Source organism: Streptomyces sp. NPDC030995, assembly GCF_055571215.1.
Window position 1 is genome coordinate 1 of sequence record NZ_JBVIFS010000017.1, and the last position, 56463, is coordinate 56463.

Sequence of the window (56463 nt, forward strand, 5' to 3'; positions counted from 1 at the left end):
CCCGTACTACGCGGCCGAGCGCGGCCTGGTCGACGACGTCATCGACCCTGCCGAGACCCGCGAAGTCCTCGTGGCCGCCCTCGCGATGCTCCGCAACAAGCACGCCGATCTGCCGTCCCGCAAGCACGGCAACCCGCCGCAGTAACCGCGAAGGAGACCTGCCACCCCATGACCAACGCCACTGACACCCTGCTGCGCGTCGAGAAGGGCAACGCCGAGCCCGAGGAGCTGGCCGCGATCACCGCGATCCTGCTCGCCCGCGCCGCCGCCACCCCCGAGGAGACCTCGGCCCGTACGCCCCGCCAGGCCGGCTGGCGCCGCCTGGAGCGCACCCCGGGCTTCCGCGCCCCGCACAGCTGGCAGGGCTGAGTTCCCGAGCCCCCGAAGGCCCCGCACCCATCCAGGGTGCGGGGCCTTCTGCCGTGCCGTGCCGTACCGCGGCGCGCGGGCGTCCGCGGGCCGCGTCCGCAGGCGCCGCCCATGGCGAAGGCCCCCGCGTCGTGTGACGCAGGGGCCTGTCGAATGCGAACGGCTGCTGCTACCGCAGGCGCGCCATGAGGGCGTGCTCCACGAGCGTGATGAGGGCGCTCTTGGCGTCCGCGCGGTGGCGGGCGTCGGTGGTGATGATGGGGGCGTCCGGGCCGATCTGCAGGGCCTCGCGGACTTCCTCCGGGGTGTACGGCTGGTGCCCGTCGAAGCCGTTGAGGGCGATGACGAACGGCAGGCCGCTGTTCTCGAAGTAGTCGACGGCGGGGAAGCAGTCGGCGAGACGGCGGGTGTCGACGAGCACGACGGCGCCGATGGCGCCGCGGACCAGGTCGTCCCACATGAACCAGAAGCGGTCCTGGCCCGGGGTACCGAAGAGGTACAGGATCAGGTCCTGGTCCAGGGTGATGCGGCCGAAGTCCATGGCGACCGTGGTGGTCGTCTTGTCACCGGTGTGGGTGAGGTCGTCGATGCCCGCGCTCGCGGACGTCATGACGGCTTCGGTGCGCAGCGGGTTGATCTCGGAGACCGCGCCCACGAACGTGGTCTTGCCCACGCCGAAGCCGCCCGCCACCACGATCTTCGCGGAGGTGGTGGAGCGGGCGGGAGCCGCTCCGCCGTTAGAGCTTGCGAAGTCCACTGAGCACCCTTTCGAGCAGTGTCACATCTGGCTGGCCACCGGCAGACTCGTCGCCGCCGGGCTGGTGAATGGCGACAAGGCCCGCCTCCGCCAGGTCGGCGACGAGGATGCGGGCGACACCAAGAGGAATGGAGAGAAGTGCCGAGATCTCCGCGACGGATTTGATCTCCTGGCACAGGCGGCAGATGCGCTGGTGCTCGGGCAACTGCCCTTGCAGGCGCGCGGGATCGGCCGTGGTACTGACCAGCGCCTCGATGGCGAGCTGGTAGCGCGGCCGAGTACGGCCGCCGGTCATCGCGTACGGGCGCACCAGCGGGTTGTGGGCCTTCGGAGCCGGCTGCCGGGCAGCGCGCGGAGGCTGCTGCGGCGGCATGTGCGGCTGCTGGGGCTGCTGGGGCTGGCCGTACGGCTGCTGCTGCTGGTAGGGGTTCTGCTCCGGCACCGGCCGGCTGGGCGCGGAGGGGAAGTTGAAGCGGTTCTGGTCGTGCCCACCCTGCGGCTGCTGCGCGCCGCCATAAGGATGTCCTCCGGGTGTTGTCACGTTTCCTCCTCCGACTCCAAGTACGCAGTACTCCCTGTGGAACCGCGCCACCGCACCCTATGGTGCGATGGCGCGAAACGCACTGCCTGTCTGCTAGTTGAGAAGACTTCCTTGCAGCTCGGCGCGCAGGTCCGGGGTGAGGACACTGCCCGCGCGATCCACCAGAAGAGCCATCTCGTAACCGACGAGGCCGATGTCGCACTCGGGGTGCGCGAGCACCGCGAGGGAGGAGCCGTCCGAGACGGACATGAGGAAGAGGAATCCCCGGTCCATCTCGACGACGGTCTGGTTGACGGCGCCGCCCTCGAAGATGCGGGAGGCTCCGGCGGTCAGCGAGGTCAGACCGGAGGCCACGGCCGCCAGCTGGTCAGCGCGGTCACGCGGGAATCCGTCGGACATCGCCAGAAGGAGTCCGTCGGCGGAGACCACCACCGTGTGGGACACCCCTGGGGTGTTGTCCACGAAGTTGGTGATCAACCAGTTCAGGTTCTGTGCCGCCTGGCTCATCGGGCTCACACTAACGCTCCTGGTCATAGCTGTTACTTGACTGCTCAGAACCCGCGCTGCGTCCCTGCTGGACACCGCGCCGCAGGTTGCTCAACCTGCCGCGGACGTCCTCCGGAGCGCGGGAGACCTGGGGGCCGCCCTGCGGGGTCGTCTCCGCCGCACCCTCGACCAGGTTGGCCTTGGGCACGCGCCGAGGGAGACCGGACGGGGTGACCCCGCCGGCCTTCGGCTCACGGAGTTTGGCGGCCTGCTGCCAGCGCTCGTCGTTGCCCGAGCGCCAGGCGGTGCTGCCTTCCTTCTCCTGCTTCGGAGCCTCGGGCTGCTGCTGACGCGGCGACCGCTGCTCGAAGAGGGATCCGGTGGACTCCGCTTCCTGCTGTGCCGGCTGCCACTGCTGCTGGCTGCCGCGGCGCGGCAGGCCCGCTCCGGTCATCACGTGACCGGTGTCGGCGGCGGCGCCCGGACGGTCGAAGCCTACGCGCTCCGGGGCCGGTTCGGGGACGGCCCGGGATTCCGATTCGGTCCCGTAATCCTGCTGGTAGCCAGCCGGATACGTGTTCTGCTCGGGCCACTCGGCCTGTTCCGACCGGGCCCCGTAGCCGTTGTCGTAGCCCTGGGTGCCGGGCTGCTGGTCCGGGTAGCCGTCTTCCGTATAGGCGTAGTCCTGCTGCGGGTACGCCTCGTACCCCTGCTGCGCCTGCTGGGCCTCGTACGAGCTGTCGTAGCCCTGCTCGGGCTGCTGCTCGTAGCCCTGGTACGGCTGGTACCCGTGTTCAGGCTGAGGTTCCGGATAGTCCTGCCCCTGGAACTCCTGCTGCTCCTGCGGGTAGCCGACCTGGGCCTCCAGAGCGGCCCGCCGCTCCTCGCGCACGAGGGACCGGCCGACCGGGTCGAGACCGCGGCCGTCGGCGCCCTGCTCGTCGTAGCGGGAGTCGTCGAAGCCGAGTTCGGCGGCCGTGCGCAGCGGGGCCGCTAGCTGGGCCTGCTGCTCCGGGATGATCTGGGAGACCGTGAAGTCGTCCTCCGGGATGCCCTCGCCACCGCCACCGTGGGTGATGGCGTCGGGAAGCATGACCAGCGAGGTGGTACCGGCGGCCTCGCCCGAGGGGCGCAGCTGGACGCGGATGCTGTGGCGGTCCGCCAGCCGGCCGACCACGAACAGACCCATGCGCTGCGAGATCGCGGCGTCCACGGTCGGCGGGTTGGCGAGCTTGTGGTTGATGTCCGCGAAGTCCTCGGCGGTGAGGCCGATGCCCTTGTCGTGGATCTCGACCATCACGCGGCCGTCGGGCAGACGCGTGGCGTTGACGCGGACCTTGGTCTGCGGGGAGGAGAACGTGGTGGCGTTCTCCAGGAGCTCGGCCAGCAGGTGCACGAGGTCGGTCACGGCCTGGCCGTGGATCTCGGCGTCGGAGACGCCGGAGAGCTCGATGCGCTCGTACTGCTCCACCTCGGAGGAGGCGGCGCGCAGCACGTCGACGAGGGGGACCGGCTGGTCCCAGCGGCGGCCCGGGTTCTCACCCGCGAGGATGAGGAGGTTCTCGCCGTTGCGGCGCATGCGGGTGGCCAGGTGGTCCAGGCGGAAGAGGTTCTCCAGCTGGTCCGGGTCCGCCTCGTTGTTCTCCAGGTCGGTGATGAGGGTCAGCTGGCCCTCGATCAGCGACTGGTTGCGCATGGAGAGGTTCGTGAAGATCGCGTTGACGTTCCCTCGCAGGAGCGCCTGCTCGGCCGCGAGCCGTACCGCTTCCCGGTGGACCTGGTCGAAGGCGCGGGCGACCTCGCCGATCTCGTCCTGGGAGTCGATCGGGATCGGGTGGACACGGGTGTCCACCTTGCCCGGGTCGGTGCGCGAGAGCTGGTCGACGAGCATCGGCAGGCGCTGCTCGGCGATGTCGAAGGCGGCGGAGCGCAGGCGGCGCATCGCGCGGCCCATCTGGCGGGCCATGAGACCGGCCAGGATGAAGGCGGCCAGCAGGGACACGACCACGATGGCGCCGTTGGTGATGGCCTCGTTGCGGGCCTCGTCGGAGACCGCGACGGCGTCCTTGACGGCCTTGTCGAGGAGTTCCTTCTCGACCTCGTCGTAGCCGTCGAACTTCGCGGTGGCGGCGGCCTGCCAGGCCAGCGACGTGGTGCCGTTCTCGGCCAGCTTCTTCTTGGTCTCGCCGCTGGCTATCGCCTCGGTCATGCCGGTGAGCACCGAGTTGTTGGGCCCTCCGGTGGGCGGAGTCTTGAAGACGGTGCCGCTCTGCTCGGCCTGGCGCTTGGCCTCGGCGAGCTTGACGGCGCCTTCCTTGGACTTCTCGCCCATGACCTGCTTGAGGCGCTCCACGTCCTCCTCGGTGCCGGCCGCGACGTACTCGCCGATGGCGATTTCCTCGAGGTAGGCGTACGAGGAGAAGGCGACGAGCTGGCTCTTGCGGATCTCCTCGTTCGTGCTCGGGCGGACCAGCAGGTGGGTGCCGACGGAGCGCTGGAGCGAGTTGGCCGCCTTGGCCAGCTGGATCGCGTAGACCATGCGGCCGTACGAGGTCACGTTGCCGGTGCCGAGGCCGAGCTCGTTGGCGAACTGCATGAGGTAGTGCTGGACCGCGACGTAGCCCTCTTCGGTCGGGATCGGGCCCGGCGCGTTGGGGAGGTTCTTCTTCGGGGTCTCGATCGCGGCGACGTAGGCCGTGTCACGGACCTTCGTGAGCTTGGGCTCTTCCGCGCGGAAGAGGTCCAGGCGCCGCTCCAGGCCCTGGTTCTTCGGCATGTCCTGGACGGCCTTGTCGAACTTCACCTTGGCCGCGTCGGTCACCCCGCGGACCTTGGTGACGGTCTCGCTCTTGGTGTCGCCGGCCAGCAGCGGTTCGGCGGTGAGGTCGCGCTCGTTGAGCAGCGCCTGGCTGTACTCCGAGGCGGCCTGGACGACCCTGGCTATCTGCTCGGCGTCCTTGGCCTCGTTCCAGGTGTCGATCGAGCCCTTCACCTGGAAGCCGCCCATGACCAGCCCGACGAGGGCGGGCACGAGCAGGATGGCGTTCAGCTTGGTCGGCACGCGCCAGTTGCGGGGGGCGAACCTGCTGGCGCTCCCACTGCTCGCCGGCGGTTCCACGGGCACGTCGACGGGCGACGCGGCCGCTCGCGGCGGCGGGGTGAAGTTGCCGCGCGCGGGTTCATCCGCGGGGCTTGCGTTGCTTCGCCTCACTCGACCAACAACCTCTCGGCGGTGCTACTAGCTAGTTCGTTGAATTCCAGCACGGTTAACGGCCGTGTTCCAAACAGTTGAAATCGGCCATTCACAGAACCTTATGCCCCACATAAATCGGACATAAAGAGCGTCCTGCGGCAAAAATGGGGGCAGTTGTGAGCGCAGCGGTACCAACCGAACGCACCCCGTTGCCAAGTGGCGCCAATTCTCTGTCGAAACGTTATGAACGACAGGGGCGGGCCGTGTCGTAGGACACAGCCCGCCCCTCCCGTGCGGCAGTTGAAACCGTGTTACTTGAGCCGCGCCATGAGGGCGTGCTCCACGAGCGTGATGAGCGCGCTCTTGGCGTCCGCGCGGTGGCGGGCGTCGGTGGTGATGATGGGAGCGCCGGGGCCGATCTGCAAGGCTTCGCGGACTTCCTCCGGGGTGTACGGCTGGTGCCCCTCGAAGCCGTTGAGGGCCACGACGAACGGCAGGCCGCTGTTCTCGAAGTAGTCGACGGCGGGGAAGCAGTCGGCGAGACGGCGGGTGTCGACGAGCACGATCGCACCGATCGCGCCGCGGACCAGGTCGTCCCACATGAACCAGAAGCGGTCCTGGCCCGGCGTACCGAAGAGGTACAGGATCAGGTCCTGGTCCAGGGTGATGCGGCCGAAGTCCATGGCGACCGTGGTGGTCGTCTTGTCACCGGTGTGCGTGAGGTCGTCGATGCCCGCGCTCGCGGACGTCATGACGGCTTCGGTGCGCAGCGGGTTGATCTCGGACACGGCTCCGACGAACGTGGTCTTGCCCACGCCGAAACCGCCCGCCACCACGATCTTCGCGGAGGTGGTGGAGCGGGCGGGAGCCGCTCCGCTAGATGTTCCGAAGGCCACTGAGCACCCTTTCGAGCAGCGTTACATCCGGCGTGCCGCCGGCCTCTCCATTGCCCGGCTGGTGGATGGCCACCATTCCGGCCTCCGCCAGGTCGGCGACGAGGATCCGGGCGACACCGAGCGGCATCGACAGCAGTGCGGAGACCTCGGCGACCGACTTGACCTCGCGGCACAAGGTGCAGATGCGCTGGTGCTCGGGGAGCAGGCCGGACAGGTGCATCGGATCGGCGGTGGTGCTGACCAGGGCCTCGATGGCGAGCTGGTAGCGGGGCCGGGTCCGGCCGCCGGTCATCGCGTAAGGACGCACCAGCGGCTGGTCGCCTTCCGAGTACGAATCTCCGTACGAGTCGGGATAGGCGGGGGGCGGGGTCATTGATCCTCCGGGCTGGACAGCAGTGGTCAGCGTGCCGTCTGACGGGGCGGCCGGTGGGGGGGACTGTATGACGGCCTGGCGGGGGTACTGGATTCCGGGGGCGGGGCCCCGGTCTCCCGGCCGGCAGTACCGTCCGGCCGGGAGGGGGGAAGTCAGCCGAGCAGGCTGCCCTGCAGTTCGGCGCGCAGGTCCGGGGTGAGGACACTGCCCGCGCGATCCACCAGAAGAGCCATCTCGTAACCCACGAGGCCGATGTCGCACTCGGGGTGCGCCAGTACGGCCAGCGAGGAGCCGTCCGAGACGGACATGAGGAAGAGGAATCCCCGGTCCATCTCGACGACGGTCTGGTTGACGGCGCCCCCCTCGAAGATGCGGGAGGCTCCGGCGGTCAGCGAAGTCAGACCGGAGGCCACGGCCGCCAGCTGGTCGGCGCGGTCACGCGGAAAACCTTCGGACATCGCCAGAAGGAGTCCGTCGGCGGAGACCACCACCGTGTGGGACACCCCTGGGGTGTTGTCCACGAAGTTGGTGATCAACCAGTTCAGGTTCTGTGCCGCCTGGCTCATCGAACTCAACTATCGCTCCTGCTGGTAAGTGGGGTCGATGTGGTAACTGCCGGTCGCCGGGCCGTTGTTGCCGGCCTGACGGCCCTGCTGGATACCGCGTCGGAGGTTGGTCAGACGGCCGCGGACGTCGTCCGGCGCCCGCGAGACCTGCGGACCCGCCTGCGCCTCGGACTGCTGCTGCGCGGTGCCGGCCACGAGGTTCGCCCGCGGGACCCGGCGGGGCAGCCCCGAGGTCGTGATGCCGCCGGCGGCGGGCTGGCGCACGCGCTCGGCCTGCCGCATCAGCTCGTCGTTCGGCGAGGACCGCCAGCTGACGGTCGGCGTGCTGCCGGTCGCCGCCGCGGCGGGCTCGGCCGCGTGCCCCTGGCCGCGCTGCGGCAGTGGCTGCTGCTGCGGAGCGGGGGCCGGGGCGGACTGCTGCGGCTGCTGGGGCACCGCCGGTCCCTGCGCGGGGGGCTGCTGCCCCTCCTCGCGGAACCAGTTCGACTCCAGCGTGTCGAAGATCGGGCTGCGGCCGTCGCCGGAGCTCTGCGCCGGGGGCAGCGCCTCCGGCCGGTGGGCCTGCGGCAGTCGCGGGGTCTCGGGGCGCGAAGGCGGTACGGGTGCGTACTCGCCGCCGGGCTGCTGAGCCTGCGGCTGCTGCGGGGCCTGCTGGGGCCGGGCGAAACCGCCGACACCGGGGCCGCCGGGGCGCTGGGGCTGACCGGTGGGCTGGTAGCCGGCCGGGCGCTCGAACTGGCCGGTGGCGGACGGGTTCAGGGGGCCGCGCACGTCCGGACGCTCGAACTGTCCGGTCGTGCTGTTGCCGCCGTCGCCCTGGGGCATCGGGGCGTTGAAGTCCGGGCGGGCGAACTCGGCCGTCGAGCCGGGGCCCGACAGCTCGTCGTGGCCGCGGGCCTGGTCCGCGCCCCAGCTGGTGGTCTGCGGGCCGGGAAGCTCCGGACGCGGGGCGCCACCGCGCGGCGGCAGCTGCGGCCGGGGGCCGCTCGGAGCCGGAGCCCCGGGAGCGGGCGACTGCTGCTGGACCGGCTGCTGCTGGGGCTGCTGGGGCTGCTGAGGCCGCTCGAAGCCGTTGCCCTGCGGGTAACCGGACGGGCCGGACGCCGAAGGCGACGACACGGGACGGGCCTGCGGGCCACCGCCGAATCCACCACCGGCGACCGGACCACGGGCCGGCAGCGGCGCACCGCCGCCGAAGGCACCCTGGCCCTGTCCCGCGGTGGTCGGACCCTGCTGCGGGCGGGCACCGGGAGCACCGGGGCCGCCCTGCTGCGGAGGCCGCCCGCCCTGCGGGCCCTGCGGACGCTGCGGGCCGGCGGCGCCGTCGCGCCCCGGCAGGGCGGCACGCTGGGCGCCTCCGGCGACCTGACCGCGCTGCGGGGCCGCGCCCACGCCCGGACGGGCGCCCGTACCGGGTACGGAAGCCTGGGCGCCGGGAGCGCCCTGGGCGCCACCGGGGCCGCCCTGACCACCCTGGCCCGGCATCGGGCCCGGCTTCTTGCCGCCCTGGGCGACGTCCACCGGAAGCATGACGAGGGCCGTCGTACCGCCCGAGTCGGACGGGCGCAGCTGGATGCGGATGCCGTGTCGCAGGGACAGGCGGCCGACCACGAACAGGCCCATGCGGCGGGAGACGGAGACGTCCACGGTCGGCGGCGACGCGAGCCGCTCGTTGATCGCGGCGAGGTCCTCGGGGGAGAGGCCGATACCGGTGTCGTGGATCTCGACGAGCACCCGGCCGTCGGGCAGCGCGTGACCCGTGACCTTGACCTTGGTCTGCGGGGAGGAGAACGAGGTGGCGTTCTCCAGCAGCTCGGCGAGGACGTGCACGAGGTCGTTGACGACGCGGCCGGCGACGTCGGTGCCGGGCACCGAGGCCAGCTCGACGCGCTCGTACTGCTCCACCTCGGAGGCGGCGGCACGGAGCACGTCGACGAGCGGGACGGGGCGCGTCCACCGGCGGCCCGGCTCCTCGCCCGCGAGGACGAGGAGGTTTTCGCCGTTACGGCGCATACGGGTCGCGAGGTGGTCGAGCTTGAAGAGCGAGGACAGCTGGTCCGGGTCGGCCTCGCGCGACTCCAGCTCGGAGATGAGCGAGAGCTGACGCTGGATGAGGCCCTGCGAGCGGCGCGAGAGGTTGGTGAACATCGCGTTGACGTTGCCTCGCAGGAGGGCCTGCTCGGCGGCGAGGCGGACGGCCTCGCGGTGCACGTCGTCGAATGCCGCGGCCACCTGGCCGATCTCGTCGCGGGTGTGCACGCCGACCGACTCCACGGACGTGTCCACGTCCTGCGGGTCGGACTCGGACAGCTGCTTGACGAGCTCGGGGAGGCGGTCCTGGGCGACGCGCGTCGCGGTGTCCTGCAGGCGGCGCAGCGAGCGGATCATCGAGCGGGCCATGACGAAGGCGCCGACGAGGGAGACACCGAGGACGAGGAGGATCAGGGCACCGTTGATGATGGCGTCCTGCTGGGCCTCGTTCTTGAGCTCGCGGGCCTTCTGCTCCATCTCCTCGAGCAGGGTCAGCTCGATGACCTTCATCGCCTGGAGCTTGGTGCCGTCCGCGTCGTACCAGTCCAGCCAGGACCGGTTCTTCTCGCGGAGGAAGGCGTCCGGGCTGGCCAGGACGCGCTTCGCGTAGTGGTCGGCGCTGGAGATCTCGGAGTTGCTGTCGCCGAGGCCCGCGAGGAGGTCCTCGGTGCGGCCCTGGTAGACGAGCTCGAAGGTCGTCTTCGCCTGGACCTCGCCCTTCTGCGCGGAGAGGGCGTAGAGCCGGTCGTTCTCCTTCAGCTCACCCTGCCTCTCCGAGGTGTCGGGGAGCGAGGCGGCGATGATCGCGCGCTGGATGGAGGCGTACTCCTTGGCGGCGGAGAACGCGGCCAGGGCACGCGTACGCTTGATCATCTCCGGGTTGGAGGTGGCCTGCGCCATGTCCTGGGAGAGGGAGAGCAGCGAGACGATGAGCGAGTTGTACTCGCTGACGGTCTGCTGGGCGCCGTTGGCGTACGCCTTGCTGCGGATCGTCTCGATGTTGGTGAGCTGGCGGCCGATCTGCAGGACGTTGTTGCGGATCGACTTGAGGGTGTCGTCCTTGTCCCCGGTGCTGTCGACCTTGTCGGTCGCGGCGGCGAAGGCCTTGGCCGCGGTGTCGGTCTGCTGGCGGATGCCGTCGACACTGCTGGTGCTCTTGCCCTTGGAGAGCGAGAGCGGACCCGCCGACATGTCCCGCTCCTCCTGGAGCATGGCGGCCAGGTTGGTGGCCTGCCGGGTCATGGTCGTCAGCAGCTGCATGTGCTCCAGCTGCGCGATGTCGTTGAGCGAGTCGTTGATGCGGAAGCCACCGAGCGTGGTGGCGGCGACGACCGGCAGGGTCAGCAGCGACACCAGTCGCGTGCTGATGCGCCAGTTCTGCATGGCGAGACGGGAACCGGGCCCACTGGGGGCCTTCGGTATCGCCACGTCCTGCTCGGCCGGCCCGGCCTTGGCGGACTTCCCGCGGCCCTTCGCCTTCACCGGGGCACCGGCGTCGGGGCCCGCGCCTTCGACAGCCGGCCCGCGGTTCTGGGCGTGCTGGGGCGAGGAGCCTCGGTCGGTCCCGCCGCGCGGGTCCTGCTCCGCCGCGGCTTCCCCACGGCCCTGGCGGGCCTGGGGAGACCCCTTGCCATCCCTCTTGAATCGTCCCTGCACTAGCGTCGCAACCTCTGGACCAGGCGTCCCTCCGGGCGACCGGTGGGACGGTGTCGAGTCGTGGGGCACGTGCGGCCCCATGGTGGTCGTCGGTGACCGGCGCGTCTCCCTCTCTGTGCCGCCGCGCTCGGCGCTGAGTCGCGCCACCTGCGCGCCGGCTGATTCCCGCGGCGGTCCCGCGAATTCCAGCACAGTGGAGGATCTCCAACAAGGTGCGCGTGTCGGCCCGGAGAGTCGGTGACGGCTCGTGACGGACAGGCTACGCGACGTGCGACCGCATTCGGTAGAAACCGGACTTACGCCACCCAAACAGCATGGCTGTCAAGGTGTCCCAGTCGAGATGATCAGGAGCGGAATGGCGCATTCAGTGGCGCAATGTCCGTTTCGGCAGGTGAAATTGACTGTCCATTATGTCGGTTATGTCTGGTCACAGGTGAGCAAACTCACATAGCCGTGGCCATTACTTCCCGGTTCGGCGGGGGATTCAGATGTTTAGCCTTACCCCTTAAAGGGTTGGCGCCAGGGTTGGTGCATGCGACAGCCGACACTCACAGATCGAACCGAGGACCCCGAACTCCGATGAAGACGACGATGATGTTCCGCAACATAGCCAACCCCCGCCGCACCACCCTCGCGCACCTCAAGGACGCCGAGGAGCTGCAGGCGGCCCCGGCCACCCCGGAACACTCCGTCGACCTGCCGACGCAGACCGCCAACCCGCGGCGCACCGTCCTGATGGACGCGCCGGTCGCCGTCGCCGCGCAGTAGCCGCGGCGCCACGGAACGCGAAGCCGCCCTGCCCGCCGCGTTAGCCTGGGTCAGCAGACTCCAGCCAGCGGACAGACAGAGGGGCAGACGCAACACGTGCGCATCGCCAGGTTCTCGATCGACGGCAACGTCGCGTTCGGCGCGGTCGAGGGCAGCACAGCCCCCGGCGACGAAGCGACGCTCGTGCTCGACATCATCAAGGGCATCCCGTTCGCGGACTTCGAGCTCTCGGGCACGAAGGTCCCGCTGAGCAAGGTCCGGCTGCTCCCGCCCGTGCTCCCGAACAAGGTCGTGGCCATCGGCCGCAACTACGCGGAGCACGCGGCGGAGCTCGGCAACGCCATCTTTGACGATCAAGGCCGTCCCGAGGCCCCCATCACCTTCTTCAAGCCCTCCACCTCGGTGGTCGGCCCGGGCGACCCGATCACGTACCCCTCCTTCTCCCAGGACCTCCACCACGAGGCGGAGCTCGCCGTGGTCATCGGCCGCATGTGCCGAGAGGTCCCCAGGGAGCGGGTCAAGGACGTCATCCTCGGCTACACCTGCGCCAACGACGTCACGGCACGCGACGTCCAGCAGCGGGAGAAGCAGTGGGCCCGGGCCAAGGGCTTCGACAGCTCCTGCCCCCTCGGCCCCTGGATCGAGACCGACCTGGACCCGAGCGACCTGACCATCCAGTGCACGGTCAATGGCGAACAGCGCCAGCTCGGCCGCACCAGTGACATGGTCCGCTCCATCGAGGACCTGATCGTCCACATCACCGAGGCCATGACGCTGCTCCCGGGCGACGTCATCCTCACGGGGACCCCGGCCGGAGTCGGCCCCCTCAACGTCGGCGACGAGGTCGCCGTCACCATCGAAGGCATCGGCACTCTCACCAACAAGGTGATCAAGCGTGGCTAACGCGAACGTCCGCGTACGTTTCTGTCCCTCCCCGACCGGCAACCCCCACGTGGGCCTGGTCCGGACCGCCCTCTTCAACTGGGCGTTCGCCCGCCACCACGGCGGTACGTTCGTCTTCCGCATCGAGGACACCGACGCGGCCCGCGACTCCGAGGAGTCGTACGACCAGCTGCTCGCCTCGCTGCGCTGGCTGGGCTTCACCTGGGACGAGGGCCCCGAGGTCGGCGGCCCGCACGCCCCGTACCGCCAGTCCGAGCGCATGGACATCTACGCGGACGTCGCCCAGCGGCTGCGCGACGGCGGTTACGCGTACGACTGCTACTGCTCGACCGAGGAGCTGGACGCGCGCCGCGCAGCTGCCCGCGCGGCCGGCAAGCCCTCCGGCTACGACGGCCACTGCCGCGAGCTGACCCAGGTCCAGCTGGAGGCGTTCCAAGGCGAGCACCGCCCCTCGATCGTGCGCTTCCGGATGCCCGACGAGCCGATCACCTTCACCGACCTGGTCCGCGGCGAGCTGACCTTCACCCCGGAGAACGTGCCGGACTTCGGCATCCTGCGGGCCAACGGCGCCCCCCTGTACACGCTGGTCAACCCGGTCGACGACGCGCTGATGCAGATCACGCACGTGCTGCGCGGCGAGGACCTGCTGTCCTCCACCCCGCGCCAGATCGCGCTCTACAAGGCGTTGATGGAGCTCGGCGTCGCCACCGGCATCCCGCAGTTCGGCCACCTGCCGTACGTGATGGGCGAGGGCAACAAGAAGCTCTCCAAGCGCGACCCCGAGGCCTCGCTCAACCTGTACCGCGAGCGCGGCTTCCTCCCCGAGGGCCTGCTGAACTACCTCTCGCTGCTCGGCTGGTCCTTCTCCAAGGACCAGGACGTCTTCTCGATCGAGGAGATGGTGTCGAAGTTCGACATCGACGGCGTCAACGCCAACCCGGCGCGCTTCGACCTGAAGAAGGCCGAGTCGATCAACGGCGACCACATCCGCCTGCTCGACCCGAAGGCCTTCGCGGACGCCTGCGCCCCGTGGCTCCAGGCCCCGCACGCCAACTGGGCGCCCGAGGACTTCGACGCCGAGGCCTGGGCGCGCATCGCCCCGTACGCCCAGACCCGCGTGACCGTCCTGTCGGACATCACCGCGAACGTGGACTTCCTCTTCCTCAAGGAGCCCGTCGAGGACCAGGCGTCCTGGGACAAGGCGATGAAGGGCGAGCCCGCGGCCCTGCTGACCACGGCGCGGGAGAACCTCTCCACCGCCGACTGGTCGGACCCCGAGTCCCTCAAGCAGGCCGTCCTGACCGCCGGCGAGGCCCACGGCCTCAAGCTCGGCAAGGCCCAGGCCCCGGTCCGCGTGGCCGTCACCGGCCGCACGGTCGGCCTGCCGCTCTTCGAGTCCCTGGAGATCCTGGGCAAGGAGCGGTCGCTGGCCCGCATCGACGCGGCCCTGGCCAAGCTCGCCGCGTAGCCCCACCCGTACTGTCCCGCAGGGGGCGGCGGCCGGACATCCGGCCGCCGCCCCCTGCGGCGTTCGCGGCGCCCGCGTTGTGATCTTTCTTTCCCGTCCGCCCACCGGGGACCGGCGCCCGGCGTAGGCTCGGCCCCATGCCGATCCGCGCCGTGCTGTGGGACATCGACGACACCCTCTTCGACTACACGGGGGCCGACGCTGCCGGGCTCGCGCGGCAGCTGGACGCCGAACGGCTCGCGGACCGGTACGGGACCCCCGCGCAGGCGCTCGCGCTGTGGCGGGAGATCACCGACCGGCACTGGGCGCGCTTCGCCGCCGGCGAGGGCACCTTCCAGGGGCAGCGGCGCGACCGGGTGCGGGAGTTCCTGGAGCAGCCCGCGATGACCGCGGACGAGGCCGACGCCTGGTTCGATCAGTACGTCGAGCACTACAAGGCCGCCTGGACGCTCTTCCCCGACGTGGTGCCCGTACTGGACGCCCTCGCCGCGGACTACCGGCACGGGGTGCTCTCCAACTCCTCCACCGCCAACCAGGACCCCAAACTGCGCGACCTCGGGCTGCGCGACCGCTTCGAGGTGCTGGTCTGCGCCGTCGAACTCGGGGTCAGCAAGCCCGAGGCGGGGGCCTTCCTCGCGGCGTGCGAGGCGCTCGGGCTGCCGCCGGGCGAGGTGGCGTACGTGGGGGACCAGCCCGAGATCGACGCGCGCGGGGCACGCGACGCCGGGCTGCTCGCGATCTGGCTCGACCGCGACGGCGGCCGCGGGCCCGGGCCGGACGGCGCGCACCGGATCGAGGGCCTGGGCCGCCTCCCGGAGCTGCTGGCACGGGATACCCGTTTTGGAGCACGGTCAGGCATCCGGTAATGTTCTTTCTGCGCCGCCGGAGCGGGCCGAAAGGCCGGACGGAGGCGCCACCCAAAGAAAAAGCCCCGCAAGGGGTTGACTTTTGGTGGGGTATAGTGTAATTGGCAACACGAGGGTTTCTGGTTCCCTTATTCTAGGTTCGAGTCCTGGTACCCCAGCGCAGTGCAGCAGTAACGCAGTGCTTTGCCCCCGTTGTGTAGCGGCCTAGCACGCCGCCCTCTCAAGGCGGTAGCGCCGGTTCGAATCCGGTCGGGGGTACAGATCCTTCCCGCGAGATCTCCAGGGTCGCACCCGGACATTTTGATGCAGGATCGCTAGGGCCCCCGTTGTGTAGCGGCCTAGCACGCCGCCCTCTCAAGGCGGTAGCGCCGGTTCGAATCCGGTCGGGGGTACTGTTGGTCTGGTCTAGACCACTTTGGGCTATAGTGTAATTGGCAACACGAGGGTTTCTGGTTCCCTTATTCTAGGTTCGAGTCCTGGTAGCCCAGCGCAGTAACAGCAGCACCAGCTAGCCCCCGTTGTGTAGCGGCCTAGCACGCCGCCCTCTCAAGGCGGTAGCGCCGGTTCGAATCCGGTCGGGGGTACGCATCGAAGAGGCCCTCCGCGTTCATCGCGGAGGGCCTCTTCGCTTTGCCCCGCCAGTGACGCAAGTACGGGCCCGGAGGCGCGTGTTCGGACGTGTGCGGCGTCGTACGCGCCCCCGGGCCCGGGGGATGGACGGGGGAGGCCTTCAGGCCGGGAGGGGTGGGTCAGCCGGTGCGGCGCAGCGCCTCCGTGAGGCGTGCGGCCGCGTCGATGACGGCCTGGGCGTGCATCCGGCCCGGGTGGCGGGTCAGCCGCTCGATCGGCCCGGAGACCGACACGGAGGCCACCACGCGGTTCGACGGCCCGCGCACCGGCGCCGAGACGGAGGCCACGCCGGGCTCCCGCTCGCCGATCGACTGGGCCCAGCCGCGACGCCGTACGCCCGAGAGTGCCGTCGCCGTGAAGCGCGCGCCCTGAAGGCCGCGGTGGAGCCGCTCGGGCTCCTCCCAGGCCATCAGGATCTGCGCGGCCGAGCCGGCCTTCATCGGGAGCGTCGAGCCCACCGGGACGGTGTCCCGCAGGCCCGACAGCCGCTCCGCGGCCGCCACGCAGATGCGCATGTCTCCCTGACGGCGGTAGAGCTGCGCGCTCTCGCCCGTCACGTCACGGAGGTGGGTGAGTACCGGTCCCGCCGTGGCCAGCAGGCGGTCCTCGCCGGCCGCGGCGGCGAGCTCCGCCAGCCGCGGTCCGAGGATGAACCGGCCCTGCATGTCCCTCGCCACCATCCGGTGGTGTTCCAGTGCCACGGCCAGGCGATGTGCCGTGGGTCGTGCGAGCCCTGTCGCCGCGACCAGCCCGGCGAGGGTGGCCGGACCGGACTCCAGTGCGCTCAATACCAGAGCTGCCTTGTCGAGAACGCCGACGCCGCTAGAGTTGTCCATGAAACGATATTCGCGTCTCACACTGTGAAACGCAAGTTCAATTTTTCCAAGAACCAGCGAGTCTGTATGTGCGGGTCCACGAACCACTGGGTCCGAGCCGTCGTCCAGGACGTGGGGTACGGGCGATCAGGCGCACAAGATCTCTATGAAGCGCCGGCACAACCGGCCGGCCGGAGGGAAAGCGATGGGTAGGACACTCGCGGAGAAGGTCTGGGACGACCATGTCGTCCGGCGCGCCGAAGGCGAGCCCGACCTCCTCTTCATTGATCTGCACCTGCTGCACGAGGTGACCAGCCCGCAGGCCTTCGAAGGCCTGCGTCAGGCCGGCCGCAAGGTCCGACGCCTCGACCTCACCATCGCGACCGAGGACCACAACACCCCCACCATCGACATCGACAAGCCGATCGCCGACCCGGTCTCCCGGGCTCAGCTGGAGACGCTGCGCAAGAACTGCGGCGAGTTCGGCGTCCGCCTGCACTCGCTGGGCGACGTCGAGCAGGGTGTCGTCCACGTCGTGGGACCGCAGCTGGGCCTGACCCAGCCCGGCACCACCGTGGTCTGCGGTGACTCGCACACCTCCACGCACGGCGCCTTCGGCGCGCTGGCCTTCGGCATCGGCACGAGCCAGGTCGAGCACGTGCTGGCCACCCAGACGCTGCCGCTGGCCCGCCCTAAGACGATGGCGATCACCGTCACCGGAGCGCTGGCCGAGGGTGTCACCGCGAAGGACCTGATCCTGGCGATCATCGCCAAGATCGGCACCGGCGGTGGCCAGGGCTACATCCTGGAATACCGCGGCGAGGCCATCGAGCAGCTCTCGATGGAAGCCCGCATGACCATCTGCAACATGTCGATCGAGGCCGGCGCCCGCGCGGGCATGATCGCCCCCGACCAGACCACCTTCGACTACCTGGAGGGCCGTGACCACGCCCCGAAGGGCGAGGAGTGGGACGCGGCGGTCGCGTACTGGAAGACGCTGCGCACCGACGACGACGCGGTCTTCGACGCCGAGGTCGTCATCGACGGCACGACGCTGGCCCCGTTCGTCACCTGGGGCACCAACCCGGGCCAGGGCGCGCCGCTGTCGGCCAACGTCCCCGACCCCGCTTCGTACGAGGACGCTTCGGAGCGCCACGCCGCCGAAAAGGCCCTGGAGTACATGGGGTTGACCGCCGGGCAGCCGCTGCGCGACATCAAGGTCGACACCGTCTTCGTAGGTTCCTGCACCAACGGCCGCATCGAGGACCTGCGCGCCGTCGCCGGGATCATCGAGGGCCGCAAAGTCGCCGACGGCGTACGGATGCTGGTCGTCCCGGGCTCCGTCCGGGTCGCGCTGCAGGCCGTGGAAGAGGGCCTGGACAAGGTCTTCAAGGAGGCCGGCGCCGAATGGCGGCACGCGGGCTGTTCGATGTGTCTGGGCATGAACCCCGACCAACTGGCGCCGGGTGAACGCTCCGCGTCCACGTCCAACCGCAACTTCGAGGGCCGGCAGGGCAAGGGCGGGCGCACCCACCTGGTCTCCCCGCAGGTGGCCGCCGCCACCGCGGTGCTGGGCCATCTGGCCTCGCCCGCCGACCTGTCCGACGCCAACGCGACCGCCGGAGTCTGAACCATGGAAGCCTTCACCACCCACACCGGCCGGGCCGTCCCGCTGCGCCGCAGCAACGTCGACACCGACCAGATCATCCCGGCCCACTGGCTGAAGAAGATCACCCGCGACGGCTTCGAGGACGGGCTCTTCGAGGCCTGGCGCAAGGACCCGGAGTTCGTCACGAACCGCCCGGAGCGCGCCGGCGCGACCGTGCTGGTCGCCGGTCCCGACTTCGGTACGGGCTCCTCGCGCGAGCACGCCGTCTGGGCCCTTCAGAACTTCGGCTTCAAGACGGTCATCTCCTCCCGCTTCGCCGACATCTTCCGCGGGAACTCGCTGAAGAACGGCCTGCTGACCGTCGTGCTCCCGCAGGAGACGGTCGAGCAGCTGTGGAAGCTGACCGAGGCCGACCCCAACGCCGAGATCACGGTCGACCTGGTCGACCGCCAGGTGCGAGCCGAAGGCGTCGTCGCGGAGTTCGAACTCGACGACAACGCCCGCTGGCGACTGCTGGAGGGTCTGGACGACATCTCCCTCACCCTTCAGAACGAAGCGGACATCGCTACGTACGAAAGCACCCGCCCGGCCTTCAAGCCGCGCACGATTCAGGCCTGATTCCTGCCTGATCAGCGCTTATTCGCCCTTGGGTGATCACATCGACAACGCTGTGCCCCCCACCGTCCGGTGGGGGGCACAGCTGTGTGTTGAGGCCCCGTGAGGCGACAACTCGCCCCAGATGGCACAATCTGTGCATGGAACGCGACAGTCAACTTGAGCTCTACGAACTCGTCGCGGACCGATTGAAAGAAGCACACACACGGGTGCGCTCACTGCAAGTCCCGGAGGGCGTAAGGATGGCGCTGTCCCGGAAGCTGTTGGTCGTCACGGCCGCGGCGAAGCACGATCTCGCCGATGCGGCAAGGCGCCTGGACAGGTTGATGAAGGACCTCGACGAGGGTCGATTCCCTGAAGGCGACTGATGCGAAGGAACTCCGTAACGGTCTCCAGCGTTGCGGCACTAGGGTGATTAGCCCGTTTCGTGTTTGATTTGCGGTATATATCCGCCTAACGTGCGAAATAAGCTTGAACACATTCGTTCTGGCGAAGTCTCCGAAGGGGAAGACGTGAACAAGGCGCAGCTCGTAGAAGCGATTGCCGACAAGCTGGGCGGCCGCCAGCAGGCCGCGGACGCTGTCGACGCGGTACTGGACGCGATCGTCCGCGCTACCGTCGCGGGCGACCGGGTCTCGGTCACGGGCTTCGGCTCGTTCGAGAAGGTCGACCGTCCGGCCCGTTACGCGCGCAACCCGCAGACGGGAGAGCGCGTCCGGGTCAAGAAGACCTCGGTGCCCCGCTTCCGTGCGGGCCAGGGCTTCAAGGACCTGGTCAGCGGCACCAAGAAGCTGCCCAAGGGCGGCGAGGTCTCGGTGAAGAAGGCGCCCAAGGGCAGCCTCACCGGTGGTGCTTCCGCGACGGTCAAGAAGGCCGCCGCGAAGAAGGCCACCACCGCCAAGAAGGCCGCGGCGAAGACCGCGGTCGCAAAGAAGGTCACGGCCAAGAAGACCACCGCGACCGCCAAGAAGGCGGCGGTGAAGAGCACGGCCACCGCGAAGAAGGCGACGGCCACGGCGAAGAAGGCCACGGCCACCGCCAAGAAGGCCACGGCCACGGCGAAGAAGACCACCGCCGCCGCGAAGAAGACCGCCCCGGCCGCCAAGAAGGTGACCGCGGCGACGAAGGCGCCCGCCAAGAAGACGGCGACGCGCAAGGCCACCGCGAAGAAGACCACCGCCCGCAAGAAGTAGGGGCAGGGTCACACACGCCGGGCCGGCTTTCCCCCTGTGGGGAAGCCGGCCCGCGGTGCGTTCGTCAGAAGGTCTGGAGCGTGACCAGGGTGATCCGCAGGCCCGCGCCCTCGCCGTCCGTCTCGATCCGCACCCGCTGCCCGGGCCGCAGCAGCCGCAGGCCGCCGGCGTCGAAGGCCGGAGCCTCGAAGGGCACCGGGGTGCCGTCGTCCAGCAGCACACTGCCGCTGCGGGTCTGGGAGTCGTACGTGTACGCGGTCGCCTGCATACCGGCACTGTATCGGGCCGTGTGAAACCCCACACCGAGGGTGAGGGCCGTCCGCAGATCCGCTGCCGTGTCCACGTCCCGGCGCACGCTGTCGACGTCCGCCAGGGCGATTTCCACCGCCCCCGAGGCCCCGTGCCTGGCCCGCGACGGACCGCCGAAGGCGGGGGCCAATTCCACGTCCGGAGCGGCGGAAAGCAAGGTCGTCCCGATTCCGGCCGCATCCGCCAGAAATGCCCGGGGAAATGCCGAGGCGTTTTCGAGCACGCGTAGCAATTCGGGGGGCCGCAGCGCCGGCAGATCGGCGTTCATCGCGGCCACCGCGGCGCCCGGCCGCACCGCCCGCACCGCCCGCGCCCCGTGGGCCAGCGCCGCGTTGAGCCCGGCCGCCGGGGCGTCCGGGACGATCCGCGCGCCCAGCCGGGCCAGTTCCGCACCGGCCGCGGCGTCGTCCGTGACGACCACCACATCCGCGACGGCCGCGCAGGCCAGCGCCCCCGCGACGGTGTCCTGCGCGAAGGCCAGGGCGAGCCCCGGACGGGAGGCGCCCACGGCCGCCGCGAGACGGCTCTTGGCCACCGCCAGAGGCTTCAGCGGGACCACCAGACTCCAGACGGCGTTCGTCACCGACCCCCCTCCCTCCAGAGCGCTGCGGCACATGCGCGGGCCATGGTCGGGTCATGGCCGGGTCATGCGCCGGTCCATTGTCGCCTTTGCCCCGGGAACCCGGGAGTCCGGTGGCGCGAGCGGGGCGTACGGTGTTCCCGACAGAGACTCGACAGAGACCGGGCCCGGGACCACACTTGTCCGGCCGACGAGGTGGCCAAAGCCGCGCACCGGTCCTAGAGGAAGGGTGTTCGAGTGTCCCGCCGCAGAATCGGCTTCTGGTACCGCCTGGCGGCGGTCATCGCAAAACCGCCGCTGGTAGTGCTCTTCAAGCGGGACTGGCGGGGAATGGAGCACATTCCGACCGAGGGCGGATTTATCACCGCCGTCAATCACAACTCGTATCTGGACCCGCTCTCCTACGCGCACTTCCAGTACAACACCGGGCGCGTGCCCCGATTGCTCGCGAAGGCCGCCCTCTTCAAGGTCCCTATTGTCGGGTCGATCCTGCGCGGCAGCGGGCAGATCCCCGTCTACCGGGAGAGCACCAACGCCCTGGTCGCATTCCGGGCCGCGGTGGAGGCGATCGAGAGCGGCGAATGCGTGGCCTTTTACCCGGAAGGCACCCTCACCCGCGACCCCGACATGTGGCCGATGGCCGGTAAGACCGGCGCCGCCCGTGTCGCGCTGATCACCAAGGCGCCCGTCATTCCGGTGGCCCAGTGGGGGGCGAATCTCGCGATGCCGCCGTATGCGAAGGAGAACAAGGTCCGGCTCTTCCCGCGCAAGACCCTCCAGGTCCTCGCGGGACCGCCGGTGGACCTCTCCGCCTTCTACGACCTGGAGCCCACCCCGGAGGTCCTCAAGGAGGCCACCGAGGTGATCATGGCGGCCATCACCAAGCTGCTGGAGGAGGTGCGGGGAGAGACCGCGCCCGAGCAGCCGTACAACCATCAAGACGCCAGGGCGGAACAGCGGCGCAAGGCCGCGGGGGAGGGCAACAAGTGACACGTCCCATGAAGGCAGCCGTATTCGGAACGGGCTCCTGGGGCACGGCCTTCGCCATCGTGCTGGCCGACGCCGGCTGCGAGGTGACCCTGTGGGGGCGCCGCCAGGAGCTGGTCGACGCCATCAACACCGGCCGGACCAACCCGGACTACTTCCCCGACGTCGAACTCCCCGCGGGCATCCGGGCCACCACCGACCCGGCCGAGGCTGCGGCGGGCGCCGACTTCACCGTCCTCGCCATCCCCTCCCAGACCCTGCGCGGCAACCTCGCCGCCTGGGCGCCCCTGCTCGCCCCCGACACCGTGCTCGTCTCCCTCATGAAGGGCATCGAACTCGGCACGGCCAAGCGGATGAGCGAGGTCATCGAGGAGGTGGCCAAGGTCCCCGCCGAGCGCATCGCCGTGGTCACCGGCCCCAACCTGGCCCGCGAGATCGCCGCCCGGCAGCCCGCGGCCTCCGTCGTCGCCTGCGTGGACGAGACCGTGGCGCAGCGCCTCCAGGCCGCCTGCCACACCCCGTACTTCCGCCCGTACACGAGCACCGACGTCATCGGCTGCGAGCTCGGGGGCGCGGTCAAGAACGTCATCGGCCTCGCCGTCGGCATCGCGGACGGCATGGGCCTGGGCGACAACACCAAGGGCTCGCTCATCACCCGCGGACTCGCCGAAGCGACCCGCCTGGGGGTGGCCATGGGCGCCGACCCGCTCACCTTCTCCGGCCTCGCGGGCCTCGGCGACCTGGTCGCCACCTGCTCCTCGCCGCTCTCCCGGAACCACACCTTCGGCACCAACCTCGGCCGCGGGATGACCCTGGAGGAGACCATCGCGGTCACCAAGCAGACCGCCGAGGGCGTCAAGTCCTGCCAGTCGGTGGCCGATCTGGCCCGCCGCTACGGGGTGGACATGCCGATCACCGACACGGTCGTCGACATCGTCCACCACGGCAAGCCCACCCTGGTCGCGCTCAAGGAACTGATGGGCCGCAGCGCCAAACCGGAACGTCGCTGACTCCATTCCGCACGCCTGAGCGGGTACTCTCGTGGCGATATGAGCAGCGAGAACCTCCCCCAGACCCCTGAGCAGCAGGGCCGCAAGCCCCGCGTGGCCGTCGTGTTCGGCGGCCGCAGCTCGGAACACGCCATCTCGGTCGTCACGGCGGGCGCCGTGCTGCGCTCCATCGACCGCTCCAAGTACGAGGTGCTGCCCATCGGCATCACCACGGACGGCCGATGGGCGCTGACCGCCGACGAGCCCGAGCGGATGGCCATCGCGGACAGCAAGCTCCCCAGCGTCGAGGAGCTCTCCGACTCCGACGACGGCGCCGTCGTGCTCTCGGTCGACCCCGCCAACCGCCAGGTCGTCTACACCGAGCCGGGCGCCGTCCCGAAGGCCCTGGGCGAGGTGGACGTCGTCTTCCCCGTGCTGCACGGCCCGTACGGCGAGGACGGCACCCTCCAGGGCCTCCTGGAGCTCTCCGGCATCCCGTACGTCGGCTCGGGCGTCCTCGCCTCGGCCGTCGGCCAGGACAAGGACTACATGAAGCGGGTGTTCACGTCCTTCGGGCTGCGCGTCGGCCCGTACGTGACCATCCGCCCGCGCGAGTGGGAAGCCGACCGGGACGCCGCCAAGGGCAGGATCCTGGACTTCGCCGCCGAACACGGCTGGCCGCTGTTCATCAAGCCCGCCCGGGCCGGCTCCTCCATCGGCATCACCAAGGTCGACGACGCCTCCGGCCTGGACGCGGCGATCCGCGAGGCCCGGCGCCACGACCCGAAGATCCTCGTGGAGGCGCTGCTGCGCGGCCGCGAGATCGAGTGCGGGGTCCTGGAGTTCGAGGACGGGCCGCGCGCGAGCGTGCCCGCCGAGATCCCGCCGGTATCCAGCCACGACTTCTACGACTTCGAGGCGAAGTACATCGACTCGGCGTCCGGGATCGTGCCCGCCCCGCTCACCCCGGAGCAGACCGCCGAGGTGCAGCGGCTCGCGGTCGAGGCCTTCGACGCCGCGTCCTGCGAGGGCCTGGTGCGCGCCGACTTCTTCCTCACCGAGGACGGCGAGTTCGTCATCAACGAGATCAACACGATGCCGGGCTTCACGCCGATCTCCATGTACCCGCTGATGTGGCAGAAGTCGGGCGTCGAGTACCAGGAGCTGGTCGACCGCCTGATCCAGGCCGCCCTGCGCCGCTCCACCGGCCTGCGCTAGGCCCCGCCGACCCGCACAGCCGACCGCCCGCCGGCCCGCCCTGAAAGGCATGGCCGGCGGGCGGCGGTGCGTTCGGTGTTCAGTAGGAGGAGATGCCCTCGGGAACGGTCGCGGCGATCGCCGTGGACAGTCCGACCAGCATCCCCGCATCCGTGGCATGCTCCTTGTCGACCCGGACCTCCGTGTACGCCAGCCGAAGACCGGTGGTGAACCGGAACCCGCCGCCCGCACCGTCGTCGAGCTTCTCCAGCAGCCAGGCCACTCCGTTCACGTGGACGCCGTCCTGCTTCGGATCCGCCATCTTGGGGGGCTTGGGGATACCGCACCGCAGTACGATCGCCGAGCCGCCCCACGCGGCGGTCAGATCGGACTCCGGTTCGGTCGGGGTCCGCGCCAGGCCGGCCACCGTCTCCGGGAGCTCCTTGTGCAGCGCTGCACAGAGCCCCGCGATGTCGGCGGGCGGCGTGGGCGGAGGGCCGACCCGGGCCTCGGAACCACCCGGGGAGCAAGCCGCGAGGGCCAGTACGGCCAGCACGGCCAGGACACGGAGGGGCCGGCGGTGGAGGGACATCACCGGCCAAGAGTAGACGGGGGCTACAGATGGACCACCGGGCAGGTCAAGGTGCGGGTGATCCCCTCCACCTGCTGGACCTTGGCCACGACCATGCGGCCGAGGTCGTCCACGGTGTCGGCCTGGGCGCGCACGATCACGTCGTACGGACCCGTCACGTCCTCGGCCTGGATCACCCCCGGGATCTGGCCGATGGACTCGGCGACGAACGACGCCTTGCCCACCTCGGTCTGGATAAGGATGTACGCCTGTACCACGGAACCTCCAGGGCGGCCACGAGGATCATTTCCCCTAACCTTCGGGTGGGCCCCACACGATGGAAGGGGCCGGGGGAAGAAGGGACGCCACGGTACCGCGTCGCCGTGCGCCGCGGGGAGACCTGCGGGCCCGGCGCCACGCACAGCGGGGCGTACGGAGAGCAGAAGTTGACGTATCTGTTGACGGTACCCAGAGCTGTGACGGCTCGCGACCGCAAGCGGACTGGGCAAGAAGGGGCACAGCGATGAAGGGCACTGTGGGCGAGCTGGGGGAGTTCGGGCTGATCAGGGAGCTCACCTCACGGCTCACCACCACCCCGGCGGTCCGGCTCGGACCGGGCGACGACGCCGCGGTCGTGTCGGCCCCCGACCGGCGGGTCGTGGCGAGCACCGACATCCTGCTGGAGGGCCGGCACTTCCGGCGCGACTGGTCCACGGCCTACGACGTCGGCCGCAAGGCCGCCGCGCAGAACCTCGCCGACATCGCCGCCATGGGCGCGGTGCCGACCGCGCTGCTGCTCGGCCTCGTCGTCCCGGCCGAACTCCCGGTGACCTGGCCCACCGAGCTGATGGACGGCATCCGCGACGAGTGCCAGGTCGCCGGCGCGGCCGTGGTCGGCGGGGACGTCGTCCGCGGGGACGTCATCACCGTCGCGATCACCGCCCTCGGTGACCTGCGCAACCACGAGCCCGTCCTGCGCTCCGGCGCCCAGCCCGGCGACGTCGTCGCCGTGACCGGCTGGCTGGGCTGGTCCGCGGCGGGCTTCGCCGTGCTCTCGCGCGGCTTCCGCTCCCCGCGGGCGTTCGTGGAGGCGCACCGGCGCCCCGAGCCGCCGTACCACGCGGGCCCCGCGGCCGCCGGGCTCGGCGCCACCGCCATGACCGACGTCAGCGACGGCCTGATCGCCGACCTCGGGCACATCGCCGAGGCCAGCAAGGTACGGATCGACCTGCGCTCGGCGGCCGTCGACATCCCGACGCAGATGCACGACATCGGGCAGGCCGTCGGCGTGGACCCGCTCCAGTGGGTGCTCACCGGGGGAGAGGACCACGCGATCGTGGCGACCTTCCCGCCCGACGTGAAGCTCCCGGCCCGCTGGAAGGTCATCGGCGAGGTGCTCAACCGCTCCGCGCTGCCCCAGGTGACCGTGGACGGCGCGCCCTGGACCAGCACCGGCGGCTGGGACCACTTCGGGGCCGACCCGGCCGCCCAGGACGGTTCGGCGTGAGCCTCGCGCCGCCGCTGTGCCTGACCGTCGCCGGATCCGACTCCGGCGGCGGCGCGGGCATCCAGGCCGACCTCAAGACCATGCTGGCGCTCGGCGTGCACGGCATGAGCGTGGTGACCGCCGTGACCGCGCAGAACTCACTCGGGGTACGGGGAGCCTGGGAGCTGCCCGCCGAGGCCGTGACGGCCCAGTACCGGGCCGTCGTGGACGACATCGGCGTCCGGGCCGTCAAGACCGGGATGCTCTCCTCCGCAGTCCTCGTGGAGACGGTGGCCGAACTGCTCTGCGGCACCCCGGCCCCGGCCGTCGTCGACCCCGTCGGGGTCTCCAAGCACGGGGACGCGCTGCTCGCCGCCTCGGCGCTGGACGCCGTGCGCAAGGAGCTGCTGCCGCGGGCCACCGTGGCCACGCCCAACCTGGACGAGGTGGCGCAGCTCACCGGTGTGCTGGTGGAGAGCGAGGACGACATGCGGCGGGCCGCCGACGCGATCCTCGGCTACGGGCCGCGCTGGGCGCTGATCAAGGGCGGCCACCTCGTGGCGCACGGCGACGAGGCCGTGGACCTGCTCACCGACGGAACCGAGGAGCGGTGGCTGCGCGCCCCCCGCCACGACAACCGGCACACCCACGGCACCGGCTGCACCCTGGCCAGCGCCATCGCGGCGGGCCTCGCCAAGGGCCTGGCCGTCCCGGAGGCCGTCACGGCCGCCAAGGAGTACGTCACGGGCGCCATCGCCGCCGGCTTCGCACTCGGCGGGGGCATCGGCCCGGTGGATCACGCCTGGCAGTGGCGCTGAGCCCCGCCGGACAAGGCAAAAGGCCGGTTCACCAGAGGTGAACCGGCCTTTAGGGCAACCGGAAAGGGCTGCGCTACGACGGGAGGCGTCAGCGCGAGACCTTGCCGGCCTTGATGCACGAGGTGCAGGCGTTGAGGCGCTTCGGCGTCCCATTGACCACGGCACGGACGCGCTGGATGTTCGGGTTCCAGCGACGCGAGGTGCGGCGGTGCGAGTGGGAGATGTTGTTGCCGAAGCTCGGCCCCTTGGCGCAAACGTCGCAGTTGGCAGCCACAGGTCACTCCAAGACTTCAGATGCAATTACAGTGAAACCGGCGCACCGGATTCAGAGGTCTGAAGTGGTTTGCCGGGGAATGGCCCGACTCTCGCCGGGCAACCGGAGCAGCATACAACGACTGCGTCCGTCCAAGAAAACTACCACGGCCGCCGCTGCCCCCGCCCCGCGGTCCGGACGTCCAAGCAGTCCTTCGTTACCCTGCGGTGAACCCTGGCCCGCACAAGGAGGAACGCCCGGTGCCCCACGAGCCGCAGCCGCAGCCCACTGACGAGCTCGACGCCGAAGCGGTGCGCACCTGGAGTTCGCTGGCCCTGGCCGCACTGGGCCGGGCCCGCGAGGACATCGACGCGATCAACGTCTACCCGGTCGCCGACGCGGACACCGGCACCAACCTCTACCTCACCGCCGAATCGGCCGACCTCGCACTGACCGCGGCCTTCGGGAAGGTGACCGAGGGCACAGCGCGGACCTCCCTGGACCAGGCCGTACGGGCCTGGGCGCACGGGGCGCTCGTCGGCGCCCGCGGGAACTCCGGGACGATCCTGGCGCAGCTGCTGCGCGGAGTGGCCGACGTGCTCGGCGGACAGCCCGAGGAGCGGGCGCCCGGCACGCTGCTCGCCCGCGCGCTGACCCGGGCCGCGGAGGAGGCGTACGCGGCCGTCGCGCACCCGGTGGAGGGCACCATGCTCACCGTCGCCGGCGCCGCCGCCCGGGCCGGCGAGGCGGCCGGAGCCGCCGCCGGGAACGCGGCCGACGTGGCCCGGGCCGCCTACGACGCGGCCCGCGCCGCCCTCGCCGAGACCCCCGGACAGCTGGCCGCGCTGGGCCGGGCCGGGGTGGTCGACGCCGGGGGCTGCGGACTGGTCGCCGTACTCGGGGCCCTGTGGCAGGCGCTGTCCGGCCAGGAGCCGGCCGCCGAGCCGGTGCGCGGCCGGGCCGTGCCCGTACCGCAGTCGCAGGACCCCTGCGAGCAGGAGGCGGACGGACCCGCGTACGAGGTGATCTACCTGCTGGAGGCCTCCGAGACGGCCGTCGGCGAACTGCGCGAGCGCCTCGACGGGCTGGGCGACTCCCTGGTCGTCGTCGGCGGCGACGGGCTGTGGAACGTCCACGTCCACGTCGACGACCCCGGCGCGGCCGTGGAGGCCGGAGTCGTCGCCGGACGGCCGTACCGGATACGGATCACGCACTTCGGGGACGAGCGGCGCCGGGCCCGCGGCGAGCGCGCCCAGCGGGCCGTGGTCGCCGTGGTCCCCGGCGAGGGCCTGGCCGCCCTGTGCGGGGAGGCGGGCGCCACCACCGTGCTCGTGCGCCCCGGGGAACCCCTGGCCGTTGCCGAACTGGTCGACGCCATCCGCCGCGCGCACGCCCGCGAGGTGGTGCTCCTGCCGGGCGGCGCTGAGCTGCGCCCCACCGCGGCCGCGGCCGCCGAACAGGCCCGCGTCGACGGCGTACGGGTGGCCGTGATCCCCACCCGCTCCGCGGTCCAGGGCCTGGCCGCCCTCGCCGTGCACGACCCGGACGGCACCTTCGACGAGGACGTGGTCGCCATGACCGCGGCGGCCGGCGCCACCCGGTACGGGGAACTGGCCGTCGCCGAACGGCAGTCCTTCACCTCGGCCGGCATCTGCCAGGCCGGCGACGTGCTCGGCCTCATCGACGGCGACGTCGCCGTGATCGGCTCGGACCTCACCGAGACCGCAGAAGCCGTCCTGGAACGGATGCTGGGCTCCGGCGGCGAACTCGTCACCCTGGTCCTGGGACCCGAGGTGCCGGACGCCGTCGCCGAGCGCCTGGAGGCGTACGTGCAGCACGGCCACCTGGCCGTCGACACCGTCACCTACCGGGGCGGCCGGTACTCGGCGCCGCTCCTCATCGGGGTGGAATAGCGTAGATCCTCCCGTCGATCCGGGGTTTAGAGCGCAGGATTTCCGGTTCGGGGCCCGGAATCGGACCTTCCTTCGTTACGTTGCGCCGGGCCGCGAACAGCCGGGCCCACGGATCGCCGCCCGCACGCGGCGGCGGGGAGGAGACAGATCATGCAGATCACTTCCGGACGCACGCGCCGCCGGCTGACATCCGCGGCGGGCGCTCTCGCGCTGTCGGCGGCGACCCTGCTCTGCGGCAGCGGGACGGCCGGCGCCGCGGAGACCGCCGGGACGGGCCCCGCGGCCATCGAGTCCGCCGCCCTGGGCTGGACCTGCACGGGCCCGTCCTACAACCGCAAGCTGGCCTTCACGATCGCCTCGACCGGTGTCCCGGCCGGCAGCACGTGGACCTTCAGCGTCTCCAGAGCCTCGTACCAGGGCCTCCAGGTCTTCTCCGATTCCGGCTACGTGCCCAGCGCGTCGGGCACCACGCAGTCCGTGAACCTGTCCGCGCCGAGCGGCATCCCGGCGGGGGTCACGGTGACCCTGCAGCCCGTCTACTACCTCCTGCCCACCTCGGGCTACAACACCCTCACGCTGTCCGGTCACGGCGGCTCGGTCAGCGTGGCCGTCAGCGCCTCGAACCGCCCCTGCTGATCACCATCGGTCCGCTGCCGGGGCGCGCGCGAGCCGCCTGCGCCCCGGTTGTCGGCGCCATGGTGTGCAATGAACACGTGCCCGCGCTCGACGAAGACCTCAAGAAGACGCTCGGACCCGCCACCGCCAAGGTGCTGGCCGAGCAGCTCGGCCTGCACACGGCCCTGGACCTGCTCCACCACTACCCGCGGCGGTACGCCGAGCGCGGTGAACTGACCGCGCTGGCCGAGCTCGCCGACCAGATCGACGAGCACGTGACCGTCGTCGCGCAGGTCGCCGACGCCCGGCTGCTGACCTACCAGGGCAGCCGCGGCGGCGGAAAGCGCCTCGAAGTCACCATCACCGACGGCAGCGGGCGCCTCCAGCTGGTCTTCTTCGGCGCCGGCGTCCACAAGCCGCACAAGGACCTGCTGCCCGGCAGCCGCGCGATGTTCGCGGGCAAGGTCTCCATGTTCAACCGCAAGCTCCAGCTGGCCCACCCCGCGTACGAGCCGCTGGGCAAGGAGGCCGGCGAGTCCGACGCGGCCGCCGCCTTTGCCAACCAGCTCATCCCGATCTACCCGGCCTGCGCGAAGCTGGAGTCCTGGAAGATCGCCAAGTGCGTGGACGCCGTGCTGCCCAGCGCGCAGGAGGTCGTCGACCCGCTTCCCGCCGCCCTGCGCGAGGGCCGCGGGCTGGTCCCGCTCACCGAAGCCCTGCTGAAGATCCACCGGCCGACCACCAAGGCCGACATCGAGGACGCCCGCCAGCGCCTGAAGTGGGACGAGGCCTTCGTCCTCCAGGTCGCCCTGGCCCGCCGCCGCCACGCCGACTCCCAACTCCCGGCCGTCCCCCGCCGCCCCAGCCCCGGCGGCCTGCTCGACTCCTTCGACGCCAAGCTCCCCTTCACCCTCACCGAGGGCCAGCAGGCCGTCTCGAAGGAGATCTTCGACGACCTGGCCACCAGCCACCCCATGCACCGCCTCCTCCAGGGCGAGGTCGGCTCGGGAAAGACCCTGGTCGCGCTGCGGGCCATGCTCACCGTCGTGGACTCCGGGGGGCAGGCGGCGATGCTCGCGCCCACCGAGGTGCTCGCCCAGCAGCACCACCGCTCCATCACCGAGATGATGGGCGAGCTGGCCGAGGGAGGGATGCTCGGCGGCTCCGACCAGGGCACCAAGGTGGTGCTGCTCACCGGGTCGATGGGGATGCCCGCGCGGCGCCAGGCCCTGCTCGACCTGGTCACCGGCGAGGCCGGGATCGTGATCGGCACGCACGCGCTGATCGAGGACAAGGTGCAGTTCCACGACCTCGGGCTGGTCGTCGTCGACGAACAGCACCGCTTCGGGGTGGAGCAGCGCGACGCGCTGCGGTCCAAGGGCAAGCAACCCCCGCACCTGCTGGTGATGACCGCGACCCCGATCCCGCGCACGGTCGCGATGACCGTCTTCGGCGACCTGGAGACCTCCGTCCTCGACCAGCTGCCCGCCGGGCGCTCGCCGATCGCCACGCACGTGGTGCCCGCCAAGGACAAGCCGCACTTCCTCGCCCGGGCCTGGGAGCGGGTCCGCGAGGAAGTGGAGAACGGTCACCAGGCGTACGTGGTCTGCCCCCGCATCGGCGACGAGGAGGAGCCGAAGAAGAAGGCCTCCGCGGAGGACGAGGCCGAGAAGCGGCCCCCGCTCGCCGTCCTCGACATCGCCGAGCAGCTCTCACGCGGCCCCCTGGCCGGCCTCAGCGTCGAGGTGCTGCACGGCCGGATGGACCCCGCCGACAAGGACGACGTCATGCGCCGCTTCGCGGCCGGCGAGGTCAAGGTGCTGGTCGCCACCACCGTCATCGAGGTCGGGGTGAACGTCCCGAACTCCACCGTCATGGTGATCATGGACGCCGACCGCTTCGGCGTCTCCCAGCTCCACCAGCTGCGCGGCCGCGTCGGCCGCGGCTCCGCACCGGGCCTGTGCCTGCTGGTCAGCGAGATGCACGAGGCGAGCCCCGCCCGGGCCCGGCTGACCGCCGTCGCCGACACCCTCGACGGCTTCGAACTCTCCCGGATCGACCTGGAACAGCGCCGCGAGGGCGACGTGCTGGGCCAGGCCCAGTCCGGGGTGCGCTCCTCGCTGCGGGTGCTGTCCGTCATCGAGGACGAGGAGGTCATCGCCCAGGCCCGCGAGGAGGCCGCCCGCGTGGTCGCGGCCGATCCGGAGCTGGAGCGGCTGCCGGGCCTGCGCACCGCCCTGGACGCATTGCTGGACACCGAGCGGGAGCAGTACCTGGAGAAGGGCTGACAATGGGAGTGCCCGTTGTCCCCGAAGATTGAAGGACCCCCAGATGACCCGCGTGATCGCCGGCAGCGCCGGCGGGCGACGGCTGGCCGTGCCTCCCGGCACCGGCACCCGGCCGACCTCGGACCGGATGCGCGAAGGCCTGTTCTCCACCTGGGAGTCGCTGCACGGCGTCGAGGGGTCCCGGGTGCTCGACCTGTACGGGGGCTCCGGCGCCGTCGGCCTGGAGGCACTCTCCCGCGGGGCGGCCCACACCCTGCTCGTCGAGGCCGACGCCAAGGCCGCCAAGGCGATCCGGGACAACATCAAGACGCTGGGCCTGCCCGGCGCCGAATTCCGGGCGGGCAAGGCCGAGCAGATCGTGGCGGGCACCGCGAGCGGGGACCCGTACGACATCGTCTTCCTGGACCCGCCGTACGCCGTGGACAGCGCCGAACTCCAGGAGATCCTCCTCACACTCCGGGCCAATGGCTGGCTCACGGACGATGCGCTCGCCACCGTGGAGCGCAGCACCAGGAGCGGTGCCTTCCCGTGGCCCGAGGGCTTCGAGCCGCTCCGGTCGCGCAAGTACGGCGAGGGCACCCTTTGGTACGGCCGCGCCGCTTTCACCAGCGAAGACTCATGAACGAGGGAGTTCAGTTGCGCCGCGCCGTCTGTCCGGGGTCCTTCGATCCCATCCACAACGGACACCTCGACATCATCGGACGCGCCTCCAGGCTCTACGACGTCGTGCACGTCGCCGTGGGGATCAACGAGTCGAAGCAGGGCCTGTTCACCGTCGAGGAGCGGATCGAGATGATCCGCGAGGCGGTGGGCGACTACGGCAACGTCGAGGTCGAGGCCTTCCGCGGACTGCTCGTCGACTTCTGCAAGCAGCGGGACATCCCGGCCATCGTCAAGGGCCTGCGCGCGGTCAGCGACTTCGACTACGAGCTCCAGATGGCCCAGATGAACATGGGCCTGTCGGGCGTCGAGACGCTGTTCGTGCCGACCATCCCCACCTACAGCTTCCTGTCCTCCTCGCTGGTCAAGGAGGTCGCCACCTGGGGTGGCGACGTCGCCCACCTGCTTCCGGCGCACGTCCACGCGGCGCTCCTGGAGCGGCTGCGCAACCGCTGACCGCCTGACGAGCCGTCAGTCGGTGTCGGGGGCCCGCCCGCTGGCCTTACAGTCGTCCCGTCCGTCTCAGGAACCGCCTGAGGCCGAGAGAGTGCGAGCCCCCATGGACGTGCAGAAGAAGCTCGACGAGATCGTCGCGGCCGTCGGCGGCGCCCGGTCCATGCCCATGTCGGCCTCCTGCGTGATCAACCGCGCCGAGCTGCTCGCCCAGCTCGAAGAGGTGCGCAGCGCACTCCCCGGTTCGCTCGCGCAGGCCCAAGAGCTCATCGGCGGCCGGGAGCAGATGGTCGAGGAGGCCCGCCAGGAGGCGGAGCGGATCATCGACGCGGCCCACAACCAGCGCGGTTCGCTGATCTCCGACACCGAGATCGCGCGGCGCTCCCAGGCCGAGGCGGACCGGATCCTCGACGAGGCCCGCCGTGAGGCCGCCGAGATCCGGGCCGAGGCCGACGACTACGTCGACAGCAAGCTCGCGAACTTCGAGGTCGTGCTGACCAAGACCATCGGGTCGGTGGACCGCGGCCGGGAGAAGCTGCTGGGCCGCGGCCCGGGGCTGGACGAGCACGGTTACGCGGATGCCGAGGCGCCCGAGCGCAGCCACGACCCCGAGACGCAGCGGCAGCAGGCGGACGCCTACGTGGACACCAAGCTGGCGACCTTCGAGGCGGTGCTCTCCAAGACCCTGGAGGCCGTGGGCCGCGGCCGTCAGAAGCTGCTGGGCCGGGTGCCCACGGACGACCTCGGCGCGCACATGGCCGCCCAGGACGCGGCGGCGGGGCAGCCGTCGCGCTCGGCGAGCGACGCGGACTTCCTGGCGGGGCTGGCCGATCCCCAGCCGGTGCCGGTGCCGGTGCCGATCCCGGCGCAGCCGGAGCCGGTGTACGACACGTACGGCTACCAGCAGCCCGCCGCCCAGCAGCAGGACGCCTACGCCTACCAGGACCCGTACGGCGGCTACCAGCAGCAGCCCGACCCCTACTCGGGGTACCAGCAGCAGCCGGACCCCTACGCGGGTTACCAGCAGCCTCAGCAGCACCAGGAGCAGCAGCCCTCGCTCGACGAGACCAGCTTCTTCGACACGAGCATGATCAACCTGGAGCAGCTGCGCCAGTACGAACAGGGGCGCTAGCAGCGGATTGGGCGCTGGGCGCGGCTCCGGGTATCCTGGCTCTTCGGTCGCGCGTATGCACCGCGATCCATGCTGCCCTTAAGTACCTCATTTGAGCGGCAGGACTTGATCTTCAACGATCTGTGAAAGCAGGAACGGCCCTGAATACCCGCCTCGACCACCGCAACCCCCTCGTGTTCGACACGCACGAGCTGGGTCGGCGTCCTGGTGCCATGCAGCGGCTGTCCCGCGAGATCGCGGCACCGGCGGACCTCGGTCTCGTCGGCGTCATCGGAGTGCCGGAAGGCGCCCCGCTGAAGCTCAACCTCCGCATGGAGTCGGTCATGGAAGGGGTGCTTGTCACAGGCACCGCCCGTGCGTCGGCCGTGGGGGAGTGCGTAAGGTGTCTGGAGGCCGTCGAGCGCGAGCTCAAGGCGGACTTCCAGGAGATGTTCTCGTACCCTGACGCCGACGACCGGAGCCGCTCAAAGGCGGAGCCGGCCGACGACGCCGAGGACGACGAGGACACGCTCTTCCTCGAGGACGGTTTGTTCGACCTCGAACCCGTGCTGCGCGACGTGGTGGTGCTCGCACTGCCGCTGCAGCCGGTGTGCCGGGAGGACTGTCTCGGACTGTGCCCCGATTGCGGGCTCAGCCTGAACGACGACCCGGACCACCACCATGACGCCGTCGACATCCGTTGGGCGGCATTGCAAGGACTCGTCGTGACCGATCAGGACGACGAGAAGGACAACATGAGCGGCACTGCCTCTGACGGAGTTCAGGGCGCCGCCGAGAAGCAGGAGAAGTAGCCGTGGCTGTTCCGAAGCGGAAGATGTCGCGCAGCAACACGCGCCACCGCCGGTCGCAGTGGAAGGCTGCGGTCCCCACCCTGGTTTCGTGTGAGCGTTGCCAGGAGCCGAAGCTCCAGCACATTGCGTGCCCGAGCTGCGGCACCTACAACAAGCGCCAGGTCCTCGAGGTCTGAGCGGCTGGTGAGAGGCGCAATGTCTGAGCTGTCCAACGCTGAGAAGCAGGCAGACAGTAACAACGCGGCCTCGTCCCACACGCTTCTGGAAGGGCGGCTCGGGTATCAACTCGAGTCCGCCCTTCTGGTGCGTGCACTGACCCACCGCTCGTACGCGTACGAGAACGGCGGTCTGCCCACCAACGAACGGCTGGAGTTCCTCGGGGACTCCGTGCTGGGCCTGGTGGTCACGGACACGCTGTACACGACCCACCCGGATCTCCCCGAAGGCCAGCTGGCCAAGCTTCGGGCCGCGGTGGTCAACTCGCGCGCACTGGCGGAGGTCGGGCGCGGCCTCGAACTCGGCTCCTTCATCCGGCTCGGCCGGGGCGAAGAGGGCACGGGCGGCCGGGACAAGGCCTCCATCCTCGCCGACACCCTTGAAGCGGTGATCGGCGCGGTCTACCTCGACCAGGGCCTCGACGCGGCCTCGGAGCTGGTTCACCGGCTCTTCGACCCGCTCATCGAGAAGTCCTCGAACCTCGGGGCCGGCCTGGACTGGAAGACCAGTCTCCAGGAGCTCACGGCGGCCGAAGGTCTTGGCGTACCGGAATACCTGGTCACCGAGACCGGTCCGGACCACGAGAAGACCTTCACTGCTGCCGCTCGCGTCGGTGGTGTCTCGTACGGCACCGGCACCGGCCGCAGCAAGAAGGAAGCGGAACAGCAGGCTGCGGAGTCCGCCTGGCGCGGGATCCGTGCCGCGGCGGACGAGCGGATCGCGGCGGCTGCCGTTGCCGCCGCCGCTCCGGCCGAGGCCCCGGCTCCGGCCGAGGCCGAGGACGGCGGGGTGCCGACTCCCGCCGACCCGGCGCCGGACGCCTGACCCTTCCTTCGGGATTTCCCCGCCCGCCCCTGCCTCGCAGGGGCGGGCGGTCCTGTTCACCCGATCCGCACCCCACCGGAGGTACCCCGTGCCCGAGCTGCCCGAAGTAGAAGTCGTGCGGCGGGGACTGGAGCGCTGGGTGGCCGGGCGGACCGTCGAGGCCGTGGAGGTCCTGCACCCGCGGGCCGTACGGCGTCATCCCGGCGGCGGGGCCGACTTCGCGGCGCGGCTGCGCGGGGAGACCATCGGCGTCCCGCAGCGCCGCGGCAAGTACCTGTGGCTGCCCCTGGAAGGGCGGGACCTGTCCGTGCTCGGGCACCTCGGGATGAGCGGACAGCTGCTGGTACAGCCGCAGGACGCCCCGGACGAGAAGCACCTGCGGATCCGGGTGCGGTTCGACGACGAGGCCGGCACCGAGCTGCGCTTCGTGGACCAGCGGACCTTCGGAGGGCTCTCCTTGCACGAGAACACCCCCGAGGGGCTGCCCGACGTCATCGCGCACATCGCGCGGGACCCCCTGGACCCGCTCTTCGACGAGGTGGCCTACCACCTCGCGCTGCGCGCCAAGCGGAGCACCGTCAAGCGGGCGCTGCTGGACCAGTCCCTGATCAGCGGGGTCGGCAACATCTACGCGGACGAGGCGCTGTGGCGCGCCAAGCTGCACTACGAGCGCCCGACGGCCAACCTCACGCGCCCCCGGAGCGCGGAACTCCTCGGCCATGTCCGGGACGTCATGAACGCCGCTCTCGCCGTCGGCGGCACCAGCTTCGACAGCCTGTACGTCAACGTGAACGGGGAGTCGGGGTACTTCGACCGCTCGCTCGACGCCTACGGGCGCGAGGACGAGCCCTGCCGGCGTTGCGGTACGCCGATGCGGCGCCGGCCGTGGATGAACCGGTCGAGCTACTTCTGCCCGCGCTGTCAGCGGCCGCCGCGCGTCCCGTCGTAGGACTCCCGGGCGGTCAGCACCACCGGCATGTTCCCCTCCAGGCAGTGGATGAGCGCGAGCAGCCGGTCCGCGACCTCGATGCCGAGCGGGGTCAGTTCGTAGTCGACGCGCGGCGGGTTCGTCGGCTGCGCCTCGCGGTGGACGATGCCGTCGCGCTCCAGCGCGTGCAGGGTCTGGGAGAGCATCTTCTCGCTGACGCCCTCCACCCGGCGGCGCAGCTCGTTGAAGCGGCACGAGCCTTCGCGCAGCGCGCCCACGGTCAGGCTGCCCCAGCGTCCCGTGACGTGCTCCAGCGTTTCCCGGGACGGGCAGGCGCGCGCGAACACGTCGAACGGCAGGTCGGATGCGGCCGCTTCGGTACAGGCAGGGGTCTCCATGACTCAAGCGTACCTCCAGGCAGCGCTAACTCACAGCTTGCGCTTTCGAAAAGTTAGTGCTTCTCTTTCTCTCGTCGCCCCACGTTCCGTGCAGCGGCGAGAGTTCTTCCGAGGAGAGATCAGCCATGTCCGGTACCACGCACACCCCCGTCGTCTCGATCGCCTACCACTCCGGATACGGCCACACCGCGGTCATCGCCGAAGCCGTCCGGGGCGGCGCCCTCGACGCCGGCGCGACCGTCCACCTGATCAAGGTCGACGAGATCGACGACGCGCAGTGGGAGCTGCTCGACGCCTCCGACGCGATCGTCTTCGGCTCCCCGACCTACATGGGCACCGCCTCCGGCGCCTTCCACGTCTTCGCCGAGGCCACCTCGAAGCGCTGGTTCGGCGACGTCTGGCAGGACAAGGTGGCCGCCGGCTTCACGAACTCCGGTTCCAAGAGCGGCGACAAGCTGAACACCCTGCAGTACTTCCAGACGCTGGCCTCGCAGCACGGCATGAGCTGGATCAGCCTGGGTCTGAAGCCGGGCTGGAACTCCAGCACGGCCTCCGAGAACGACCTCAACCGCCTGGGCTTCTTCTCCGGCGCGGCCGCCCAGTCCAACAACGACGAGGGTGCGGACGCCGTCCACAAGTCCGACATCGCCACCGCGGAGCACCTGGGCCGCCGCGTGGCCGAGCAGACCCGCATCGTCATCGCGGGCCGCGCGGCCCTGGCGGCGTAGGTCCCGTCCGGGGGTAGGTCCCGTCCGGGCGTAGGGCCCGTCGTTCAGTCGGGCCCTAGAAGCCGAAGTCCTGGGTCCACCAGGGGCCGCCGGCGGCGAAGTGGGCGCCGACGCCCAGGGTGCGGAACTCGCAGTTGAGAATGTTCGCCTTGTGGCCCGGGCTGTTCATCCAGGCCTTCATCACGGCCTCGGCGTCGCCCTGGCCGCGGGCTATGTTCTCGCCGCCGAGACCCGAGAGGCCGGCCTTGGAGGCGCGGTCCCACGGGCTGTTGCCGTCGGGGTCGGTGTGGCTGAAGAAGCCGCGGGTGGCCATGTCCTTGCTGAAGGCTCCGGCCAGCGCCGCGAGCGGCGGATTGGCCCGGACCGGACCGCAGCCGGCCTGTGCGCGCTCCTGGTTCACCAGGGCGAGTACGGCGGCCTCCTCCGCGGAGTGACCGTCCCCGGCCGGCGGGGCCGCGGGGGTGACCCGGGAGGGAGCCGGGGCCGGGCTGCGCTGCGGGGCCTTGGTGGAGGGGGCGGGCGCGGCCGAGGGCGAGGCGCTCGGCGAGGCGGACACGGACGCGGACGCGGAGGGGCTCGGCGAGGCCGACGGCGAAGGGGAGGCCGACGGGGACGGGGAGGCGGAGCCCGCGCCGGTACTCGCGGAGGCGCGGCCGGCCAGGTTGGCGAGGCCGCCCTGCTGCTCCAGGGCGCCGTCGGGGCTGGGCGAGGGCTTCGCCTTGGCCTCCGTCGTACGGCCGGCGCTCGTCGCGTCGACGCCTACATAGGGGAACGAGCTGCCGACCGGCACCATGCCGGTGGTGACGGCCGCCGTGCCGAGGGCCACGGCCACCGAGACGCCCAGCAGGCCGGTGCGCAGGGCGGTGCCGCGCTTGCCGCCGCGGCGCGGCGCGGCGTGGAGTCGGTGGCGTCCCATCGGAGTCGTGCCTTCCTTGCCGGATCAAGATCATCCTTTACTCACCCAAATGGGTGAGTTCATTGGTGCGCGACTGTACGCCATGGGGCCAGGGGGCGATGTGCCCCGAAAGTGTTTGCCCCGTTAGCGTTCACGCATGAATGAAGATGTCCGTCTGACCGCCTGGGTGCGCGGCCGTGTACAAGGAGTGGGCTTCCGATGGTTCACCAGGGAGAACGCTCTGGAGATCGGGGGAGTCGTAGGCTTCGCGCTCAACCTCGACGACGGGCGAGTACAGGTGGTGGCCGAAGGTCAACGTGAGAATTGCCACCGGCTGCTCGACTGGCTGCGCTCCGCCGACACGCCCGGCCGGGTGGACGGGGTGACAGAGATCTGGGGCACACCGCGCGGTGGCTACGACGGGTTCGCGATGCGGTGACGGATCGACTGATCATGCACTCATCACACCTCTGACCGTCCGCACGTGGTCGGAACTGGGCATTCGTCGCCGACGCGTTGCCGACGCGGACGATCCGTGGAAGGCTCGGATATGAGGATGATCTCCACGCCCGCTGCGAGGGCCGGGGTGCCCGCCGATACGGGGCGTGATCGTGTTGACCGTCAAACTTTTTGGTGAGACGCTGGAAGCCCCGCGCACCTGAGCTGTTTGGCAGTGTTGACAGTAGTAAGCGCAGTGACTGTCAGTCGCTGTCGGACATCCGCGGGTGCGATTCCCTCACGACCCACACCGCTTCGGTCGGTCACTCAGTGTGGAGGACCATCCATCATGGCAAAGGCGCTTCTCGGTTACGTCGGCGGTTCCGATCCGCGACTCCTCGCCGAGATGCGACGGCTTCAGCAGCGCGTCCAGGACCTTGAGTCCGAGCTCGTACGGATTCAGTCCGAAAATGACGCGCTGAACGCGGCCGCCGCTCAGCACGACGGAGACTCGCTGCTGGACAGCATCGACATCGACGTACCCCAGGCGGAGCCTGCGCTCACCTGATCCGCTCTACCCGTCGCTCGAATCCAGCCCAGCATGATCTGCAAGGGACGCTCCGGCGTCCCTTCTTTCTTGCACCCTGCCTCGGTCCTGCCCTGGCCCGGTCCTTCTCCTGGCCCTTCCCCTGGTCCCTCCCCGGCCGCCGCGCCGCGGAGGGACCAGGGGGCCAGGTGGGGGGCGTGAATCCTTTAGCGTCAGTTGTGCCCTGCACCTTCATGGGTGAAACAGAACGCGAAAGGTAGAGTCCGGCGGCGTGCACCTCAAGTCCCTGACCCTGCGCGGATTCAAATCCTTTGCTTCCGCCACCACCCTGCGCTTCGAACCCGGCATCACGTGTGTCGTGGGTCCGAACGGCTCCGGCAAGTCCAACGTGGTGGACGCGCTGTCCTGGGTCATGGGCGAACAAGGGGCCAAATCCCTGCGCGGCGGGAAGATGGAAGACGTCATCTTCGCCGGCACCACGGGCCGGCCGCCGCTCGGCCGCGCCGAGGTGTCGCTGACGATCGACAACTCCGACGGCGCGCTGCCCATCGACTACGCCGAAGTCACCATCACCCGGATCATGTTCCGCGGCGGCAGCAGCGAGTACCAGATCAACGGTGACACCTGCCGCCTGCTCGACATCCAGGAACTGCTCTCCGACTCCGGCATCGGCCGCGAGATGCACGTCATCGTCGGCCAGGGCCAGCTGGACTCCGTACTGCACGCCGATCCCATGGGACGCCGCGCCTTCATCGAGGAAGCGGCGGGCGTCCTGAAGCACCGCAAGCGCAAAGAGAAGGCGCTGCGGAAGCTGGACGCGATGCAGGCCAATCTGGCGCGCGTACAGGACCTGGGCGACGAGCTGCGGCGCCAGCTCAAGCCCCTGGGCCGGCAGGCGGCGGTCGCCCGGCGGGCGGCCGTGATCCAGGCGGACCTGCGCGACGCGCGGCTGCGGCTGCTCGCCGACGACCTGGTCGTACTGCGACGCGCGCTCGACGCGGAGGTCGCGGACGAGGCGGCGCTGAAGGAACGCAAGGAAGCCGCCGAGGCGCAGCTCGCGGGCGCGCTGCGGCGCGAAGCGGAGCTGGAGGAAGCGGTACGGGAGCTCGCGCCGCGGCTGCAGCGGGCGCAGCAGACCTGGTACGAGCTGTCGCAGCTCGCCGAACGGGTCCGGGGGACCGCGTCCCTGGCGGACGCGCGGGTGAAGAGCGCGACGGCTCCGGTGGAGGAGGAACGGCGGGGCCGTGATCCCGAGGACATGGAGCGGGAGGCCGAGCGGATCCGCGAGCAGGAGGCGGAACTGACGGCGGCTCTGGAGGCGGCCTCGCACGCCCTGGAGGACACCTCCGCGCACCGGGCCGAGCTGGAGCGGGCGCTGGCCGAGGAGGAGCGGCGGCTGCGGGACGCCGCCCGGGCCATCGCCGACCGGCGCGAGGGACTGGCCCGGCTGACCGGGCGCCTCGGCGCGGCCCGCTCCCGGGCGGGTGCGGCCCAGGCCGAGATCGACCGGCTCGTCGCGGCGCGGGACGAGGCGGAGGTACGGGCCGCTGCGGCGCAGGCCGAGTACGAGGCGCTGGCGGACGAGGTCGGCGGGCTCGACGACCCGTCGGCGGACGCCGACCACGAGGCCGCGCGGGCGGAGCTGACGGCGGCGGAGGCGGGCCTGTCGGCCGCGCGGGACGCCCTGTCCGCGGCCGAGCGCTCGCGGGCGGCGGTGTCGGCGCGACGGGACGCGCTGGCGCTGGGGCTGCGCCGCAAGGACGGTACGGGGGCGCTGCTCGCGGCACGGGAGCGGCTGGCGGGGCTGCTGGGACCGGCGGCGGAGCGGCTGTCGGTGACCCCGGGATACGAAGCGGCCGTGGCCGCGGCGCTGGGCTCGGCGGCGGACGCGCTGGCGGTGGCCTCCCCGGGGGCGGCGGCCGAGGCGATCCGCCACCTCCGCACCACGGACGCCGGCCGCGCCACCCTCCTGATCACCCCGCCCCACCCCACACCCCCCACCGGCCCGCCTCCCCTCCCGGGCCAGGCTCTGGCCCCCGCCGGGTCGACTGCCCTGCCGGGGCAGGCCTCGGACCGTGCAGCGTCGGCTGACCTGCCAGGGCAAAGTTCGGGTCCCATGTCGGTCGCGGCTGCGGAGGGTTCGGCTTCCGCCGGGCTGTCGGCCGCCGAGCACGCGGGGTCGGCCGCCCTGGCGGGGCGCAGCCCGAGTCCTGTGTCGGCGGCGGTCACAGAGACCCCGGCTGGGGACGGGCCGTCGACCGCGGGCCCCGGCGGGGGAGCCTTCCCGCACCCCGCCGCTCCCGGCGACCGGGCTCCGCACCATCCAGCCCCTCCGGCGTTTGAGGAGCGGGGTCCGGGGCGGAGCCCCGGCAGTGGACCCGCGGGTGAAGCCACCGGCGTCCCCGCCGCCACCCTGGTCGGCGGGGACGCCGAGGCGCGGCGAGCCGTCGGCTGGGTGCTGCGCGACCACGTCGTGGTGGGAACCCTCGACGAGGCCCAGGCGCTCGTCGCACAACGGCCCGACGTGGTGGCCGTGACCCTGGAGGGGGACGTGCTCGGCGCGCACCTCGCGCACGGCGGCTCCGCGGGCGCGCCCAGCCTGATCGAGGTGCAGGCCGCCGTCGACGAGGCGGCGGGGGAGCTGGCCCGGTTGGGCGTGCGCTGCCAGGAGCTGGACGAGGCCCAGGCGGCCGCCCGCACGAGGCGGCAGGACGTGGCCGCCCGGGTCGAGGAGCTCGCCGAGCGGCGGCGCGCCGCGGAACGGGCCCGGGCCGGGGTCGCCCAGCAGCTCGGGCGGCTCGCCGGGCAGGCGAAGGGGGCCGCCGGCGAAGCCGAGCGCGGCGCCGCCGCCGCAGCCAAGGCACAGGACGCGCTGGAGCAGGCGCTGGCCGACGTAGCGGAGTGCGCGGAAAGACTCGCGACCGCCGAGGAGATGCCGGCGGAGGAGGAGCCGGACAGCTCCCGGCGGGATCGGCTCGCGGCCGACGGGGCCAACGCCCGGCAGACCGAGATGGAGGCCCGGCTGCAGCTCAGGACCCATGAGGAGCGGGTCAAGGGGCTGGCCGGACGCGCGGATTCCCTCGACCGCGCGGCCAGGGCCGAGCGCGAGGCCCGGGCCCGCGCCGAGCGGCGCCGGGCACGGCTGCGGCACGAGGCGGAGGTGGCCAGGGCGGTGGCCGACGGCTCTCGGCAGCTCCTCGCGCACGTGGAGGTCTCGCTCCGCAGGTCCGAGGAGGAGCGCGCCCTGGCCGAACACGCCAAGGGCCTGCGCGAGCGGGAGCTCGGCGAGGCGAGGAACCACGGGCGCGAGCTGAAGGGGGAGCTCGACAAGCTCACCGACTCCGTCCACCGCGGCGAGGTGCTCGGCGCCGAGCAGCGGCTGCGCATCGAGGCGCTGGAGACCAAGGCGCTGGAGGAGTTCGGCATGGAGGCCGCCGGGCTCGTCGCCGAGTACGGGCCCGACCAGCCGGTTCCCCCGTCCCCGTCCGCGGACGGCGAGGCCCCGGACATGAGCGGCTCCACCGTGGGGCCCGAGGATCCGGAGCACCCCCGCAACCGGCCCGGTCCCTTCGTGCGGGCCCAGCAGGAGAAGCGGCTCAGGGCGGCCGAGCGCGCCTACCAGCAGCTCGGCAAGGTCAACCCGCTCGCGCTGGAGGAGTTCGCGGCGCTGGAGGAGCGCCACCAGTTCCTCAGCGAGCAGCTGGAGGATCTCCGTAAGACCCGGGCCGACCTCCTTCAAGTGGTGAAGGAGGTCGACGAGCGCGTCGAGCAGGTCTTCACCGAGGCGTACCGGGACACGGCCCGGGAGTTCGAGGGGGTGTTCTCGCGGCTGTTCCCCGGCGGCGAGGGCCGGCTGATCCTGACCGACCCCGACAACATGCTGACCACCGGCGTCGACGTGGAGGCCCGCCCGCCGGGCAAGAAGGTCAAGCGGCTGTCGCTGCTGTCCGGCGGCGAGCGCTCGCTGACCGCCGTGGCCCTGCTGGTGTCCATCTTCAAGGCGCGCCCCAGCCCGTTCTACGTGATGGACGAGGTCGAGGCCGCGCTCGACGACACCAACCTGCAGCGGCTGATCCGGATCATGGAGGAGCTCCAGGAGAGCTCGCAGCTGATCGTCATCACGCACCAGAAGCGGACGATGGAGGTCGCCGACGCGCTCTACGGCGTGTCGATGCAGGGAGACGGGGTCTCCAAGGTCATCAGTCAGCGCCTCCGCTGACGGCGACGGCCTCGACACTCCCCGACAGCCCACACCACTTCAAGAAGTGAATTCAGGAGAGCCGCCCCTCGCGTCACGTGAACTTCACGCCAGGTATTGACTTCAGGAAATGAACGCATAGGCTCGCTCCGCTGTCCCCGGTCTTCGAGTGGTGCCCGATCTTGACCTGTGCGCCACTGGGAGGACGGACGAACCCCCCCACGGAGCACACCTTGACCAGCAGCACAGCGCAGGCGCCGGCGCCCGGCGGCGGATCCAAGCCGCACCCCGACCACCTCGGCCACGTCATCTTCATCACCGCGGCCGCGGCCATGGGCGGCTTCCTCTTCGGGTACGACAGCTCCGTGATCAACGGCGCCGTCGTCGCGATCCGCGACCGGTTCGAGGTCGGCTCGGAGGCGCTCGCCCAGGTGATCGCCGCCGCGCTGATCGGCTGCGCGCTCGGTGCGGCGACCGCGGGCCGCCTCGCCGACCGGATCGGCCGGATCCGCTGCATGCAGATCGCCGCCGCCCTCTTCACGGCGAGCGCCGTCGGCTCGGCCCTCCCCTTCGCCCTGTGGGACCTCGCCCTGTGGCGCGTGATCGGCGGCTTCGGCATCGGCATGGCCTCCGTCATCGGCCCCGCCTACATCGCCGAGGTGTCCCCGCCCGCCTACCGCGGCCGGCTCGCCTCCTTCCAGCAGGCCGCCATCGTCATCGGCATCGCCATCTCCCAGCTCGTCAACTGGGGCATCCTGAACCTCGCCGACGGCGACCAGCGCGGCACGCTCGCCGGCCTGGAGGCCTGGCAGTGGATGCTCGGCGTCATGGTCGTCCCGGCCGTGCTCTACGGGCTGATGTCCTTCGTCATCCCGGAGTCCCCCCGCTTCCTGATCTCCGTCGGCCGCACCGACGACGCCAAGAAGGTGCTGAGCGAGGTCGAGGGCGCGCACACCGACCTCGACGGCCGCGTCGCCGAGATCGAGCTGGCGATGCGCTCCGAGCACAAGTCCACCTTCAAGGACCTGCTCGGCGGCCGCTTCGGCCTGCTGCCCATCGTCTGGATCGGCATCGGCCTCTCCGTCTTCCAGCAGCTCGTCGGCATCAACGTGATCTTCTACTACAGCTCCTCGCTGTGGCAGTCCGTCGGCATCGACCCGACCAGCTCGTTCCTGTACTCCTTCACCACGTCGATCATCAACATCATCGGCACGGTGATCGCGATGATCTTCGTGGACCGGATCGGCCGCAAGCCGCTCGCCCTCATCGGCTCCGCGGGCATGGCCGTCTCCCTCGGCCTCGCCGCGTGGGCGTTCTCGTACAAGGAGGGCACGGGCGACGCCATCCACATGCCCGACACCCAGGGCACGATCGCGCTGATCGCCGCGCACTCCTTCGTGCTCTTCTTCGCCCTGTCCTGGGGCGTGGTGGTCTGGGTGCTGCTCGGCGAGATGTTCCCCAACCGCATCCGGGCCGCCGCGCTCGGTGTCGCCGCCGCGGCCCAGTGGGTCGCCAACTGGGTCATCACCGTCTCGTTCCCGACGCTCTCGGACTGGAACCTGTCCGGCGCGTACGTCATCTACACGGTCTTCGCCCTGCTCTCGATCCCCTTCATCCTCAAGTGGGTGCCGGAGACCAAGGGCAAGGCGCTGGAGGAGATGGGGTAACCACCCCCGCCAACACCCCTTCTCCTCGATACTGCCCCGGCTCAGTCCTTGAGCCGGGGCAGTACCTGTTCGCACAGCAGGTGCAGGCTGCGCCAGCCCTCGTCCAGGGGCATCCCGCCGCACAGCGGGTGCAGGACCAGGTTCCCCGCCTCGCCGGCGCCCCGGCCGTACGCGACCGCCTCGTCCGGGGTGAGGATCCGGTACACGCCCTCCGCGCGCAGTTCCGCCACCGAGCGCGCGGCCGACCGTACGGCGCTGCGGATGTCCTTGGACTGCCAGGACGCGTACATGCCCGCCTCGTGCAGGAAGTGCTCGCCGTGCTCGGCCCAGACCCGGTCCGGGTCCTCCGCGATGTGCAGCAGCGGGGTCTCGGCCGCCGGCATCATGCAGAAGCCCTCCGTGCCGTACTCGGCGAGCTTCGCGTGGTAGTACGCCTCCAGCTCGGGCAGGTGCGCGCTGGGGAAGAAGGGCAGCCCGAGCCGGGCCGCGCGGCGGGCCGCCGCCTCGGAGCTGCCGCCGACCAGGAGCAGCGGGTGGGGCTGCGTGAACGGCGTCGGGGTGACCCGTACCGTGCGGCCGCGGAAGGCGAAGGGTTCGCCGGTCCACGCCTTCAGCAGGGTCTCCAGCAGCTCGTCCTGGAGCTTCCCGCGCCGGCCCCACTCCACGCCGTGCTGCTCGTACTCCTCGGGCCGGTAGCCGATGCCCGCGACGGTGACCAGGCGGCCGCCGCTCAGCAGGTCGAGGACGGCGATGTCCTCGGCCACCTTCAACGGGTCGTACAGCGGGCCGATGATCGCCGAGACGGTGACCGCGATCCGGCGGGTGGCGCCGAAGACCGCGCCCGCGAAGGCGAAGGGGGAGGGCAGCCAGTTGTTGGCGGTGCCGTGGTGCTCCTCGGTCTGGATGGTGTCGATCCCGCGGTCGTCCGCGTACCGGGCCATCTCCAGCGCCGCCTTGTAGCGGGCGGAGAGGGACTCGGGGGTGCCGTTCGGGTCGACGAGATTGAACCGGGCCACGGTGATGGGCATGGAGAAGTCCCCCTTCGCCGGGATGTGGGTGTGCGGCGAAGGGGGACGTTAGCTGACGTGGCGTCAGTTGGACAGGTGTCCGGCGAGCTCGGGCTCCTCCGCCGCGGCGGGAGCCGGCTCCGCGGGCGCCGTGCGCGGCAGTACGGCGTACAGCAGGCCCGAGGTCAGGATGCCGGCCGCCCAGCCGAGGCCGTTCTGCCCGATCCACGTGGTGGCGAGCGGCCCGGCGAACCAGTCGACCTTGGTGAACAGCAGCCCCACCACCAGGGCGAGGGCCCACGCGGTCATGGCCTGCCAGGCGAAACCGCCCTTGTACCAGTAGGCGCTGGTCCGCGTGGTGTCCAGCAGCGCGGGGCCGTCGTAGGTCCTGCGGCGCAGCATGTCCACGCCGAAGACGCCGATCCACGCGGAGAAGGCGACGGCCAGCAGGGTCAGGAAGGAGATGAAGGAGCCGAAGAAGCTCGTCGCGACCACCATCAGCAGGAAGCCGAAGACCAGGCTGATGATCGCGTTGACGCTGACCGCCCAGGCGCGCGGGACCTTGATGCCGAGGGTCTGCGCGGTGAAGCCGGCCGAGTACATGGACATCGAGTTGATCAGCAGCATGCCGACCAGTGCGATGAGCAGGTACGGGACGGCGAGCCAGATCGGCAGCAGCTCGCCGATGAAGGAGACCGGGTCCTGGGCGGTGGCCAGGTCCGGGGTGCCGACCGCCATGACCGCGCCCATCAGGACCATCGGCAGCACGACCACGCCGGCGCCGCCGATCGTCGCGCCGACCATGCCCTTGGAGGAGGCGGTGCGCGGCAGGTAGCGGGTGAAGTCGGGGCCCGAGGGCACCCAGCTGATGCCGCCGGCCGCGATGGTGCCGATGCCCGCGACCATCATCGCGGTGGAGCCGGCCGGCTTGCCGAAGACGGCGGACCAGTCGGTGGTGAAGACCAGGTACGCGAGGACCAGCACGCTGAAGGCGCCGAATAGGTAGGTGGACCACTTCGAGCAGACGCGCAGCGCCTTGATGCCGAGGCCCGAGACCACGAAGGTGCAGCCCACGAAGAAGAGCAGGGTGACCACGATGAGGGCGGTGTTGCTCTTGATGCCGAAGAGGAGGTCGAGCACCGTCAGGACGGCATAGGCGCCGCTGACCGCGTTGATGGTCTCCCAGCCCCACCGGGCCACCCAGATCAGGGCGCCCGGGAAGAGGTTCCCGCGCTGTCCGAACACGGCCCGCGAGAGGGCCATGCCCGGAGCGCCACCGCGCTTTCCGGCGATCGAGATCAGGCCGACGATCCCGTACGAGAGCACCGGCGCGGCGATCGCGACGACGAGCACCTGCCAGATGTTCAGCTTGTTGAAGATCACCAGGCCCGCCCCCATGGTCAGCAGCAGCACGCTGATGTTGGCGGCGACCCAGGTGGGGACGAGCTCGCGGACCCGGCCGCCGCGCTCACTGTCCGGGACGGGCTCCAGGCCGCGGGTCTCGACAGCGGTTTCGTTTCCGCCGTCGGCGGGCTCGGCAGGCATGGGATGGCTCCGTGGGGGAGGGTGCGGGGGAGTCGCCCATCATCATAGATTTACCGCTAAAACCACAAATAGAGTCTTACGTCCCGGTGTGAACGGCCGAGGTCCAAGGTCCGGGCCGCCCGTGGCCGATACTGGTGGGGTTATGGACATCCTCATCCTTGCTGTAGTCATCGCCCTGGTCGCGGTCGGCGTGATCAGCGGGCTCGTGGTCAGCAGCCGCAAGAAGAAGCAGCTGCCCCCGGCACCGTCGAGCACGCCGACCATCACTGCCCCGCCTGCCGAACCGCAGGTGGGGGAGGACGCCGTAGAGACGGCGGAAGAGCCGCGCCGCACGATCGAGGAGGTCGCGCTCCCGGAGGCCGCGGCCCCCGTAGAGGCGCCGGTCGAGCCCGAGGTCCCGGCCGCGCCCGAGATCGAGGTGCCCGAGCCCACCGCCGGGCGCCTGGTCCGGCTGCGCGCCCGGCTCGCCCGGTCGCAGAACTCCCTCGGCAAGGGGCTGCTCACGCTGCTCTCGCGGGAGCACCTCGACGAGGACACCTGGGAGGAGATCGAGGAGACCCTCCTCATCGCCGACGTGGGTGTCGTGCCGACCCAGGAGCTCGTCGACCGGCTCCGCGAGCGGGTCAAGGTGCTCGGCACCCGCACCCCGGCGGACCTGCGCGCCCTGCTCAAGGAGGAACTGCTGACCCTGGTCGGCACCGACTTCGACCGCGCCGTGAAGACGGAGAGCGGCGAGGACACCCCCGGCGTGATCATGGTCGTCGGAGTCAACGGCACCGGCAAGACCACCACCACCGGCAAGCTGGCCCGGGTGCTCGTCGCCGACGGCCGCAGCGTGGTGCTCGGCGCGGCCGACACCTTCCGTGCCGCCGCCGCCGACCAGCTCCAGACCTGGGGCGACCGCGTCGGCGCCCGTACCGTGCGCGGCCCCGAGGGCGGCGACCCGGCCTCGATCGCCTACGACGCGGTCAAGGAGGGCATCGCCGAGGGCGCCGACGTGGTGCTCATCGACACCGCCGGCCGCCTGCACACCAAGACCGGCCTCATGGACGAGCTCGGCAAGGTCAAGCGCGTCGTGGAGAAGCACGGCCCGCTGGACGAGATCCTGCTGGTCCTGGACGCCACCACCGGGCAGAACGGCCTGACCCAGGCCCGGGTCTTCGCCGAGGTCGTGGACATCACCGGCATCGTGCTGACGAAGCTCGACGGCACGGCCAAGGGCGGCATCGTCGTCGCCGTCCAGCGCGAACTGGGCGTCCCGGTCAAGCTCATCGGCCTCGGCGAGGGCCCGGACGACCTGGCCCCGTTCGAGCCGGAGGCGTTCGTGGACGCCCTGATCGGCGACTGAGCGCAGCCTCGACCGAGCGCAGCCTGAACGGACACCAGTGCCCCCGCTTTCCCACCGGAACGCGGGGGCACCGTCACGCGTACGGGGCTACCGGCGGAAGCGGTGGCAGAGGTAGGCGAGGGTGCCCAGCAGCAGCCGGGCCTGCGGCGGGCCCCCGGCGGAGTCGAGCGCGGGCGGCCGCAGCCAGGCCACCTGGCCGAGCCCGGCCCGGTCGGAGGGCGGGGCCGTGACGAAGTCCCCCGGGCCCAGCGCCCGCAGGTCGAGGTCCGCGTCGTCCCAGCCCATCCGGTACAGCAGCTGCGGCAGCTCGGCCGCGGCGCCCGGGGCCACGAAGAACTGGGCCCGGCCGTCCGGGGTCACGATGACCGGCCCCAGCGGCAGGCCCATCCGCTCCAGCCGCACCAGCGCGCGGCGCCCGGCCTCCTCGGCGACCTCGATGACGTCGAAGACGCTGCCCACGGGCAGCAGCACCGCCGCGCCCGGGTACTCGCCCCAGGCCTCGGTGACCTCGTCCAGGGTGGCCCCGGCCTTGACCGTGGGGGCGAAGGGCAGTGGGTGCGCCCCGGGGGCCGCGCACCGCGCGTCACCGCAGGAGCAGTCGCGGGTGGGCGCCGCGGCGCGGGCACCGGGGACCACGTCCCAGCCCCACAGCCCGGTGTACTCCGCCACCGTCGTGCAGTCCGAGGTCCGGCCGCGGCGCCGGATGCCGGAACGGAACTCCTTGGTGCTGCGGCTGCCGCCGATCGTGAAGCCCATGCCCATGCCCCCTCCAACGGGTCGGACGCGCCGGTGGTTACGAAGTCGGCCGGACTCCCCGGCTGCTGCGGGGAGGTGGCCCCGGCTGACGGCGGTCCGCCCGGTGTCCCTCCGCTGCCCGGCGCACTCCTCGCCGCGCGCGCCCCGAGCGCACTCCAGTCCAACCAATCCGTTTTCACCTTGGTGTCAAGTGAATCGCGCCTGGCCGGTGGCGAGTTCATTCGAAGGGGTGGCGAATGGTGGCGTTTCTGGAGTCGACCTCGCCGAAGGGGTGATCGTAGGATTACTTTCGGTACACGAAGCCCGAAGGCAAACCCATCCGTGGGTATGCCGGAGGCAATACGTGAAGGACCTGTGAAGGTCCGTGGCGGCGCCCGGCGCCCGAGCCAGGGTTTCGTGAGGAAGAGGCTGAGCGGATGGGGGCGTTCCAGTGAGCGGCAACGGCGCAAGCGGAACGATCGAGGACGCTGCTGCGCGCAACGATCAGCTGACCTCGTGGTTCGTCCGCAGCGGTTGGTCCAAGGGCGAACTCGCCCGTCAGGTCAACCGCCGCGCGCGTCAGATGGGCGCGCACCACATCAGCACGGACACCTCCCGGGTGCGCCGCTGGCTCGACGGCGAACAGCCCCGCGAGCCCGTCCCGCGCATCCTCTCCGAGCTGTTCTCCGAGCGCTTCGGCTCCGTCGTCGCCATCGAGCAGCTCGGCCTGCGCACCGCCCACCAGACCCCCTCGGTCTCCGGCGTCGACCTGCCCTGGGCCGGCCCGCAGACCGTCGAGCTGCTCGGCGAGTTCTCCCGCAGCGACCTGATGCTGGCCCGCCGCGGCTTCCTCGGGACCTCGCTCGCCCTGTCCGCCGGCCCCGCCCTCATCGAGCCCATGCAGCGCTGGCTCGTCCCCGTCCCGGCCGCCGACCTGGGACCACGGGAGGTGGGGGTCCCCCCAGCGGAGCGAGGGGGAGGGCCGACGGGCGCCCTCGGCGGCCACCGCCCGCCCCGGCTCTCCACGCCGGAGCTCGACCTCCTCGACGACACGACGGTCATGTTCCGCCAGTGGGACGCCCAGTGCGGGGGCGGACTGCGCCGCAAGGCCGTCGTGGGCCAGCTCCACGAGGTCACCGACCTGCTCCAGGAGGACCACCCCGCCCCGGTGATGAAGCGGCTCTTCAAGGTCGCCGCCGAACTGGCCGAACTGGCCGGGTGGATGAGCTACGACATCGGCCTGCACCCCACCGCGCAGAAGTACTTCGTCCTCGCGCTGCACGCCGCCAAGGAGGGCGGGGACAAGCCGCTCGGTTCGTACATCCTCTCCAGCATGAGCCGCCAGATGATCCACCTGGGCCGCCCCGAGGACGCGCTGGAACTGATCCACCTCGCGCAGTACGGCAGCCGCGACTGCGCCGGCCCGCGCACCCAGGCCATGCTGTATGCGATGGAGGCCCGCGCGTACGCCAACATGGGCCAGCCCAGCCGCTGCAAGCGGGCCGTGCGGATGGCCGAGGACACCTTCTCCGACGTCGGCTTCGGCGGCGAGCCCGAACCCGACTGGATCCGCTTCTTCTCCGAGGCGGAGCTGAACGGCGAGAACTCCCACTCGTACCGGGACCTGGCCTACGTCGCCGGGCGCAGCCCCACGTACGCCTCCCTCGCCGAGCCGGTCATGGAACGGGCCGTCGAGCTCTTCGAGAAGGATGAGGAGCACCAGCGCTCGTACGCCCTCAACCTCATCGGCATGGCCACCGTGCACCTGCTCCAGCGCGAGCCCGAACAGGCCGCCGTCCTCGTCGACCGGGCCCTGGACGTGGCGGGAAAGGTGCGGTCCGAACGGGTGAACACCCGGCTGCGCAAGACCGTCGACGCCGCCGCCCGTGAGTACGGCGACGTCGCCGAGGTGGTCCGGCTCACCGACCACCTCGCCTCCCGGCTCCCGGAAGCCGCGGAGGCCGTCTGACGGCCCGAGCGGCCGCCCCCTAGGCCCCGGCCGCGGCAGTCACCCCGTGAAGCCCGATCAGGCTCCCCCAGCCAGGACACTCCGGGTACTGCCGCGGCCGGTTTTCATGAACCACTCGTTCATGGACGCGTAACACGTCCGACCGCTTCGTCATCGGCACGAAACACCGAGCGGCGCCGCCGGAAACCGGCCTGCGCGAATCTCAGGGCCATTAACCGGCCAGTCCAGGCCAGCCCCCCACCAGGCCGGACCCCTTAACGCCGCTCAGGTTTTCACGATCGCCCGCACGCGAACGTACCGACGACGAGGAGACGCCGATGGCATCAGCCATCACGACCCTCGCTGCAGACGCCCCGACGCTGTCTGCCGCGAACACCGGGTTCATGCTCATCTGCTCCGCCCTGGTCATGCTGATGACCCCGGGACTCGCCTTCTTCTACGGAGGCATGGTCCGCGTCAAGAGCAGCCTCAACATGCTGATGATGAGCTTCATCAGCCTCGGGATCGTCACGATCCTCTGGGTCCTCTACGGCTTCAGCCTCGCCTTCGGCACCGACTCCGGCTCGCTCATCGGCTGGAACTCCGACTACGTGGGACTCAGCGGCATCGGGATCACCGAGCTGTGGGACGGCTACACCATCCCGGTCTACGTCTTCGCCGTCTTCCAGCTGATGTTCGCCGTGATCACCCCGGCCCTGATCAGCGGCGCCCTCGCCGACCGCGTGAAGTTCAGCGCCTGGGTCCTGTTCACCGCCCTGTGGGTCACCGTCGTCTACTTCCCCGTCGCCCACTGGGTCTGGGGCGCCGGCGGCTGGCTCTTCGAGCTCGGCGTCATCGACTTCGCGGGCGGCACCGCCGTCCACATCAACGCCGGCGCCGCCGCCCTCGGCGTGATCCTCGTCATCGGCAAGCGCGTCGGCTTCAAGAAGGACCCGATGCGCCCGCACAGCCTCCCGCTCGTGATGCTCGGCGCCGGTCTGCTGTGGTTCGGCTGGTTCGGCTTCAACGCGGGCTCCTGGCTCGGCAACGACGACGGCGTCGGCGCGGTCATGTTCGTCAACACCCAGGTCGCCACCGCCGCCGCCATGCTCGCCTGGCTGGGCTACGAGAAGCTGCGCCACGGCTCCTTCACCACCCTCGGCGCGGCCTCCGGCGCCGTCGCCGGCCTGGTCGCCATCACCCCCGCCGGCGGTGCGGTCAGCCCGCTCGGGGCCATCGCGGTCGGCGCCATCGCCGGTGTGCTCTGCGCCATGGCGGTGGGCCTGAAGTACAAGTTCGGCTTCGACGACTCCCTCGACGTGGTCGGCGTCCACCTCGTGGGCGGTGTCGTCGGCTCCCTGCTCGTCGGCCTCTTCGCCACCGGCGGGGTCCAGTCCGACGTGGCCGGCCTCTTCTACGGCGGCGGCCTGGAGCAGCTCGGCAAGCAGGCCATCGGAGTCTTCTCCGTCCTCGCCTACTCTCTGGTGGCGTCGGCGGTGCTCGCCCTCCTCCTCGACAAGACGATCGGGATGCGGGTCACCGAGGACGACGAGGTCGCCGGCATCGACCAGGTCGAACACGCCGAGACCGCCTACGACTTCAGCGGAGCCGGCGGCGGCGCCGCCTCGCGGAGCACCGCAGTCCCCGCCCCCTCCGCCGCGAGCAAGAAGGTTGACGCATGAAGCTGATCACCGCGATCGTCAAGCCGCACAAGCTGGACGAGATCAAGGAAGCCCTCCAGGCCTTCGGGGTCCAGGGACTCACCGTCACCGAGGCCAGCGGCTACGGCCGCCAGCGCGGCCACACCGAGGTGTACCGCGGCGCCGAGTACCAGGTCGACCTCGTCCCCAAGATCCGCATCGAGGTACTGGTCGACGACTCCGACGCCGAGGAACTGATCCGGGTCATCGTGAGCGCGGCGGCCACCGGCAAGATCGGTGACGGCAAAGTGTGGAGCGTCCCCGTGGACTCGGTCGTACGGGTCCGCACCGGCGAGCGCGGCGCTGACGCGCTCTAGGTGACGGGAGCTCCCGGGTGACGAGCGTCGAAGACTCCACGGACCACACGGCCGACCCGGGACCCAGCGGATACGCCGCGGCCCGGCTGCGACTCCTCCAGGAGGAGTCGCAGTCCGGGCCTTCGCGGCGTTCCGCCCTGGCCGGGCTGACCGACGAATGGCTGAACGCCCTGTTCACGACCGCCGCACGGGAGACGGGCGTGCGCGGCGCCACCCTGGTGGCCGTCGGCGGCTACGGGCGGGCCGAACTCTCCCCGCGCAGCGACCTCGACCTGGTGCTGCTGCACGACGGCAAGGCGGAGCCGCGGGAGCTGAGCGCGCTCGCGGACCGGCTCTGGTACCCGGTGTGGGACCTCGGCCTCGCCCTCGACCACTCCGTACGGACCCCCGGCGAGGCCCGCAAGACCGCGGCCGAGGACCTGAAGGTGCACCTCGGCCTGCTGGACGCCCGTACCGTCGCCGGTGACGCCGGGCTCCTCGCCGGCCTGCGGACCTCCGTACTGGCCGACTGGCGCAATCAGGCCGCCAAGCGGCTCCCGCAGCTGCACGCCCTGTGCCGCGAGCGGGCCGAGCGGGCCGGGGAGCTCCGCTTCCTGCTCGAACCCGACCTCAAGGAGGCCCGCGGCGGGCTCCGGGACGCCACCGCGCTGCGGGCCGTCGCGGCGTCCTGGCTGGCCGACGCCCCCCGCGAGGGCCTCGCCGAGGCCCGGCGGCGGCTCCTGGACGCGCGGGACGCCCTGCACCTGGTGACGGGCCGGGCCACCGACCGGCTCTCGCTCCAGGAGCAGGACCAGGTCGCCGCCCAGCTCGGACTGCTCGACGCGGACGCGCTGCTGCGCGAGGTGTACGAGGCCGCGCGCGTGGTCGCGTACGCCGGTGACGTCACCTGGCGGGAGGTCGGGCGCGTGCTGCGGGCCCGCGCCAGCCGGCCCAGGCTGCGCGGGCTGCTGGGGACCCGGGGTGCCCCGGCGGCCCCGCGGGCACCCCTGGCCGAGGGCGTCGTGGAGTCCGACGGCGAGGCCGTACTGGCGCTGGCCGCGCGCCCGGACCGCGATCCCGTGCTGCCACTGCGGTTCGCCGCGGCCGCCGCGCAGGCGGGTCTTCCCGTATCGCTGCACGCCGTACGCAGGCTCGCCGCGCAGGGGAAACCGCTCCCGGTGCCCTGGCCGGCCGAGGCGCGGGAGCAGTTGGTGACGCTGCTCGGGGCGGGGGAGCCGACGGTGGCCGTGTGGGAGGCGCTGGAGGCGGAAGGCCTGATCACGCGGCTGCTCCCCGACTGGGAGCGGGTGCGGTGCCGCCCGCAGCGCAATCCCGTGCACACCTGGACGGTGGACCGGCACCTCATCGAGACGGCGGTCCGTGCCGCGGCCCTCACCCGCCGGGTCGGGCGGCCCGACCTGCTGCTGATGGCCGCCCTCCTGCACGACATCGGCAAGGGCTGGCCGGGTGACCACTCGGTGGCCGGCGAGACGATCGCCCGCGACGTCGCCGCCCGGGTCGGCTTCGACGCGCAGGACGTCGACGTGCTGGGGGCGCTCGTACGCCACCACCTGCTGCTGATCGACACCGCGACGCGGCGCGACCTGGACGACCCGCACACGGTCCGTCTCGTCGCCGAGGCCGTGGGGTCGGTGGGAACCCTGGAGATCCTGCACGCCCTCACGGAGGCGGACGCGCTGGCCACCGGCCCGGCGGCGTGGAGCGCCTGGCGGGGATCGCTGGTCGCGGACCTCGTCGCGCGGGTGGCCGCGGTCCTGCGCGGCACGTCCCCCACGGCGCGGGAACCGGAGATCCCGAGCACGGAACAGGAACGCCTGGCGGTGGAGGCCCTGCGCACCCGGGAGCCGGTGCTGGCGCTGCACGCCAGCCAGGAGGAGGACGCGGTCGGCGTGGAACTCGTCGTCGCGGTCCCCGACCAGCCGGGGGTCCTCCCGGCGGTGGCCGGGGTGCTGGCCCTGCACCGCCTCACCGTACGGGCGGCGGACCTGCGCTCCGTGGAGCTCCCGGAACAGCTCGGCGAGGTCCTGGTGCTGCGGTGGCGGGTGGCGGCGGAGTACGGCGCGCTGCCGCAGGCCGCCCGGCTCCGTACCGATCTGGTGCGCGCGCTGGACGGGTCGCTGGACGTCCCGGCCAAGCTGGCGGACCGCGAATCCGCGTACCCGCGCCGGCGCGGGGTGATCCCGCCGCCGCCCCGGGTCACGGTGGTCCCCGACGTCTCCTCGCTGGCCACGGTCCTGGAGGTGCGG

General features: G+C 71.2%; 52 protein-coding genes, 5 tRNA genes and 1 pseudogene (1 of these 58 only partly in view). 40 read left to right on the forward strand and 18 right to left on the reverse strand.

Annotated features, from left to right (window positions below):
- Window positions 1-145: carboxyl transferase domain-containing protein (locus ACZ45T_RS23930; RefSeq protein ID WP_468444774.1), on the forward strand; the 145-nt coding region annotated here is incomplete at its 5' end.
- Between the two features lie 23 nt (window positions 146-168).
- Window positions 169-369 (forward strand): acyl-CoA carboxylase subunit epsilon, encoded by a 201-nt coding sequence (locus ACZ45T_RS23935; protein ID WP_468444519.1) that lies wholly within the window; start codon window positions 169-171, stop codon window positions 367-369.
- A gap of 169 nt (window positions 370-538) precedes the next feature.
- Here ACZ45T_RS23935 and ACZ45T_RS23940 read toward each other — a convergent pair whose 3' ends face one another.
- From ACZ45T_RS23940 to ACZ45T_RS23975, 8 genes are all read right to left on the reverse strand, one after another.
- The gene (locus tag ACZ45T_RS23940) at window positions 539-1126 is read right to left on the reverse strand and encodes a GTP-binding protein (RefSeq protein ID WP_073911148.1); all 588 of its coding nucleotides are present in this window, start codon (window positions 1124-1126) and stop codon (window positions 539-541) included.
- Window positions 1107-1667 carry a DUF742 domain-containing protein gene (locus tag ACZ45T_RS23945; protein ID WP_468444521.1) on the reverse strand — a complete coding sequence of 187 codons (561 nt, stop codon included), beginning with the start codon at window positions 1665-1667 and terminating at the stop codon, window positions 1107-1109. The genes ACZ45T_RS23940 and ACZ45T_RS23945 overlap by 20 nt, the downstream gene beginning before the upstream one ends.
- 93 nt (window positions 1668-1760) lie before the next feature.
- Window positions 1761-2174 carry a roadblock/LC7 domain-containing protein gene (locus ACZ45T_RS23950; protein WP_030037347.1) on the reverse strand — a complete coding sequence of 138 codons (414 nt, stop codon included), beginning with the start codon at window positions 2172-2174 and terminating at the stop codon, window positions 1761-1763.
- Window positions 2175-2184: 10 nt separating this feature from the next.
- Complete coding sequence (locus ACZ45T_RS23955; protein WP_468444523.1) at window positions 2185-5364, reverse strand: sensor histidine kinase; 3180 nt, start codon at window positions 5362-5364, stop codon at window positions 2185-2187.
- A 293-nt stretch (window positions 5365-5657) separates the two neighbouring features.
- The gene (locus tag ACZ45T_RS23960; RefSeq protein WP_266605322.1) at window positions 5658-6242 is read right to left on the reverse strand and encodes a GTP-binding protein; all 585 of its coding nucleotides are present in this window, start codon (window positions 6240-6242) and stop codon (window positions 5658-5660) included.
- On the reverse strand, window positions 6223-6615 hold the full coding sequence (locus tag ACZ45T_RS23965; RefSeq protein ID WP_468444525.1) for a DUF742 domain-containing protein: 393 nt from the start codon (window positions 6613-6615) through the stop codon (window positions 6223-6225). The genes ACZ45T_RS23960 and ACZ45T_RS23965 overlap by 20 nt, the downstream gene beginning before the upstream one ends.
- Window positions 6616-6767: 152 nt before the next feature.
- A complete protein-coding gene (locus ACZ45T_RS23970; RefSeq protein WP_030708442.1) occupies window positions 6768-7181 on the reverse strand; it encodes a roadblock/LC7 domain-containing protein in 414 nt (137 codons plus the stop codon).
- Window positions 7182-7190: 9 nt separating this feature from the next.
- Entirely contained in the window at window positions 7191-10868 is a 3678-nt protein-coding gene (locus ACZ45T_RS23975) for a sensor histidine kinase (RefSeq protein ID WP_468444527.1), read from the reverse strand.
- 579 nt (window positions 10869-11447) lie between these two features.
- Between ACZ45T_RS23975 and ACZ45T_RS23980 the strand changes: the two genes are divergently transcribed.
- The 9 genes from ACZ45T_RS23980 (at window position 11448) to ACZ45T_RS24020 (ending at window position 15457) form a co-directional block, all read left to right on the forward strand.
- Window positions 11448-11636, forward strand: a complete 189-nt coding sequence (locus ACZ45T_RS23980) for a hypothetical protein (protein WP_468444529.1) — start codon at window positions 11448-11450, stop codon at window positions 11634-11636.
- 96 nt (window positions 11637-11732) lie between these two features.
- Window positions 11733-12539, forward strand: a complete 807-nt coding sequence (locus tag ACZ45T_RS23985; RefSeq protein WP_468444531.1) for a fumarylacetoacetate hydrolase family protein — start codon at window positions 11733-11735, stop codon at window positions 12537-12539.
- Window positions 12532-14007 (forward strand): glutamate--tRNA ligase, encoded by a 1476-nt coding sequence (gene gltX / locus ACZ45T_RS23990; RefSeq protein ID WP_468444533.1) that lies wholly within the window; start codon window positions 12532-12534, stop codon window positions 14005-14007. Before ACZ45T_RS23985 ends, gltX begins: the two co-directional genes overlap by 8 nt.
- 137 nt (window positions 14008-14144) lie before the next feature.
- Entirely contained in the window at window positions 14145-14873 is a 729-nt protein-coding gene (locus tag ACZ45T_RS23995; RefSeq protein ID WP_468444535.1) for an HAD family hydrolase, read from the forward strand.
- 86 nt (window positions 14874-14959) lie between these two features.
- A tRNA-Gln gene (locus ACZ45T_RS24000) sits at window positions 14960-15031 on the forward strand.
- A 27-nt stretch (window positions 15032-15058) separates the two neighbouring features.
- Window positions 15059-15131 (forward strand) — tRNA-Glu (locus ACZ45T_RS24005).
- Window positions 15132-15192: 61 nt separating this feature from the next.
- A tRNA-Glu gene (locus ACZ45T_RS24010) sits at window positions 15193-15265 on the forward strand.
- 24 nt (window positions 15266-15289) lie between these two features.
- Window positions 15290-15361, forward strand: a tRNA-Gln gene (locus ACZ45T_RS24015).
- 23 nt (window positions 15362-15384) lie between these two features.
- Window positions 15385-15457 (forward strand) — tRNA-Glu (locus ACZ45T_RS24020).
- A 165-nt stretch (window positions 15458-15622) separates the two neighbouring features.
- Here ACZ45T_RS24020 and ndgR read toward each other — a convergent pair.
- Window positions 15623-16339 carry an IclR family transcriptional regulator NdgR gene (gene ndgR / locus ACZ45T_RS24025; RefSeq protein ID WP_150517662.1) on the reverse strand — a complete coding sequence of 239 codons (717 nt, stop codon included), beginning with the start codon at window positions 16337-16339 and terminating at the stop codon, window positions 15623-15625.
- Between the two features lie 184 nt (window positions 16340-16523).
- On the opposite strand from ndgR, the gene leuC reads away from it, so the two are divergent.
- From leuC to ACZ45T_RS24045, 4 genes are all read left to right on the forward strand, one after another.
- Window positions 16524-17948, forward strand: coding sequence for a 3-isopropylmalate dehydratase large subunit (gene leuC / locus ACZ45T_RS24030; protein ID WP_468444538.1), 1425 nt, complete (start codon window positions 16524-16526; stop codon window positions 17946-17948).
- Window positions 17949-17951: 3 nt separating this feature from the next.
- A complete protein-coding gene (gene leuD, locus ACZ45T_RS24035; protein WP_468444540.1) occupies window positions 17952-18545 on the forward strand; it encodes a 3-isopropylmalate dehydratase small subunit in 594 nt (197 codons plus the stop codon).
- Between the two features lie 137 nt (window positions 18546-18682).
- A complete protein-coding gene (locus ACZ45T_RS24040; RefSeq protein WP_030009267.1) occupies window positions 18683-18910 on the forward strand; it encodes an SCO5555 family protein in 228 nt (75 codons plus the stop codon).
- A gap of 144 nt (window positions 18911-19054) precedes the next feature.
- Complete coding sequence (locus ACZ45T_RS24045; protein WP_468444542.1) at window positions 19055-19735, forward strand: HU family DNA-binding protein; 681 nt, start codon at window positions 19055-19057, stop codon at window positions 19733-19735.
- Window positions 19736-20003: 268 nt separating this feature from the next.
- Here the strand turns inward: ACZ45T_RS24045 and cofC are convergent.
- Window positions 20004-20660, reverse strand: a pseudogene (gene cofC, locus ACZ45T_RS24050) (2-phospho-L-lactate guanylyltransferase); the annotation flags it as partial.
- Window positions 20661-20861: 201 nt separating this feature from the next.
- Here cofC and ACZ45T_RS24055 point away from each other — a divergent pair.
- The 3 genes from ACZ45T_RS24055 to ACZ45T_RS24065 are packed head-to-tail and all read left to right on the forward strand — an operon-like array spanning window position 20862 to window position 23818.
- On the forward strand, window positions 20862-21614 hold the full coding sequence (locus ACZ45T_RS24055) for a lysophospholipid acyltransferase family protein (RefSeq protein ID WP_468444544.1): 753 nt from the start codon (window positions 20862-20864) through the stop codon (window positions 21612-21614).
- Window positions 21611-22621: an NAD(P)H-dependent glycerol-3-phosphate dehydrogenase gene (locus tag ACZ45T_RS24060; RefSeq protein ID WP_468444546.1), complete on the forward strand. Its 1011-nt coding sequence runs from the start codon at window positions 21611-21613 to the stop codon at window positions 22619-22621. Before ACZ45T_RS24055 ends, ACZ45T_RS24060 begins: the two co-directional genes overlap by 4 nt.
- Window positions 22622-22660: 39 nt before the next feature.
- Entirely contained in the window at window positions 22661-23818 is a 1158-nt protein-coding gene (locus ACZ45T_RS24065; RefSeq protein ID WP_468444548.1) for a D-alanine--D-alanine ligase family protein, read from the forward strand.
- Window positions 23819-23897: 79 nt separating this feature from the next.
- Here ACZ45T_RS24065 and ACZ45T_RS24070 read toward each other — a convergent pair whose 3' ends face one another.
- Both ACZ45T_RS24070 and ACZ45T_RS24075 read right to left on the reverse strand, forming a co-directional pair.
- Window positions 23898-24389 carry a DUF3515 domain-containing protein gene (locus ACZ45T_RS24070; protein WP_468444550.1) on the reverse strand — a complete coding sequence of 164 codons (492 nt, stop codon included), beginning with the start codon at window positions 24387-24389 and terminating at the stop codon, window positions 23898-23900.
- A 23-nt stretch (window positions 24390-24412) separates the two neighbouring features.
- Window positions 24413-24646: an Lrp/AsnC family transcriptional regulator gene (locus tag ACZ45T_RS24075; protein WP_030011290.1), complete on the reverse strand. Its 234-nt coding sequence runs from the start codon at window positions 24644-24646 to the stop codon at window positions 24413-24415.
- 245 nt (window positions 24647-24891) lie between these two features.
- On the opposite strand from ACZ45T_RS24075, the gene ACZ45T_RS24080 reads away from it, so the two are divergent.
- Window positions 24892-25875, forward strand: coding sequence for a thiamine-phosphate kinase (locus tag ACZ45T_RS24080; RefSeq protein WP_468444553.1), 984 nt, complete (start codon window positions 24892-24894; stop codon window positions 25873-25875).
- Entirely contained in the window at window positions 25872-26672 is an 801-nt protein-coding gene (gene thiD, locus ACZ45T_RS24085; RefSeq protein WP_468444555.1) for a bifunctional hydroxymethylpyrimidine kinase/phosphomethylpyrimidine kinase, read from the forward strand. Before ACZ45T_RS24080 ends, thiD begins: the two co-directional genes overlap by 4 nt.
- An 88-nt stretch (window positions 26673-26760) precedes the next feature.
- Here the strand turns inward: thiD and rpmB are convergent, their stop codons facing one another.
- Window positions 26761-26946, reverse strand: coding sequence for a 50S ribosomal protein L28 (rpmB, locus tag ACZ45T_RS24090; protein WP_007266795.1), 186 nt, complete (start codon window positions 26944-26946; stop codon window positions 26761-26763).
- A gap of 206 nt (window positions 26947-27152) precedes the next feature.
- On the opposite strand from rpmB, the gene ACZ45T_RS24095 reads away from it, so the two are divergent.
- The 10 genes from ACZ45T_RS24095 to mutM all read left to right on the forward strand — a co-directional run bounded on the left by ACZ45T_RS24095 (window position 27153) and on the right by mutM (window position 36767).
- Window positions 27153-28838, forward strand: a complete 1686-nt coding sequence (locus tag ACZ45T_RS24095; protein ID WP_468444557.1) for a DAK2 domain-containing protein — start codon at window positions 27153-27155, stop codon at window positions 28836-28838.
- Window positions 28839-28988: 150 nt separating this feature from the next.
- Window positions 28989-29474: a hypothetical protein gene (locus tag ACZ45T_RS24100; protein WP_468444559.1), complete on the forward strand. Its 486-nt coding sequence runs from the start codon at window positions 28989-28991 to the stop codon at window positions 29472-29474.
- A gap of 59 nt (window positions 29475-29533) precedes the next feature.
- On the forward strand, window positions 29534-31741 hold the full coding sequence (recG, locus tag ACZ45T_RS24105) for an ATP-dependent DNA helicase RecG (protein WP_468444561.1): 2208 nt from the start codon (window positions 29534-29536) through the stop codon (window positions 31739-31741).
- A 43-nt stretch (window positions 31742-31784) separates the two neighbouring features.
- A complete protein-coding gene (gene rsmD, locus ACZ45T_RS24110) occupies window positions 31785-32363 on the forward strand; it encodes a 16S rRNA (guanine(966)-N(2))-methyltransferase RsmD (protein WP_468444563.1) in 579 nt (192 codons plus the stop codon).
- Window positions 32364-32377: 14 nt separating this feature from the next.
- Complete coding sequence (gene coaD, locus ACZ45T_RS24115; protein ID WP_468444776.1) at window positions 32378-32857, forward strand: pantetheine-phosphate adenylyltransferase; 480 nt, start codon at window positions 32378-32380, stop codon at window positions 32855-32857.
- A gap of 103 nt (window positions 32858-32960) precedes the next feature.
- Window positions 32961-33986 (forward strand): DivIVA domain-containing protein, encoded by a 1026-nt coding sequence (locus ACZ45T_RS24120; RefSeq protein WP_468444565.1) that lies wholly within the window; start codon window positions 32961-32963, stop codon window positions 33984-33986.
- A gap of 140 nt (window positions 33987-34126) precedes the next feature.
- Window positions 34127-34777: a YceD family protein gene (locus ACZ45T_RS24125; protein ID WP_468444778.1), complete on the forward strand. Its 651-nt coding sequence runs from the start codon at window positions 34127-34129 to the stop codon at window positions 34775-34777.
- Window positions 34778-34779: 2 nt separating this feature from the next.
- Window positions 34780-34953, forward strand: coding sequence for a 50S ribosomal protein L32 (gene rpmF / locus ACZ45T_RS24130; RefSeq protein WP_003965982.1), 174 nt, complete (start codon window positions 34780-34782; stop codon window positions 34951-34953).
- 19 nt (window positions 34954-34972) lie between these two features.
- Window positions 34973-35818 (forward strand): ribonuclease III, encoded by an 846-nt coding sequence (rnc, locus tag ACZ45T_RS24135; protein WP_468444567.1) that lies wholly within the window; start codon window positions 34973-34975, stop codon window positions 35816-35818.
- A gap of 88 nt (window positions 35819-35906) precedes the next feature.
- Window positions 35907-36767, forward strand: coding sequence for a bifunctional DNA-formamidopyrimidine glycosylase/DNA-(apurinic or apyrimidinic site) lyase (mutM, locus tag ACZ45T_RS24140; protein ID WP_468444569.1), 861 nt, complete (start codon window positions 35907-35909; stop codon window positions 36765-36767).
- Here mutM and ACZ45T_RS24145 read toward each other — a convergent pair.
- Window positions 36740-37144 (reverse strand): winged helix-turn-helix transcriptional regulator, encoded by a 405-nt coding sequence (locus ACZ45T_RS24145; protein WP_468444571.1) that lies wholly within the window; start codon window positions 37142-37144, stop codon window positions 36740-36742. The genes mutM and ACZ45T_RS24145 overlap by 28 nt on opposite strands.
- Window positions 37145-37269: 125 nt before the next feature.
- Between ACZ45T_RS24145 and ACZ45T_RS24150 the strand changes: the two genes are divergently transcribed.
- A complete protein-coding gene (locus ACZ45T_RS24150; RefSeq protein WP_468444573.1) occupies window positions 37270-37872 on the forward strand; it encodes a flavodoxin family protein in 603 nt (200 codons plus the stop codon).
- A 55-nt stretch (window positions 37873-37927) separates the two neighbouring features.
- Here ACZ45T_RS24150 and ACZ45T_RS24155 read toward each other — a convergent pair whose 3' ends face one another.
- On the reverse strand, window positions 37928-38788 hold the full coding sequence (locus ACZ45T_RS24155; RefSeq protein WP_468444575.1) for a CAP domain-containing protein: 861 nt from the start codon (window positions 38786-38788) through the stop codon (window positions 37928-37930).
- Window positions 38789-38924: 136 nt separating this feature from the next.
- On the opposite strand from ACZ45T_RS24155, the gene ACZ45T_RS24160 reads away from it, so the two are divergent.
- The 4 genes from ACZ45T_RS24160 (at window position 38925) to ACZ45T_RS24175 (ending at window position 45617) form a co-directional block, all read left to right on the forward strand.
- Window positions 38925-39206, forward strand: a complete 282-nt coding sequence (locus ACZ45T_RS24160; RefSeq protein ID WP_453371994.1) for an acylphosphatase — start codon at window positions 38925-38927, stop codon at window positions 39204-39206.
- A 348-nt stretch (window positions 39207-39554) separates the two neighbouring features.
- Window positions 39555-39773: a hypothetical protein gene (locus ACZ45T_RS24165; protein ID WP_030032603.1), complete on the forward strand. Its 219-nt coding sequence runs from the start codon at window positions 39555-39557 to the stop codon at window positions 39771-39773.
- A gap of 250 nt (window positions 39774-40023) precedes the next feature.
- Window positions 40024-43971 (forward strand): AAA family ATPase, encoded by a 3948-nt coding sequence (locus ACZ45T_RS24170; protein ID WP_468444578.1) that lies wholly within the window; start codon window positions 40024-40026, stop codon window positions 43969-43971.
- A gap of 212 nt (window positions 43972-44183) precedes the next feature.
- Complete coding sequence (locus ACZ45T_RS24175; RefSeq protein ID WP_468444580.1) at window positions 44184-45617, forward strand: sugar porter family MFS transporter; 1434 nt, start codon at window positions 44184-44186, stop codon at window positions 45615-45617.
- A gap of 41 nt (window positions 45618-45658) precedes the next feature.
- Here the strand turns inward: ACZ45T_RS24175 and ACZ45T_RS24180 are convergent, their stop codons facing one another.
- The gene (locus tag ACZ45T_RS24180; RefSeq protein WP_468444582.1) at window positions 45659-46645 is read right to left on the reverse strand and encodes an LLM class flavin-dependent oxidoreductase; all 987 of its coding nucleotides are present in this window, start codon (window positions 46643-46645) and stop codon (window positions 45659-45661) included.
- Window positions 46646-46708: 63 nt separating this feature from the next.
- On the reverse strand, window positions 46709-48169 hold the full coding sequence (locus tag ACZ45T_RS24185; protein WP_468444584.1) for a cytosine permease: 1461 nt from the start codon (window positions 48167-48169) through the stop codon (window positions 46709-46711).
- A gap of 142 nt (window positions 48170-48311) precedes the next feature.
- On the opposite strand from ACZ45T_RS24185, the gene ftsY reads away from it, so the two are divergent.
- On the forward strand, window positions 48312-49517 hold the full coding sequence (ftsY, locus tag ACZ45T_RS24190) for a signal recognition particle-docking protein FtsY (RefSeq protein ID WP_468444586.1): 1206 nt from the start codon (window positions 48312-48314) through the stop codon (window positions 49515-49517).
- 87 nt (window positions 49518-49604) lie between these two features.
- Here ftsY and ACZ45T_RS24195 read toward each other — a convergent pair whose 3' ends face one another.
- On the reverse strand, window positions 49605-50273 hold the full coding sequence (locus ACZ45T_RS24195) for a bifunctional DNA primase/polymerase (protein WP_468444588.1): 669 nt from the start codon (window positions 50271-50273) through the stop codon (window positions 49605-49607).
- Window positions 50274-50703: 430 nt separating this feature from the next.
- Between ACZ45T_RS24195 and nsdA the strand changes: the two genes are divergently transcribed.
- From nsdA to ACZ45T_RS24215, 4 genes are all read left to right on the forward strand, one after another.
- On the forward strand, window positions 50704-52221 hold the full coding sequence (gene nsdA, locus ACZ45T_RS24200; protein ID WP_468444590.1) for a transcriptional repressor NsdA: 1518 nt from the start codon (window positions 50704-50706) through the stop codon (window positions 52219-52221).
- Between the two features lie 317 nt (window positions 52222-52538).
- Complete coding sequence (locus ACZ45T_RS24205) at window positions 52539-53882, forward strand: ammonium transporter (protein WP_468444592.1); 1344 nt, start codon at window positions 52539-52541, stop codon at window positions 53880-53882.
- On the forward strand, window positions 53879-54217 hold the full coding sequence (locus ACZ45T_RS24210) for a P-II family nitrogen regulator (protein ID WP_030009357.1): 339 nt from the start codon (window positions 53879-53881) through the stop codon (window positions 54215-54217). The genes ACZ45T_RS24205 and ACZ45T_RS24210 overlap by 4 nt, the downstream gene beginning before the upstream one ends.
- Before the next feature lie 17 nt (window positions 54218-54234).
- A protein-coding gene (locus tag ACZ45T_RS24215) for a [protein-PII] uridylyltransferase (protein ID WP_468444595.1) crosses the window boundary here: on the forward strand, window positions 54235-56463 show its 5' portion. The gene runs 198 nt beyond the window's last position; only the first 2229 of its 2427 coding nucleotides appear in the window; its start codon is at window positions 54235-54237; the stop codon falls past the right edge of the window.

What these genes read in the sequence shown, in the direction of transcription:
- ACZ45T_RS24155 (WP_468444575.1), bottom strand. Translation starts at nt 38,788, where the DNA reads ATGGGACGCCACCGACTCCACGCCGCGCCGCGCCGCGGCGGCAAGCGC.
- rsmD (WP_468444563.1), top strand. Translation starts at nt 31,785, where the DNA reads ATGACCCGCGTGATCGCCGGCAGCGCCGGCGGGCGACGGCTGGCCGTG.
- ftsY (WP_468444586.1), top strand. Translation starts at nt 48,312, where the DNA reads ATGGACATCCTCATCCTTGCTGTAGTCATCGCCCTGGTCGCGGTCGGC.
- ACZ45T_RS24120 (WP_468444565.1), top strand. Translation starts at nt 32,961, where the DNA reads ATGGACGTGCAGAAGAAGCTCGACGAGATCGTCGCGGCCGTCGGCGGC.
- ACZ45T_RS23995 (WP_468444535.1), top strand. Translation starts at nt 14,145, where the DNA reads ATGCCGATCCGCGCCGTGCTGTGGGACATCGACGACACCCTCTTCGAC.
- ACZ45T_RS24160 (WP_453371994.1), top strand. Translation starts at nt 38,925, where the DNA reads ATGAATGAAGATGTCCGTCTGACCGCCTGGGTGCGCGGCCGTGTACAA.
- rnc (WP_468444567.1), top strand. Translation starts at nt 34,973, where the DNA reads ATGTCTGAGCTGTCCAACGCTGAGAAGCAGGCAGACAGTAACAACGCG.
- recG (WP_468444561.1), top strand. Translation starts at nt 29,534, where the DNA reads ATGGTGTGCAATGAACACGTGCCCGCGCTCGACGAAGACCTCAAGAAG.
- ACZ45T_RS24040 (WP_030009267.1), top strand. Translation starts at nt 18,683, where the DNA reads ATGGAACGCGACAGTCAACTTGAGCTCTACGAACTCGTCGCGGACCGA.
- ACZ45T_RS23935 (WP_468444519.1), top strand. Translation starts at nt 169, where the DNA reads ATGACCAACGCCACTGACACCCTGCTGCGCGTCGAGAAGGGCAACGCC.
- ACZ45T_RS24165 (WP_030032603.1), top strand. Translation starts at nt 39,555, where the DNA reads ATGGCAAAGGCGCTTCTCGGTTACGTCGGCGGTTCCGATCCGCGACTC.
- ACZ45T_RS23950 (WP_030037347.1), bottom strand. Translation starts at nt 2,174, where the DNA reads ATGAGCCAGGCGGCACAGAACCTGAACTGGTTGATCACCAACTTCGTG.
- leuD (WP_468444540.1), top strand. Translation starts at nt 17,952, where the DNA reads ATGGAAGCCTTCACCACCCACACCGGCCGGGCCGTCCCGCTGCGCCGC.
- ACZ45T_RS24150 (WP_468444573.1), top strand. Translation starts at nt 37,270, where the DNA reads ATGTCCGGTACCACGCACACCCCCGTCGTCTCGATCGCCTACCACTCC.
- ACZ45T_RS24080 (WP_468444553.1), top strand. Translation starts at nt 24,892, where the DNA reads ATGAAGGGCACTGTGGGCGAGCTGGGGGAGTTCGGGCTGATCAGGGAG.
- ACZ45T_RS24145 (WP_468444571.1), bottom strand. Translation starts at nt 37,144, where the DNA reads ATGGAGACCCCTGCCTGTACCGAAGCGGCCGCATCCGACCTGCCGTTC.
- ACZ45T_RS24210 (WP_030009357.1), top strand. Translation starts at nt 53,879, where the DNA reads ATGAAGCTGATCACCGCGATCGTCAAGCCGCACAAGCTGGACGAGATC.
- ACZ45T_RS24065 (WP_468444548.1), top strand. Translation starts at nt 22,661, where the DNA reads ATGAGCAGCGAGAACCTCCCCCAGACCCCTGAGCAGCAGGGCCGCAAG.
- ACZ45T_RS24180 (WP_468444582.1), bottom strand. Translation starts at nt 46,645, where the DNA reads ATGCCCATCACCGTGGCCCGGTTCAATCTCGTCGACCCGAACGGCACC.
- ACZ45T_RS23980 (WP_468444529.1), top strand. Translation starts at nt 11,448, where the DNA reads ATGAAGACGACGATGATGTTCCGCAACATAGCCAACCCCCGCCGCACC.
- ACZ45T_RS24100 (WP_468444559.1), top strand. Translation starts at nt 28,989, where the DNA reads ATGCAGATCACTTCCGGACGCACGCGCCGCCGGCTGACATCCGCGGCG.
- ACZ45T_RS24070 (WP_468444550.1), bottom strand. Translation starts at nt 24,389, where the DNA reads ATGTCCCTCCACCGCCGGCCCCTCCGTGTCCTGGCCGTGCTGGCCGTA.
- ACZ45T_RS24195 (WP_468444588.1), bottom strand. Translation starts at nt 50,273, where the DNA reads ATGGGCTTCACGATCGGCGGCAGCCGCAGCACCAAGGAGTTCCGTTCC.
- ndgR (WP_150517662.1), bottom strand. Translation starts at nt 16,339, where the DNA reads ATGGACAACTCTAGCGGCGTCGGCGTTCTCGACAAGGCAGCTCTGGTA.
- ACZ45T_RS24185 (WP_468444584.1), bottom strand. Translation starts at nt 48,169, where the DNA reads ATGCCTGCCGAGCCCGCCGACGGCGGAAACGAAACCGCTGTCGAGACC.
- leuC (WP_468444538.1), top strand. Translation starts at nt 16,524, where the DNA reads ATGGGTAGGACACTCGCGGAGAAGGTCTGGGACGACCATGTCGTCCGG.
- ACZ45T_RS24205 (WP_468444592.1), top strand. Translation starts at nt 52,539, where the DNA reads ATGGCATCAGCCATCACGACCCTCGCTGCAGACGCCCCGACGCTGTCT.
- ACZ45T_RS23965 (WP_468444525.1), bottom strand. Translation starts at nt 6,615, where the DNA reads ATGACCCCGCCCCCCGCCTATCCCGACTCGTACGGAGATTCGTACTCG.
- ACZ45T_RS23970 (WP_030708442.1), bottom strand. Translation starts at nt 7,181, where the DNA reads ATGAGCCAGGCGGCACAGAACCTGAACTGGTTGATCACCAACTTCGTG.